Source organism: Amycolatopsis azurea DSM 43854, from assembly GCF_001995215.1.
GTDB lineage: Bacteria > Actinomycetota > Actinomycetes > Mycobacteriales > Pseudonocardiaceae > Amycolatopsis > Amycolatopsis azurea.
In genome coordinates, this window is record NZ_MUXN01000007.1 from 173015 (window position 1) to 216116 (window position 43102).

Genomic DNA, 43102 nt, shown 5'->3' on the forward strand with positions numbered 1-43102 from the left:
TCTGGCCGCGACGGCCGTGTCCGCCTTGGCCGCTCCGGGGAACACCGCCTTGGCGAGCCGCTGGGCGGTCGCGTCACTGGTGACCACTGTGGACACCGCGGCGAGGTCGGCGGCGGTGGGCGCGCCGCTGGGGGCGTCGGCGGCGGAGGCCTGGCCGCCGAGTGCCAGTGACAGTCCGAAGGCGAGGATCGTGGCGCCGAGGAAGGTTCGCTTCATGGTTTCAGTCCTTGATCCCGTAGACGGTGTGGGTCCAGGTGAACGAGTTGTTGGACCGGTAGGCGTTGTAGCTCATCTGGTTGTAGCGGGGGCTCGATCCCCACGGGTCGCCGTAGTACACCGTCGTGGCGCCGTTCGTGTTGTCGTAGCCGTAGAGCACGTGCATGTGCCCGCCGCCGTTGCGCCAGCCGATCCGGGTGCCGATCGGCTGCCGCGCGTCGACCTGGGCCTTGATGGTCGCGAAGCTCAGCGTCTGGCCCGAGGAGTTGTAGCTGCCGACGTTGCTGAACCCGAGCCACCGGAACACGCGCTGCTGATCGCTCAGGTAACCCTGGTTGTTCGCACAGTCCGAACCGGACTCGTTGTGCGCGACCTGGCAGAACTTCGTCTGGGAGATGCTGTGCCCGAAGTAGGCGGCGATGGTGTTGCCACTGGCGTCCCAGCACCAGTTGCTCTTCTCCTGCGCCTGCATCTTGATCGGGATCGTGGTGGCCGCCGTGATCGCGGGCGCCGCGGCGGCGGGCGCCTGCAGGGCGACCAACGCGGCGACACCGGCACAGGCCGTGGCCAGCCCGCGCCTGAATGAGGTCTTCACCGTCGGAACACTCCTAACTGGATGGTCGAACGCGAAGCACGCGCGGGCGGCTACCCGAAGGAGACAGGTGGGGACTTCGGCTACCCGAACGGATGGCCGACCGGCGCGAACAGGGGACTTGCGCTGTGACGAAGTGACCCAGGGGCACTGCGAACAGTCTGAGATTCACCCTCCGGTGGCCTCGTGGCAAGGTTCGCGCCAATACCTAAGGGTCCGTATTGCCGATGCGGGCTTTCGCGTAGCGCAGGTCGGCGTCGGCCGATCGAGTTAACGTCGTGACTCAGGTGGTGTGGACCAGCGGAAAGCGCGCGGCCCGTGGTCACTGTTCGTGTTCCCGCCTTTCGGCGGGTGTCCAATCGGTATGGTCCCGGGCATGCCGACGATCGGTGCGGCACCGGTGTTCGTGGCCCGCGACACCGAATTGGCCGAACTGGTGCGTGTCGCCACGAGCCCGCCGTCGGTCGCCGTCGTCGAGGGCGAACCGGGTGTGGGCCGGAGCCGTCTGCTCGAAGAATTGGCCGCCCATCCCGGGATCGCGTCGCGCGTGGTCTGGTCCGCCCGCTGTGGTTCCTTCGCGCGCCCGTGCCGGCTCGCGCCGTTGGTGGACGCGCTGCTCGGGAAGAGCGACGTGGCCGCTGCCCACGCGGGCGCCTTCTCCCCGGTGACCGGTGTCCTGCGGCGGCTGATCCCCGAATGGTCACCTTGGCTGCCGCCGTTCCCGGAGAACGCGGACGCCGACACCGTCCGGCAGCAGGAGTTCCGTGCCGTGCGCGAGGTCCTGACCGGCTGCGGTCCGGCGGTGCTGGTACTCGACGACGTCCACTCCGCCGACGACGACACCTGGGAGTTCCTGCGCGGCCTCGCGGCTTCCCTGGCGGCGCTGAGCGTGGTGGTCAGCGCGGTGGCGGGTGGATCCCGGCGATTCCCGCCGCTGCGCGAAACCGCCGCGCACCTCTCGCTTCCGGCGTTCACCGCCGACCAGGTGCGGACGCTGCTCGACGCGTCCTTCGGCCGCTGCGCCCCGGATTTCGCCGAAGCGGCACACCGGCGGACGTCCGGGATCGCCGTCGACCTGACCGCCTTGGTCCAGAGCGTCGGTGACACGGCCGAGGCGCTTTCGGCGGACAGGCTGGCGTCGGCGACCGCGCCGCCGATCGTGCGGAGCCGGGTCGCCGGGCTGATGACGGCGATCGGACCGGCCGCACGCGACGTCGTCCGCGCGGCCGCGGTGCTGGGATCGCCCGCGGGGGAAGCGGATCTGGGCGCGGTGGCGTCGTCCGGTGAGATCTCCGGCGCGCTCACCGAAGCCGTCGAAGCGGGACTGCTGCGGGATCTCGGTCGCGGCCGCTACGTCTCGGGAAGTCCGCTGATCGCCGAAGCGGTCTACGCGTTGCTTCCCGGCCCTCAGCGGTGCTCGATGCACGGCCGCGCCGCCGCCCGGCTCGCCGCGGTCGCCGAACCCTTCGCCTCACTGATCGCCCGCCACGCGCGGCTCGCGGGCGATATCGCCGCGTGGACACAGTGGACGGGCGTCGCGGTCGACAATGCCATCGAAGACGGCCGGACCGAGGAGGCGAGCCGTCTGCTCGAAGCTGCTTTGCGGGACGCGGATCTGCCGCGGACCGCGCGCGAGTCGTTCGCCGTCCGGCTCGGCAGGGAACTGCCGCGCAGCATCGCCCACGCGGGCACGGTCCGGCTGCTGCGGGAGATCCTGCGCGAATGGCCGCTGAGCAAGGCCGCGCGGGGCGAGATCCGGGTCCATCTCGGTCAGGTGCTGATCAACCAGGTGGGCAAGGTCGAAGCGGGCAGGCTCGAGATCGAACTGGGCGCGGCCGACCTCGGCAGACGGCAGGCCCTGCTGGCCAGGGGACTGGTCACCTTGGCGCTGCCGCATATCGGCACGGTCCCGGTCGAGGAGAACCTCCGCTGGCTCGACGAGGCCGAACAGGTCAGCAAGGGAGAGCACGACGCCGGGTTGCTCGCCGCGATCGCCGCCAACCGGCTCTCGGCGCGGATGCAGATCGCCGACCCGGAGGCCTGGGGCGACATCGCCGACCTGCCGCGGGCCCCGGAATCGGCCGAGGTCTGCCGCCAGGTGGCCCGCACCTACATCAACCTGGCCGACGCGGTGGCGTGGAACGGGCACTACCCGGTCGCGCGGGCCTACCTCGCGACCGCGCGGCGGCTGATCCGCGACGACCACCAGCCGTACCTCGACGCGCTCGCCGACGGGACGGAACTGCGCCTGGACCTCGCGATGGGGGAGTGGGCGAGCGTCGCGGAGAAGGCGCGCGCGATGCTGACGCGGGTCGACAAGGACAGCTCGCTCGCCGCCGAGCCTCTGCTCGTGCTCGGCTGGTACGAGTACGGGCAACATCGGCCGATGGCGGCACTGCGCAGATTCGACGCGGCGTTCGCGCTGTCCGCGGGCAGTGTCCCGGTGCAGGCTTCGGCGTACGCGGGCCGCGTCGCGGTCCATCAGGCGGGCAAGGATCTGCAAGCCGCCCGGCGCCTGGCCGAGTACGGCCTGGAGACCGTGCGCCGCAAGAACAACTGGGTCTGGGCGGCGGAACTGATGCCGTTCGCCGTGCGCACGATGCTCGGGCTGGGACAGCACGTCGAGGCGCGGGAACTGCTCGCGGAGTACCGGCAGGGCATCGACGGCAAGGACGCGCCGGTCGCCAACGCCTCGGCGCTGCTGTGCCGGGGGATGCTCACCCAGGCGCGCGGCGAAACCCTCGACGCAGGCGATCTTCTGCTCGGTGCCGCCCAGGCCTACAGCGCTCTGCCGTTCCCGTATTTCGCCGCCTACGCCAACGAACTCGCGGCCGGATGCTTTTCCGAAGCCGGAGAGCAGGCACGGGCCGTCGCCTCCTTCACCACCGCCGAGACGGTGTACGCGAGCCTCGGCGCCGCTGTGGACGCGCTTCGCTGTCGCCGGTCCCTGCGGCGGTGCGATCCAGAGATGCCCCGGCGCGGGCGCAAGGGGTACGGCGAGGCGTTGTCGCCGAGGGAACTCGAAGTCGCCCGGCTCGCCGCCCAGAACCTGACCAACCGGGAGATCGGCGAACGGCTGTTCCTCTCGCCGCGGACGGTCGAGATCCACGTCGGACGGGCGCTGCGGAAATTGGGGCTGCCTTCGCGCACCGTCCTCACCGAAGACCTGCTCCGTGACGCGACCGGTGAAGGTTCCAAAACCGCCTGATCCGTTCCGTAGGGGCCGTATTCGGTTGTTCGCTTGGGTGCCTTTCGGAGAAAGACGCGGGGCAGCGGTTGCCTTGCCTGCGGCAAGGCCTACCGGCTCCAGGGCTCCGGCGGTGTCGTGTCGCGTGTCGGCAGTGCGGGTGCCGGCGGGTGGGGCGGGATGGCCGCCCGCCCGGAGGGTTGCGAAAGCCACTTTCGCAACCTTCAACGTTGCGAAAGTGGCTTTCGCAACACGTCGCCGACCGACCCGACCCGCGCCGCCCCGCCCGACCCACCCGCCCCGCTCCTGAGGGAGAAGCCTTCGCACACCGGCGGCCTGGCAACCCCCTTGGCAGCTTCCGGACACCGGCCGAACTGTGCCTTGACACCAAGGTAAGCCCACCCTTAGTTTCCCCCTATAACTTTCCAAGGGGGCGAGATGCCGAACATCGGGGGCCGTCCGGCCACGATCGCGAGGGACGACATCCTCCGGGCCGGTCGCGAGCTCGGGATGCGGCGGCTCAGCGTGAAGGCGGTCGCGGTCCGGCTGGGGGTGACCGCGACCGCCCTCTACCGGCACGTCGACTCCCGATGGGGGCTCGAGCGGCTGGTCGGCGAGAGCATCCTGGCCGAGTTGCGGCTCCGGGACGATCCCGGGCACGACGTCGAACGGCACCTGCTGTCCTTCGCCCTGCAGATGCGGGGTTTCATGCTGGAACACCCGGGCCTGGTCACCTACCTGCAGCTGCTGTTCCCACGCGGCGACGGTGGCCAGCGCCTGCTGAACACCGAGGTCGACGCGCTCGTCCGCCGGGGTCACGAGCCCGCCGCGGCGATCGTGCTCAGCGGCGCCGTCGCGTCGCTGACCATCGCGATGACCGCGTCCGAGGAGAACAGCATGGCGGCCGAGGAAGCCGACGGCGCCGGGCTGGACCGGGAACGGCAGGCGGTGCGCGACCGGCTGGCCGGTGACGACCGGCTCGCCGGGCCGTCCGCCGCGTTGCCGCAGGTGCCGCGGCCCGAGTACGTGCGGCTGCTGCTGACCGCGTCGATCCGCGGGCTGATCGGGTCCTGCCCGCCGGGCAGGCCGGTCGCCGAGATGGTGGCCGATCTGGCGGCCACCGGGGAGGGGCTGTGATGGCGCGCGGGTTCCAAGGCGCGGTGATGCGGGGTTTCGGGGCCCGGGACCACGAAGCGACCGTCGTCGAGACACAGGAGATAACGCCGAAGTTCGTGCGGGTCCGGTTCGTCTCGCCGACGTTGTTCGAGGACCTCGTCGTGGAGCCGACGGTCTGGCTCCGGTTCTGGTTCCCGGACCCGGAAGGCGGCGCGACGGAGTTCCAGCGCGCGTACACGCTCACCGAAACCGATCCGGGAGCCGGCACCTTCGCGATCGACGTCGTCCTGCACGAGCCCGCCGGTCCCGCGTCGCGGTGGCTGCGCGACGCGCGGCCCGGTTCGACGGTTCCGGTGATGTCGTTGGGTTCCTCGTCCTTCTCCGTCCCCGCCGAACCACCCGTCGGCTACCTGCTGATCGGCGATTCCGCCTCGATCCCCGCGATCAACGCGATCCTCGACGTGGTCCCGGCCGATCTTCCCGTCGAGCTCTACCTCGAAGAACACGACGAGACCGACCGGCTGATCCCGCTGGGCGACCACGCGCGGCTGACCGTCCACTGGGTGCCGCGCCTGGACGCGACTTCGCTGGCCGCGGCGATCGAGACGCGCGACTGGTCGGACTGGCAGGCGTGGATCGCGACGGAAGCCGGTTCGTTCAAACATCTCAAGACCCGCTTGCGGGAGACGTTCGGCTTCCCCAAGACCGAGGTGCACGGCCGCGCGTACTGGTACTACGGCCGGGCCATGGGTGCTTTCCGTGGGAAGAAGGAAGAACCGGCGCCCGAGGCCCCGAAGCCGGTCGAGCAGGCGCCCAAGGGAGCAGCGCCCAAGGGGGCATGGCGGGCACAGGCCGCCGGACGGCTGCTCGCGCCGGTACGGCGGACGCTGCTCTTCGCCGGGATCCTGCAAGCCGTCGTGACGCTGATCGGTCTCGCGCCGTTCGTGCTGCTGGTGGAGCTGGTCCGGCGGCTGATCGAGGGCGGCGGGTCGCTGTGGGCGATCGGCGTCTCGGCGCTGGTGCTGCTCGGCGTGGGCACCCTCCTCGAATCCGCGGTCGTGCTCTGGCTGCACGCGGCCGACGCGCGGTTCGCCCGCGACCTGCGGCAGCGGTTGCTGGGCAAACTCGCGAGGCTGCCGCTGGGCTGGTTCACCGCTCGAAGTTCAGGCACTGTCGCGAAACTCGTGCAGGGCGACACGCTTTCGCTCCACTATCTGGTCACGCACGCCGTTCCCGACGCGGTGGCCGCCGTCGTCGCGCCGGTCGCGGTGCTGGCGTACCTGTTCGCGGTGGACTGGCGGCTCGCCCTCGTCCTGCTCGTCCCGATCCTCGTCTACCTCGTCACGACGTCGATCATGGTCGTCCAATCGGGACCCAAGACCGGCCAGGCGATGCGCTGGGCGGAACGGATGTCCGGGGAGGCGGGCGCGTATCTGGAGGGACAGCCGGTGATCCGGGTGTTCGGCGGGGCCGCGGCGTCGTCGTTCCGGCGGCGGCTCGACGAGTACATCGGCTTCCTCGGCGACTGGCAGCGCCCGTTCACCGGCAAGAAGACCATGCTCGACTTCGCCACCCGGCCCGCCACCTTCCTGCTCCTGATCACCGGAATCGGCACACCGATGGTGGTCGGCGGTGGTACGGAGCCGGTGACGCTGATCCCGTTCCTGTTACTGGGCACCACGTTCGGCGCACGGTTGCTGGGGATCGGGTACGGCCTGGGCGGTGTCCGTGAAGGGATGCTCGCCGCCCGCCGCATCCAGGTCGTCCTCGACGAACCCGAACTGTCCACAGTGGAGCTTGAGATCGGGAACGGTGCCGAGCCGGGCACGGTGGAACTGGACCGGGTGGGTTTCGCCTACCGCAGCGGGGTTCCCGTGCTGGAAGACGTCTCCCTGACCTTGCGGCCCGGCACGGTGACCGCGCTGGTCGGACCGTCGGGAGCGGGGAAGTCGACGCTCGCCGCCTTGGTCGCCCGGTTCCACGACGTGACCGAGGGAGCGATCCGGGTCGGCGGGAGGGACGTCCGCTCCTTCGCGGCCGACGAGCTCTACGGCCAGGTGGGCTTCGTGCTGCAGGATCCGCAACTCGTCCAGGGGACCGTGCGCGAGAACATCGCCCTCGCCGTCCCCGGCGCCACCGAAGACCAGGTCGTCGCCGCGGCCCGTGACGCGCAGATCCACGAGCGGATCCTGCGGCTGCCGAACGGTTACGACACCGTCCTCGGCGCCGGTTCCCAGCTGTCGGGCGGGGAACGCCAGCGGGTGGCCATCGCCCGCGCGATCCTCGCCGACGCCCCGGTCCTCGTCCTCGACGAGGCGACCGCCTTCGCCGATCCCGAGTCGGAGTACCTCGTGCAACAAGCACTCGACCGGCTCACCGCCGGCCGGACCGTCCTGGTCATCGCGCATCGCCTGCACACCGTCACCGGCGCCGACCGGATCGTGGTCCTCGACCGCGGGCGGATCGCCGAAAGCGGGACCCACGAAGAACTTCTGGCCTCGGGCGGCCGCTACACCCGCCTGTGGAAGGCCGGGGCCGGTGCGGAGGTGACCGCGTGATCCGCACGCTGCTGAGCCTGATCCCCGGGGCGAAACGCCAGGCGTTCCGGCGGTACGTCGTCCTTGCCGTGCTTTCGGTGCTGCTGCGCGCCACCGGCGCCGTCCTGCTCGTGCCGCTGGTGGGCGCCCTGTTCGGCGCCGAACCCGCGGACGCGCTGCCCTGGCTGGGCACCCTCGCCGCCGTCACCGCGGCGGGCTGGGCCGTCGACGCGGTCGTGGGACGGCTCGGGTTCGAACTCGGCTTCGGGGTGCTGGACCACGCCCAGCACGACGTCGCCGAGCAGCTGACCCGGGTCCGGCTGTCCTGGTTGGACGGTGAACACACCCAGACCGCCCGGCAGGCCATCGCCGCGACCGGTCCCGACCTCGTCGGCCTGGTCGGCTACCTGCTCACCCCGCTCATCGGCGCGGTCCTGCTGCCGATCGCGATCGCGCTGGCCCTGCTGCCGATCGCCTGGCCGCTCGGGCTGGCCGCGCTGGCCGGGGTCCCGGTACTGCTGGGCGCCCTGTGGGCGACCGGACGGATCACCCGGCGCGCCGACCGGGCGGCGGGCGAAGCGAACACCACGCTGACCGAGCGGATCGTCGAGTTCGCCCGCACCCAGCAGACGTTGCGCGCCGCCCGCCGCGTGGAACCCGCGCGCAGTCACGCCGGTGCGGCGCTCGCCGCGCACCACGGCGCGACCGTCCGGTTGCTGCGCCTCCAGATCCCGGGCCAGGTGCTGTTCGGCGTCGCCGGTCAGCTCGCGCTGGTCCTGCTCGCCGGGACGACCGTCCTCCTTGCCACACAAGGAAGTCTGAGCGTGCCCGAGGCGATCGCGCTGATCGTCGTGATCGCCCGGTACCTGGAACCGTTCAGCGCGCTCGGGGATCTCGCCCCCGGCATCGAGACCGCCGCCACCACGCTCGGCCGCATCCGCACGGTGCTCACCGCACCCGTGGCCCCGGCGGGCGAAGCCGCCTCGCCGGGCGAGCAGGCGCCGCGGATCCGGTTCGAAGAAGTCGGTTTCCGGTATGCGCCAGGCTCCGAAACCGTGCTGGAGAACTTCTCCCTCACCCTGGAACCGGGGACGACGACCGCGATCGTGGGGCCGTCCGGCTCCGGCAAGAGCACGGTCCTCGCGTTGCTCGCCGGTCTTCACCAGCCCACCAGCGGACGGGTGCTCGCCGACGGGACGGATCTCGCCGAACTGTCCGCGACCGGCCGCCGGGACCTCGTCACGGTGGTGTTCCAGCAGCCGTACCTGTTCGAGGGTTCGGTGCGGGACAACGTCCTCGCCGGGGATCCCTCGGCGAGCGAGGAGAGGATCGCCGAGGTCGTCGAGCTCGCCAGGGTCGGCGAACTGCTGGAGCACACGGCCGTCGGCGAGGCAGGCGGCGCGCTCTCCGGTGGTGAGCGGCAACGCGTGTCGATCGCCCGCGCCTTGCTCAAACCGGCGCCGGTGCTGCTGGTCGACGAGGCCACCAGCGCGCTGGACACCGAGAACGAGGACGCCGTCGTCCGGTCCCTCAGCGCCGATTCCCCGTCGCGGACGCGGGTGATCGTCACCCATCGGATCGCCGGCATCCGGCACGCGGACCGGGTCCTCTTCCTGGAGGACGGGCGGATCACCGAAGACGGCGGCGTCGAAGAACTCCTCGCGCGGCAAGGATGTTTCGCCGAGTTCTGGCGGCGGCAGATCGACGCCACCGGTTGGAGGATCGGCGCGAGATGACCCATACGCAGGGGGAGCCGGAGTGGGTCGTCACCCGCGACGGCAGACGGCTCTACGCGATGGTGCTCGGCGGGGCCGAAGGTTTCGCCGAGCCGACGGTGGTGTTCGAAGCCGGTGCCGCCGCCACCCGGTCGTCCTGGGCGGCGGTGCAACCTGAGGTCGGCAGGTACGCCCGCGCGATCGTCTACGACCGTTCCGGGCTCGGCCGCAGCGCACCGGATCCCGGCCGCCGGACGCTGCGCCGGATGGCCGACGACCTCAACGACGTCCTCGACCACTTCGGGCCGGGGCCGTACATCCTCGCCGGGCACAGCGCCGGCGGGCCGATCGTGCGGCAGGCCGCCGCCCGCCGCCCCGAGCGGATCGCCGGGCTGGTCCTGGTCGACCCGACCGACGAGGCGGCGGACGTCCTCTTCGGCCGGGCCTTCCGCACCGGTGAACGCGTCATGCTCAAGGCCGGTGCCGTGCTCGCGCGGCTCGGCCTGCTCAAAGTCCTCTTCCGCGGTCTGCTGCGGGGTATCCCGGACGACGTCCGCCGCGACCTCGAACGGGAGGCGTTCACCGTCGGGACGATGCGGACCCATCGGGAGCAGGCCCGCACCTTCCTCGACGAACTGGCCGTCTGGCGGCACGAACCGCCCGTGCTCGGGAACATCCCGGTCACGGTGGTGTCCGGCGGCCGCGGCGGGGGCGGGATGTCCGCCGGGATGCGGGCGCGGGCGAACGCGTCCCACGCCCACCGTGTCGCGCTCTCGCCCGTCGGCAGGCACGTGATCGCGGAGCGGTCCGGGCACTACGTCCCGAAGACCGAGCCCGAGGTGATCGCGCGCGAGATCGTCAGGATGACGTGAGCGACGGTCAACCGGCGGCGCTGTCGACCTTGGCGCGCTGTGGCGGGACCACGTCGGGGACGGGGGTGCCGTGGCCGTGTTTGCCTGCCTCGGTCGTGGTCATGATCCGGTCGATGCAGGCGAGGCCGATCGCGGAAAGCACGAAGAGGGCGTGCAGGATCGCTTGCCACATCACGGCTTGCGTGTCGATCTGGCCCGTGCCCGGGATCCGGGCGGGCTGGATGAAGGTGCGCAGGAGGTGCACCGAGGAGATGCCGATGATCGCGGTGGCCAGCTTGGTCTTGAGCACGTTGGCGTTGACGTGCGACAACCATTCCGGCTCGTCCGGGTGGCCGCGCAGCCGGATGCGGGAAACGAACGTCTCGTAGCCACCGATGATCACCATGATCAGCAGGTTGGAGATCATCACGATGTCCACCAGCTGCAAGACCGCGAGCATCACGTCGCCCTCGGTGAACGGCGCGCCCGGGTTCGCGCCGCCGTCGGCGATCCCGGTGACCACCTGCGCGATCAGATGCCCGATTTCGACCAGGAACCGCCAGACGTACACCAGCTGCGCGACGATCAGTCCCAGGTAGAGCGGAACTTGCAGCCAGCGGCTGAAGAACAGCAGCCTCCCGACCCCGGCGGGGCCGCGGGAAACGGTGGACGAGCGGGGACTGGGCGCGGGCATGCGGAAAGGACCTCTCAGTCGGAGCGCACGGTGTGGTGAGCGGGGTGGCGACCCGGCGCGCGGCGTCAGCGCGGGTTCTTGATCAACTTCTTACTGGGCCTCACCCCGGCCCGCGACCCGGACCGGCCCGTTTACGTCGAAGGAGGTAACGACATCGCCAGCCGGAGTTCCTCGTAGGTCGGGGCCAGCGTCCGGAGCGTCTCGGCGGCGCGCGCGTCGTCCTCGACGACGAGGTCGTATTGCAGCGAACCGACCAGGCGCGCCTGCCTGGTGGCGACCTCCGCCGCCGCGTCGTGGCCGATCCGGCGCAGGCAGACCGCCGCGTCGGCCAGCCTTCGGGTGCCGACACGGATCGCGAAGTGGATGAGCAGTCCGCGCAGGTCCGGGTCACAGCCGGCGTCGATCCGCGCGGCCAGCGCGAGCGCCGCGTCACCGTTGCCGAGGCTGCCGGGTGGGACTTCCGCGCCGGCCTCGCCGCTCAGCCGCTTGATCGCCCGGGGGAGCGCCGCGCCGATCGCGGCTTCGTCGGTGACGACGGTGTGGCGGACGAAATTCGTGCGCAGGGTGTGCGGCTTGCCGTAGGCGACGGTTTCGGCACGCCAGGCGGCGGCGAAATCCTTCCGTGGGATCCGCGAATACGGGTAGCCCTGCGGGTCGTGGGCGAGGACCGACCCGGCGTCCGCGGCGAGCGCCACGAGGAAATGGTCGGCGCCGATCGGGCCGGTCATCCCCGGCTGGTGGCGCAGATGCCCCATCTCGACCGGGCCGATCAGGACCGGGCCGCCTGCCAGGCTTTCGGCGAGCCGGGCGAACGCGGCGTCCGGATCCGGTTCGCTCACGGTTTCGGCCGTCCAGCCGAGGATGTCGAGCGCTTCGTCGATGCCGAGGTCGGGGTCCCAGCCGAAGGCGTCGAAGAACGGCAGGGAACCGCCGACCAGCTGCATGCCGAAAGGACTGCCGGTGACGGTTTCGAGCACGTCGGCCAGCGGTGCCTCGGCACCGAGCATCATCGCGACGGAATGGGCGTAACAATAGGGACCGGAACCACGGTACGGAATGTCGATCACGCGTTCGACGATGGCAGTTTTCGCGCCGAAACGCCACCACCCGGATTTTCCGTCCGTTGTGGACGGTGCATCACCCGTCCGGGGGTTTCGGGGCCACTCAACGGGTTCTATCCAGGGGACACCGCCGGTCCCGGTTGCCGTTGACGATCTTGCCGACACAGGATGACCGTCTATCGGACTCGCTGTCCCCGCCGTCCTGACCTGGGCCGACGGAAGCGAGGGGTGAGGCGGAGGCGGCATGGCGGGACGTCGTGGGCGGAATCGGTGGCGCCGGGGCCTGGCGCTGCTCACGGTGGTCGTCGTGGCGTTGCTGATGGGCGCCCCGCTGCCCGCGAGCGCCCAGACACAGCCGCGCGGAGCGGGCACCGAACGGCCGATCGGCCCGGAGCCGGTGTACTCCGGGCTGGCGCACGGTGGCATCACGATGGCCGCGAACTCCGTCGTGCAGTGCGGCGTCGGCGTGGTCTGCAACGAGTCCGCGAGCAACGCGAGCCCGGTGTCGTGGATCAAGACCGACCCGGCCGCGCCCGGGAACACCGCCTCCGCGGCGAACCTGAACGTCCCGGTCGGCGCGAAGGTGCTCAACGCCCGGCTGTACTGGCAGTTCAACCCGGTGGCCTCCAACGGGACCTCCGGCGACGGTTCCCAGGGCAACCAGGTTTCGATGAAGATCCCGGGCTCGAGCGCCTACCAGCGGATCACCGCCGACACCTACGACTGGTTCCCCGCGCTGGCGACGTCCGGCTTCCCGGTCCCGTACGCCTACGGAGGCGCGGCCGACGTCACGAACCTCGTCACGAACGGCGGGACCGGGCAGTACACGGTCGCCGACATCCAGGCCTGCCAGGGCCAGTCGATCAGCGGGACCAACCTGGGCTGCTGGGGCGGCTGGTCGCTGGTCGTGGCCTACGAACTGCCCAGCGAACCGCTGCGCTATCTCCAGGTGTGGGACGGCCTGCAGCGGGTGGCGGGCGGTGGCGCCCCCGTGTCGGCGACGATCGCGCTGAGCGGCATCAAGGCGCCGACCTCCCGTCAGCCGAACGTCGAACTGGGCATCGTGGCCGGCGACGGCGACGCGCCCATCAGCGGTGATTACCTCCAGGTGGGGCCGAACGCGAGCAGCCTCCAGGACGTCTCCCTGCCGGGGCCCGCGGGCACGGTGACGAACAACGCGTTCAGCAGCCGGATCGACAAGGTCGCGGCCAACGGCTCGGGCTCGAACATCACCACACGGAACCCCAATCCGGTGAACAACGTCGGGTATGACGCCCGAAGCATCGACATCACCGGCAAGGTCCCCGCAGGTACCAGCGCGCTGCAGGTGAAGATCGGTACCACCGGCGACGCGCTGTACCCGCAGGTCGTCTGGCTCGTCACCGACGCGCTCGAACCCGACCTGCAGATCACCAAGGCCAACGACCCGGTCGGCAACACGAACGACGCTCCGCCGGGTTACGTCACCAAGGGCGGCGACGTCACCTACACCTTCGACGTCGCCAACAAACACGCCGACGGGTCCACCACCGACCTCGACACCGCGACGAACGTCGTGCTCACCGACACGCTGCCGGACGGCGTCACGTTCGTGGCCGGGTCCAATCCGGACTGTTCGGCCGCCGGGCAGGTGGTCACGTGCAGACTGCGGAACCTGGCGCCGGGGCAGTCGCAGAAGGTCGCCTTCAAGGTCAAGGTCGGCGCCTCGGTGCCGGACGGCACCAAACTCGACAACACCGGCAAGCTGACCTTCCGCGGCGAGGACACCGGCCGCCCGCAGGAACGCACGTCGAACACGGTGCGGAACACGGTCGCTTCGCCCGGATACCAGCTGACGAAGTCGGTCGACCTCGCCGAGGCGATCCCGGGGGACACCCTGACCTACCAGGTGACCCTGCGGAACACCGGCGTGATCCCGGTGCCCGCGCTCACGGTGCGCGACACGCTGCCACCGGGCACGACCCACGTGTCGTCCACACCCTCGAAGGGCACGGCGTCCGGCACGGGGCCGATCGACTGGGCCGTCAACGGTCTCGCCGTCGGGGAGACGGCCACGCTGACCGTGCGCGTGAAGGTCGAAGAAACCGCCATCGGCAAGGAACTGGTGAACCGCGCGAACGTGCCCACCGGACCGCCGCCGGTCGTCCCGCCCGACAACCGCTGCCCGGACGATCCCGCGGCGGCGTGCGCGAAGACCAAGGTGCCCGCGCCGTCGTACACGGTGACGAAGACCGCGGACAAGCAATCCGCGAACCCGGGCGACACCGTGCGCTACACGGTCAAGGTCGACAACACCGGCAGGGTGACCGCGGCGAATCTCAAGGTCGTCGACGACCTGACCGGGGTGCTCGACGACGCGGTCTACCAGAACGATGCCACCGCGTCGCCCGGTTCGGTGTCCTACGCGGAGCCGAAGCTGACCTGGACCGGCACGCTCGCGGCGGGGAAGAGCGCGGAGTTCACCTACACCGTCAAGGTGAAGAACCCGAACACCGGCGACAACCGGCTCAAGAACGTGGTGACGTCCGAAACGCCGGGCGGTAACTGTCCGCCGGGTTCGACGGATCCGAAGTGTGGGACGACGACGCCGGTTTCCGGTCTGCTGATCGAAAAATCGGTGGACAAGCAGTCGGCCAATCCCGGTGACGTCGTGAAGTACACCGTCACGGTGAAGAACACCGGCCAGACGAAGCTGGCCGGTGCGACGTTCACCGACGATCTGACCCAGGTTCTGGATGACGCGGATTACCAGAACGACGGTGCGGCGACGATCGGCGCGGTGTCGTTCGCCTCGCCGAAGCTGAGCTGGACCGGCGATCTCGGCGTCGGTGAGACGTCCACGGTGACCTACACGGTCAAGGTCAAGAAGCCGAACACCGGCGACAACAAGCTCAAGAACACGGTGTCCTCGGAGACTCCGGGTGGTAATTGTCCACCGGGTTCTACGGATCCGAAGTGCGGGACGACGACGCCGATTTCCGGTCTGCTGATGGAAAAGTCGGTGGACAAGCAGTCGGCGAACCCCGGCGACGTCGTGAAGTACACGGTGACCGTGCGGAACACGGGGCAGACCAAGATCTCCGGTGCGACGTTCACCGACGATCTGACCCAGGTTCTGGATGACGCGGATTATCAGAACGATGGCGCGGCGACGATCGGTGCGGTGTCGTTCGCCTCACCGAAGCTGACGTGGACCGGCGACCTCGACATCGGTGCCACCTCCACGGTGACTTACACGGTGAAGGTCAAGAACCCCAACCCTGGCGACAAGAAGCTGTCCAATGTGGTCACTTCGGAAACGCCGGGTGGGAACTGCCCGCCAGGGTCTACAGATCCGAAGTGCGGCACCACCACGCCGGTTTCCGGGCTCACCATCGAGAAGTCGGTCGACAAGCAGTCGGCGAACCCCGGCGATGTCGTCAAGTACACGGTCAAGGTCACCAACTCCGGTCAGACGAAGCTGGCCGGTGCGACGTTCACCGATGATCTGACGCAGGTCCTCGACGACGCGGACTATCAGAACGACGGTGCGGCGACCATCGGCGCGGTGTCCTTTGCCTCGCCGAAGCTGACCTGGACCGGTGACCTCGAGATCGGCGCTGCCTCCACGGTGACTTACACGGTGAAGGTGAAGAGCCCGAACACCGGTGACAACAAACTCATCAACGTGGTGACGTCGGAGACTCCTGGCGGGAACTGTCCTCCGGGTTCGACGGATCCGAAGTGTGGCACGACGACGCCGGTGTCGGGCTTCAAGATCGAGAAGTCGGTCGACAAGCAGTCAGCCAACCCGGGTGACGTGGTGAAGTACACGGTCACGGTCACGAACACCGGTCAGACCAAGTTGACCGGTGCGACGTTCACCGATGATCTGACGCAGGTCCTCGACGATGCCGAGTATCAGAACGATGGTGCGGCGACGATCGGTGTGGTGTCGTTCGCCTCACCGAAGCTGACGTGGACCGGGGATCTTGAAATCGGCGCCACCTCGACAGTGACCTACACGGTCAAGGTGAAGAACCCGAACTCCGGTGACAACAAGCTGATCAACACGGTCATGTCGGAGACGCCGGGCGGGAACTGCCCGCCGGGGTCCACTGACCCCAAGTGCGGCACCACGACGCCGGTGTCGGGCCTGAAGATCGAGAAGGCCGTCGACAAGCAGTCGGCGAACCCCGGCGATGTCGTGAAGTACACCGTGACGGTGACCAACACCGGTCAGACGAAGATCGTCGGCGCGACGTTCACCGATGATCTGACGCAGGTTCTCGACGACGCGGATTATCAGAACGACGGTGCCGCGACGATCGGCGCGGTGTCGTTCGCCTCGCCGAAGCTGACGTGGACTGGCGACCTGGAGATGGGTGCCGCCTCCACGGTCACGTACACGGTGAAGGTGAAGAGCCCGAACACCGGCGACAACAAGCTGATCAACGCGGTCACGTCGGAGACGCCAGGCGGGAACTGTCCGCCGGGCTCGACCGATCCGAAGTGCACCACGACCACGCCTGTGTCGGGTTTCAAGATTGAGAAGGCTGTCGATAAGCAGTCGGCGAACCCGGGCGATGTCGTCAAGTACACGGTCACCGTCACGAACACCGGGCAGACGAAGCTGACGGGAGCGACCTTCACCGACGACTTGACCCGGGTCCTCGACGACGCGGACTATCAGGACGATGGCGCGGCGACGATCGGCACGGTGTCCTACGCGGCGCCGAAGCTGACGTGGACCGGTGACCTCGATATCGGTCAGGTGTCCACGGTGACCTACACGGTGAAGGTCAAGAATCCCAATCCTGGCGACAAAACGATGTCCAATGTGGTCACTTCGGAGACGCCGGGTGGAAACTGCCCGCCGGGATCCACGGATCCGAAGTGCGGCACGACGACGCCGGTTTCCGGTCTGCTGATCGAGAAGACCGTCGACAAGCAGTCGGCCAACCCGGGCGATGTCGTCAAGTACACGGTCACCGTCACCAACATCGGGCAGACGAAGCTGACGGGTGCGACGTTCACCGATGAGCTGACGCAGGTTCTGGACGACGCCGACTACCAGAACGATGGCACAGCGACGATCGGCACGGTGTCTTACGCCGCGCCGAAGCTGACCTGGACCGGTGACCTCGAGATCGGCGCCGCGGCCACGGTGACCTACACGGTGAAGGTGAAGAGCCCGAACACCGGCGACAACAAGCTGTCCAATGTGGTCACTTCGGAGACGCCTGGTGGGAACTGTCCGCCGGGGTCCACGGATCCGAAGTGCGGCACGACGACGCCGGTGTCGGGTTTCAAGATCGAGAAGGCTGTCGACAAGCAGTCGGTCGATCCGGGTGACGTCGTGAAGTACACGGTCACGGTCACGAACACCGGTCAGACGAAGCTGACGGGTGCGACGTTCGCCGACGACCTGACCCAGGTTCTCGACGACGCGGACTATCAGAACGACGGTGCCGCGACCATCGGTGCGGTCACGTTCGCTTCACCGAAGCTCACCTGGAACGGCGATCTCGAAATCGGCGCCGCGGCCACGGTGACCTACACGGTCAAGGTCAAGAACCCGAACACCGGCGACAACCAGCTCAAGAACACGGTGTCCTCGGAGACGCCAGGCGGGAACTGTCCGCCGGGGTCCACAGACCCGAAGTGCGGCACGACCACTCCCGTGTCGGGTTTCAAGATCGAGAAGGTCGTCGACAAGCAGTCGGCGAACCCCGGCGATGTCGTCAAGTACACCGTGACCGTCACGAACACCGGTCAGACGAAGATCTCCGGCGCGACGTTCACCGACGATTTGACGCAGGTTCTCGACGATGCCGATTATCAGAACGACGGTGCGGCGACGATCGGCGCGGTGTCCTATGTGGAGCCGAAGCTGACGTGGACCGGTGATCTCGAAATCGGCGCCGCGGCCACGGTCACCTACACGGTGAAGGTCAAGAACCCGACCTCGGGTGACAACAAGCTCATCAACACGGTCACTTCCGAAACGCCGGGCGGAAACTGTTCGCCGGACAGCAAGGATCCGAAGTGCGGCACGGAGACGCCGATCTCGGGTCTGAAGATCGAGAAGGTCGTCGACAAGAAGTCGGCGAACCCGGGCGATGTCGTGAAGTACACGGTCACCGTCACGAACACCGGTCAGACCAAGCTGACGGGAGCGACCTTCACCGACGACCTGACCCAGGTTCTCGACGACGCCGACTACCAGAACGACGGCACGGCGACCATCGGCGCGGTCACGTTCGCCTCGCCGAAGCTGACGTGGACCGGCGACCTCGGCGTCGGTGACAAGGCGACGGTGACCTACACGGTCAAGGTCAAGAACCCGAACACCGGCGACAACCGGCTCAAGAACGCGGTGTCCTCGGAGACGCCGGGCGGGAACTGCCCACCGGGATCCACGGACCCCGCCTGTGGCACGGAGACCCCGGTCGCGGGTTTGAAGATCGAGAAGTCGGTCGACAAGAAGTCGGCGAACCCCGGTGACGTCGTGAAGTACACGGTCACCGTGACCAACACCGGTCAGACGAAGCTGACGGGTGCGACGTTCACGGACGATCTGACCCAGGTTCTCGACGACGCGGACTACCAGAACGACGGCGCGGCGACGATCGGCGCGGTGTCCTACGCGGAACCCGAGCTGACGTGGACCGGGGATCTTGAAATCGGCGCAACCTCGACGGTGACCTACACGGTCAAGGTGAAGAGCCCGAACTCCGGCGACAACAAGCTCACCAACGTGGTGACGTCGGAGACGCCGGGCGGGAACTGCCCGCCGGGCAGCAAGGATCCGAAGTGCGGCACGACCACTCCGGTGTCGGGGCTGCTCATCAAGAAGACCGCCGACAAGAAGTCGGTCGACCCCGGCGACACGGTGAAGTACACGATCACCGTCACCAACACCGGCCAGACCGAACAGACCGGCGCGACCTTCACCGACGACATGACCGAAGTCCTGGACGACGCCGACTATCAGAACGACGGCGCGGCGACCATCGGCGGCGTCACCTACGCGGCACCGAAGCTGACGTGGACCGGCGACCTCGGCATCGGGCAGACCTCGACCATCACCTACACGGTCAAGATCAAGAACCCGGACACCGGCGACAAGAAACTGTCCAATGTGGTCACTTCGGAGACGCCCGGCAACAACTGCCCGCCGGGTTCGGACGACCCGAACTGTGTCGCGGACGTCCCGTCCCGCGAGCTGACGGTCAAGAAGACATCGGACAAGCAGACCGCGAACCCGGGCGACGTCGTCACCTACACCGTGACAGTCACCAACACCGGCAAGGTCGACCTGGTCGGCGAGGACGCCGCGCGGGTCACGGACGACCTGTCCGAGGTGCTGGACGACGCCGACTACCGGAACGACGCCGCGTCGGCCCCGGTCGCCGGGACGTTCACCTTCACCGCGCCGAAGCTGGTGTGGCGCGGCGATCTCCCGGTCGGGGCGTCGACGACGCTGAAGTACTCGGTCAAGGTGAAGAACCCGGTCACCGGCGATCACGAACTGCGGAACACGGTCAGCACCAACACCCCGGGCACCTGCCCGCCGCAGTCCGACGATCCCGCGTGCTCGACTGTCACCCCGGTGCCCGGGATCTCGCTGGAGAAGAAGGCGGACAAGGCCACCGCGAACCCGGGCGACGTCGTCAAGTACACGGTGACGGTCCGCAACACCGGCAAGACGAAGCTGACCGGTGCGACGTTCACCGACGACTTGACGCAGGTTCTCGACGACGCCGTGTTCCAGAAGGACGGCGCGGCGACGATCGGCGCGGTGACCTACGAGGAACCGAAGCTGACCTGGACCGGCGACCTGGAGATCGGGCAGACGGCGACGGTCACCTACAGCGTCAAGGTCACCAAGACCGGTGGCGACGGCAAGCTCACCAACGTGATCACCACCGACACCCCGGGTGGCAACTGCCCGCCGGGCAGCAAGGATCCGAAGTGCGGCACGACGACGCCGGTGTCCAGCCTGAAGATCAAGAAGACGGTCGACAAGACCGAGGCCAAACCGGGCGAGGTCGTCACGTACACCGTCACGGTGGAGAACACCGGACAGGCCGCGGTGGACGACGCGACGTTCACCGACGACCTGAGCCAGGTGCTGGACGACGCCACCTTCGACGGCACCGCGAAGGCCAGCACGGGAACGGTCACCTACTCCGCGCCCAAGCTCACCTGGAAGGGCGAGCTGAAGCCGGGGGAGAAGGCCACCGTGACCTACGCCGTCACCCTGCGGAAGCCGGCGACCGGTGACCACCGCCTGCGCAACGTGGTCACGTCCGACACCCCGGGCGGCAACTGCCCGCCGGGTTCGGACAACCCCGACTGCGGGACCGACACCCGGGTGCCGCCGACTCCGCGGCCGCCGGACAAGCCGAACCCGCAGCCGCCGCCCACCCCGCGTCCGCCGGGCCTGGCGGTCACCGGTTCGCCGGTGAAGACGATGTCGATCCTGGCGCTCGGCATGCTGGCCATCGGCGCGCTGCTCCTCCTCACCGGACGGAGGCGCCGGGAGTCCTGACCGGGCTCAGTGCGGGCCGCCCGACGACGAGTTGTCGTAGGTGCCGGGTCCGGAGCGGTAGGGGTAGCGACCCTGCTTTCTGCCGCGCCGGACCCGTCGGCCCAGCAGCGTCCCTATGGTGAGCAGGATCAGGATGACCAGGAGCATCCCGCCGCCGATGAGGAGCAACGCCGTTCCCATCGTCATGAGACGAGGGTGGGCACCGCGATCAGCGCCTCGACCTCGACGACGAGTTCGGGCCGCGCCAGCGCCGCCACGACGATCAGCGACTGGGCGGGCCAGTCCGCTTCCGGGTACCAGCGGGTGAAGGTTTCGCGCATCGCCGTGCGGAAACCGGCGAGGTGCTCGGTGCCGGACAGCATGCTGAAGACCTTGACCAGATGCTCCGGCCCGGCTCCCGCGGCTTCGAGCAGCCGTTCGAGGTTGGCGAGCAACGCCCGGGTCTGGGATTCGGCGTCCGGACCCGCCAGTTCGCCGTCGGGCAGCACGCCGACCTGACCCGACACGACGACGAGTTCATGGTCGGCGGGTACGCGGACCAGATGGCTGTACGGCCCGATCGGTGCCGCGACGGTCTCCGGATTCCAGCGCTGGATCATCGGTCCCCACTTCTCGATGTGCGGTTGATTCGAATCCGATTGTCGGGGACCGATGATTCGGCGCCGCTGCCGGAGTCTCCCTTTAGAAGGACGATGACTGGAGGGACTCCGAAGATGACGGATTCAGGAGCGAAGGCCGAGGTCTGGCCGCTGGTCCACGCCGAGCGGGCGGCGCTGGCGGAAGACCTCGCGGGACTCACCGAAGAGCGGTGGGCGACGCCGTCGCTGTGCGCCGGGCTGACGGTGCGCGAGGTGCTCGCGCATCTCACCTCGGGGGCGAGCCTCACGCCGCTGAGGTGGATGGCGGGAGTGATCCGCTGCCGGTGGGATTTCGACAAGCAGGTCGCCATGCGGCTGGCCGAGCAACTGGGCGACGACGGCGCCGAGACGCTGGAGCGGTTTCGCCGGGTCGTGACCAGTACGACGAAACCGCCCCTGCCCAAGATCGCGATGCTCGGCGAGGCGATCGTCCACGCCGAGGACATCCGCCGCCCGCTGGGCATCCGCCGGGACTATCCGATCGCCACGCTCACCGCGCTGGCCGGGTACTACCAGGGCTCCGACCTGGTGGTGCAGGCGAAAGGGCGGATCGGCGGGCTGCGGCTGGAAGCGACCGACGGCCCCTTCGCCGTCGGTTCCGGGCCGCTCGTCTCGGGCGCGACCCTGACGCTGATCATGGCCATGACCGGACGGGCGGCGTACCTGGCCGAACTCCGCGGCGACGGGGTCCCGATCCTGCGCCGACATGTCCCGTCGCCGGAGTGAGGCTCAGCCCTGTTCGAGGGGCAGGCCCGCGCCGGCCCAGTCCTCGATGCCCTCCCGGTACTTGCGGACGTCGGTGTAGCCGAGGGCGGTGAGGCGGTCGGCTACCTGTCCGCTGTTGGGGCACGCGGGGTTCGAGCAGTAGGTGACGACGGCGGCGCCGCGATCGGGCAGCACGGTCGCGGCCCGCGCGTCGACCTCGGCGAGGACCAAGGGAACGGCGCCGGGCAGATGCTGCTTGGCGTAGTACTCGCCACCCAGCGCGTCGACCACCGTCACGGTCTTCGCGTCGATCGCGGCCTTCAGTTCGTCACGGGTGATGAGTGCGGTCATGTCGCTACCTCCAGTTAATCGGACTATAGTCCGTATGTGCCTAACGACCATAACGGACCGCAGTCCGCTTCCGCAACGTCGTTGGAACTTCTGCGGACGCCGCCGCCCAAGGAGCGCGCCGACGCCGCCCGTAACCGGGCCGCCATCCTGGACGCGGCCGCGTCGCTGTTCGACGGGCATGGCGTCGAAGCCGTGTCGATGGATCAGGTGGCGGCGGCCGCGGGAGTGGGCAAGGGGACGCTGTTCCGCCGCTTCGGGGACAAGGCAGGGCTGGCCGCCGCGCTGCTGGACGCCCGGGAACGCGTGCTCCAGGAGGGGATCCTGACGGGGCCGCCGCCGCTGGGCCCTGGCGCGACGGCGCCGGAACGCCTCGTGGCCTTCGCCGACGCCTACCTCGACTACGTGCTCAAGCACCTGCCGCTGGTGCGGATGTCGGAGACCGCGGCACCGGGCGCGCGCTACCGCATCGGCGCCTACCGGTTCTGGCACCGGCACGTCGCGATCCTGCTCGACGGCGTCCCCGACCCCGAGCACGCCGCGCACGCCCTGCTGGCCCCGCTGGCGGCCGAGCACCTGACCGCGTTGCTGCCGGAACTGGGGGAGGACCGCGTCCGCGCGGGGATCACGCGCCTGTGGCGGGAGGCCGGACCCAAGTAGGGTGTCGTCGAGAACCCGGGAGTGTGTCGATGACGGTAGGGCGCCGGACGTACCGGCCTGCGAGGCAGGCCGTGCTCGTCCTGCTCGCCGCCGTGCTGACCTCACTCGGCCTCTTTCTCTCCCTGCACTCGGGTGATTCCGCCTCGGCGGACGAGTCGCGCGGGGCGAACGCGACGGTCGACTCCTCGGTCTCCAAGGCCGTCACGCCCGTGCGCGCCATGGGCAGGCTCGCCGCCGAACCCTCGCTGCTGGGTGTGCACGGTCACGGTGACCTGCCTCTCTTCGGCACCGTCCCGCACGGGCCCGCGTCCACGACCCTGCTCCGCCTCAGCGAACTCCACGACGACGTCACCCCGCCCCAGCGCACGGCGAACCGCCTCGCGCTGGGCGATCGCGCTCCTCCTTCCCCGGTAGCCGTCTGAAGCTCCCGGGCCCGTCTTCCGCGTGCCCGGACCGGGAATCCGCGCGCCTGCCTTCCGTTGCCGCGCGCGGGTGAATTCATCGAGGAGAACCCTTCGTGCCGCGCGAAACCGCGCGGCGAGGCATGACCGGGCGAGCCGTCGTCTCGCTGGTCGTCCTCGCCGCGACCGTGTACCTGTTGCTGACCACCGCCCCGCGCCTGGGGCTCGATCTGCGTGGTGGCACGCAGATCGTGCTGGAGACCAAGAATTCGCCCACCGTCACCGCCGACGCCGAGACCACCGACCGCACGCTCGAGGTACTGCGCCGCCGGGTCGACGCCCTCGGTGTCGCCGAGCCCATGCTGGCCCGCTCCGGGGACAACCGGATCATCGTCGAACTACCCGGCGTGCGGGATCCGCGCGAGGCCGTCGAGGTGATCGGCCGTACCGCGCAGCTGTCCTTCCATCCGGTGGTCGGCGTCGGCGCCTCCACCGGCGACCGCGTCCTGCCCGACGAGAGCGGTCAGCCGATCACGCTCGGACCCGCCGCGCTGACCGGCGAAGGCGTCGACGGGGCACGCTCCTCGATCGATTCGCAAGGAGGCGGCGGCTGGCTCGTTTCCGTCGACTTCAAAGGGGATTCCGGTCGCGCCTGGGAGCGGCTGACCGGGCAGGCGGCCTGCTCGCCACCCGGTGACCCGACCCGCCGGGTGGCGATCGCGCTCGACGACAAGGTGATCTCCTCACCCCAGGTGAGCCCGCAGGTCGCCTGCGGGGTCGGGATCGTCGGCGGCAGCACGCAGATCACCGGGCAGTTCTCCCCGGCCGAGGCGAAGGACCTGGCGTTGCTGATCAACGCCGGCGCGCTGCCGACACCGGTCGAGATCATCGAGCAGCGGACCGTCGGCCCCACGCTCGGTGCCGCCGCGATCGACGCCAGCGCCCGCGCCGCCGTGATCGGCCTGGCGCTGACCGCGCTGTTCCTGCTCGCGGTGTACCGGCTGGCCGGGCTGATCGCCGTGGGCACGCTGGTGGCGTACGCCGCCGTGTCCTACGCCGCCCTGCTCGCCGTCGGCGCGACGCTGACCTTGCCGGGGCTCGCCGGCTTCGTCCTGGCCATCGGCATGGCCGTCGACGCGACCGTGCTCGTCTTCGAACGGGCGAGAGAAGAACACTCCGTCAAACGCGGTGGCTCACTGCCGCGTTCGGTCAGCCGCGGGTTCAGTGGCGCGTTGTCGGCGATCGTCGATTCGAACGTGACGACCCTGCTCGCCGCGGGGCTGCTGTTCTGGCTGGCGTCCGGCCCGGTGCGCGGATTCGGGGTGACGCTGTCGATCGGTGTCGTCGTGGCCCTGTTCATCTCGCTCGTGCTCACGCGCTTGCTGCTGCACCTCACCATGCGGGGTTTCGTCGCACGCAAACCGCGGCTTTCCGGGCTCACCCACGAGGGCCGGGTCCGGCACTGGGTGAACCGGCGTGATCCGGAGTTCCTCGGCAAACCCCGGCGCTGGCTGATGGTCGCGGGCGCGGTCGTCATCGCCGCGATCGCGGGACTGTTCGTGGCGGGACCGAACCTCGGCGTCGAATTCACCGGCGGCCGGGTGATCGAGTACAGCACTTCGTCGCACGCCGACGTCGAACAGGTCCGCGACGCGGTCTCCGACGCCGGATTCCCCCGCGCCGTCGTGCAGATGTCCGGTGAGAAGGACATCGCGGTCCGCACCGAGCCGATCGACGACGCCGCCACCGACCGGATCCGGGCCGCGATCTCCGGAGTCGCCGGGGACGCCACCGAGATCCGCGACGAGCAGATCGGCCCGAGCCTCGGCGCCGAACTGCGCACCAAGGCGGTGATCGCGCTCGGCCTCGCGGTGCTGGCGCAGCTGATCTACCTGGCGGTGCGGTTCGACTGGCGGCTCGGGCTGGCCACCGTGGCCGCGCTCGCCCAGGACGTCCTGATCATCCTCGGGATCTTCGCCTGGCTGGGCAAGTCCCTGGACGGCGTATTCCTCGCCGCGCTGCTGACGGTGATCGGCTACTCGGTGAACGACTCGGTGGTGGTCTTCGACCGGGTCCGGGAAGTGCGGGGACAGCGGCGCAAGGAGCCGTTCGCCCGCGTCGTCGGCACGGCCGTGCTGCAGACGTTGCCCCGGACGATCAACACCGGGATCGGCGTGCTGTTCGTGCTCGGGGCGCTGCTGTTCCTCGGGGACGGTTCACTGGCCGACTTCGCCCTCGCGCTCCTGCTGGGCCTCGTCGCGGGCACAGTGTCCACTGTGGCCACCGCGGGTCCTGTCGCGATCCTGCTCGACAAGCGATGGCCAGGAGCAGGGCGGCCCGCGCGAAAGGCGTCGCGGACTCAAAAGCGCGACGACAACGGCGCGGTGGTGTGATCGGCGTTCCTTTGTGGACCGCCGCGTTCGGTCCGGCCTCTATGCTCGTTCCCGGTGGCAGGGGAGTCCACCGGGAACGAGGGGCGGGGTAGATGATCCAGAGCGTGCTCGTCGGCGCTGTCGTGGTGCTGGCTTGGACGATGACCGCGGCACGGCTGGAACGGTGGCAGATCACCGCGCCGATGGCGATGGTCGCGGCGGGGCTGGCGATCGGGTTCAGCACCCGCAACGACCTCGGCAACGGGCTCAACACCGAGATCGCGCTCAACGCGGCGGAACTGATCCTCGCGTTGCTGTTGTTCGTGGACGCCACCGCGGTCAAAGGCGGCTATCTCGGCCATGACGCCAAGACCGCGGTGCGGCTGCTGCTGATCGCGTTGCCGCTGACGATCCTGATCGTGATGGGTGTCGGCCTCCTGACGCTGCCCGGCCTCGGCTGGGCGGCGGTCCTGCTGATCGCCTGCATCATCGCGCCCACGGATTTCGCGCCCGCGACCTCGGTGGTGCACGACGTACGCGTGCCGGAACGCGTGCGGCATCTGCTGAACGTCGAAAGCGGGTACAACGACGGCGTCGTCGCCCCGGTGTTCATCTTCGCGCTCACCCTCGCGGGGAGCCACAACCAGGCGAACACGCCGGGCGAGGCGCTGCGGGCCGCGATCCCGGCGGCGTTGCTGGCCGTGCTGGCGGGTTCCGTCATCGGTGTGGTGGCCGCGGTGGCGATGAACGTGACCGGCAAACACGGCTGGTCCACCCGGCACTCCGCGCGGGTCGCGGCCGTCGCGTTGCCGCTGCTGACCTACACGGCCGCCGTCGCGATCGGCGGCAACGGTTTCGTCGCCGCGTTCATCTGCGGCATCGCGTACAAGACCGCCCGGCACCCCGGCGAGGAGGAACTCGGGCTCGCCGAGGACGTCAGTTCGCTGTGCGGGCTGCTGATGTGGTTCGTCTTCGGCAGCACCGCGGTGCTGGTGCTGTCCTTCGGCCTGACGTGGGGTGTGGTGATCGTCAGCGTCGTCGCGCTGACCGTCGCCCGGCTGATCCCGGTGCTGCTCACCTTGCTGCGCACGGATTTCCGGTGGCGGGACCGGATGACCATCGGTCTGCTGGCGCCGCGCGGCGCGGCGTCGATCGTGTTCGGGCTGCTGGCCTTCAACTCACTCGACGGCGAAGCGGCGGACGTCGCGCTGAGCGTCATGGCGGTGACCGTGCTGGCGAGCGTCGCCGCGCACGGCGTCGGGGCGACGGCTTTCCTGAACCGGAAGTCGAAGACCTCGTGAGTGGTAAGTGACGTTCTAGCGTTACTTACCACTCACGACCGGTCAGGCGCTCATCGCCTTCCTGATCGCCGCTTCGAGGTCTTTCACGTGCTTCGAATTCATGCCGCCGTAGGTGAAGGTGTTCATGTCCACCTTGTCGGCGTACATGGGCACGTCCTCGACGATCGTCTTGGAGGCCCCGGGTACTTCGAAGATGAGCCTTCCCGGCTTGAACGCCGTCGGCGGGACGTTCTTGATACCGCTGATCTTCTCGATACTGAACGTGTGCTTCCGGTCGCCGAGTCCTTTGACGGCCGCCTTGATCGTGATCGTCCGGCCGCTGAAGCTGATGGACCGACGTCTGGCGTGGATGTGCACGAACCCTCCCCTGGGTGCGAAAGCAGGCACCCTATGAGAGAGGGATCGGCCCGGACGAGCGCCGTTTCCGAACCGTTATCGCCGACTCTGGTCGATCACCGGCTCGTGACGGCGGGCGGCGGGTCGGATTCCGGCCGGTCCGCGGGGGACAGTGGCCAAGGAGCGCCGTCTTCCCACAGCCGCTCCGCTTCGTCCGCGAAGTGCCCGTACCAGGGAGCGTCCTTCGGTTCCATTGTGAACACCGGCGAGGCTTCGCCGGGCGGCCGGTATTCGTAGTGCTGGACGCAGATCAGGCCCCGTTTGGAGGAGACGTCGAGACAGTTGAAGCCCGCGGAGGAGATCCGCGACGACACCCGGATCTCCAACCGGCCGCTCGTCCTGCTCTTCAAGGACGTCAGTTCGTCGAGGGTCGTGATGATCCGTTGCCGCAGACGGCCATGGCCCAGGCTTCGGGAAATTCGGCGATCGGCGACATCGATGAGCGCATCGTCGGTGGGATCCAGTAAAAGGACCCGGATTCGTCCGCCCGCTTCGAGGATCGACCGAATGTCGCTGCGCATCCCCTGCACGGTCCTGGTCATCGAGTGACCGATGAGGAGGATGTCGAAAGCCGCCGCGCGCCGGGCGATGAGGTCGGCGGGGAATTCCGGTTCGAACAGCGCGGCGGGGCCGCCCCGGTTCGAGTCCCGGACCTGTTCGGTCAGCCGTCGCGAGCGGATCTGTGAGAAGGCGAGCAGTGCCAGCAACGCCGTGACCACAGACGAAAGCGTTTTGACGTCGGAGATCCCGGTCGCGCCGAGAACGGTGAACACCAGGGCGACGGCGCCCAGTACATACAGATCCAGGTTGTCGTCGGTGATCACGCGTGCCAGCGATCGCCGGATCCGTCCAGGCTCGTCCGCCACTGAACCCCCTCTTCTTCGGTCGCGTGGTGGCAGTATCGGCCGGACGCTCGGCTTGTCCGGGATTGCTGACATCGATGGCATACCGCGAACCAAGCGATACGAAGCCATTTGGCTCAACCGTTTGTCTGGTCCAGTCCAGTTATGTCTACTAACGTAGAGGGATGGAGCTGGAACTGCGCCACTTGCGCATCATGTGCGCGATCGCCGAACTCGGGAGTATCACCAAAGCGGCGAACACGCTCGGAATGGCCCAGCCTGCACTGACAGCACAACTGAAGCGCATCGAACGGACGCTCGGCGGGAAGCTCTTCCTGCGCGACCACACGGGCACCCGGCCGACCGCGCTCGGCCTCCTGGTGCTCGACAGGGCCAAGATGGTCCTTCCCGCCGTGTCGTCGCTGCACGACGAGGCCGCGCGTCTCGCCCAGCACGCCGGGACCGGCGAGCCGATGACCCTGCGGCTGGGCTCCGCGACGGGGCCGATGCTCGGGGCGCTCCTGCAACGCCTCGGCACCACCCATCCCGACATCCATGTCGCCACGCACACGTCGTGGTCGGCCAACAAGCTCGCGGACATGACCGCGGAGGGCGGGCTGGACTTCGCCTTCGTCGGTGTCTGCGGTGACGCCGCCCCGCCGCCGGAGCCCGGCCTCCGCTGGCGGACGCTCGCGCATCATCCGGTGTTCGTGCTGATGTCGGCGCGGGACGAGCGCGCACAGCAGAACGAGGTCGAACTCGGTGAGCTGGCGGACGAGCGCTGGTGCGCGACGCCGGGTGACGGCTGTTTCGGCGACTGTTTCGCGTCCGCGTGCGCGCGGTCGGGATTCACGCCGCGTTCGCTGTACGAGACCGATGTGCTGACCTGTATCGAGATGGTCGAGTCCGGACACGCGGTGGTGTTGTGCCAGCCGCTGTTCCACGAGATCCCGGGTATCGTCGCGGTCCCGATCGCGGGGAACCCGTTGAGCTGGCGGAATCTCGTCGGCTGGTCGGAACGCGGGGAGATGGGTCCCTTCGCCGCGGAGATGATCGCCCTGTCCCGCGCGGTGTACGGCGAACTGATCGACCGGCGGCCGACCTACTCGAAGTATCTCGAGTTGAACCCGGGTTACGGCGTGGACTACACGGACGCCGGAGTGCGCTGACCTGGGCGGAAGCCGCCGAAAGGTCCAGTCCACTGAGTGGATATGACCTAAATGGTATGTACCTTTTGCAGCAGGCGCCTCGTACGGTCTGGGACGAGATCTTCTTCCGGAACGTCGGTGAGGAAACGCCTGAAATGAACCGAAAGATCGTAGCGGCCGCCGCGGCGGCCCTAACCGGAGCCGGCCTGGTCACGGCCGTCGCGCTGACGCCGAGCGCCAGCGCCGGCCAGACCGTCACGGCGTCGGACCAGGTGCAGTCGGAGATCGTCGCGGCCATGGCGCGCGATCTGAAGATCAGCCCGGATCAGGCCAGAACCCGGCTCGCCGACGAACAGAAGGCCGCCTACACCGACAGTGCCCTCAAGACCCGGCTCGGCCCGTCCTACGGCGGATCGTGGCTGGACGCGGCCGGGTCCAAGCTGACCGTCGCGGTCACCGACGCGGCGCTGGAGGGCACCGTCCGCGCGGCGGGTGCGACCCCGAAGACCGTCGCGCGGAGCTCGGCCCAGCTCGACGCGGCGAAGCTGTCCTTGGACACCAAGGGATCCACCGCGCCGAAGAGCGTGCCCGGCTGGTACGTCGACGTCGCCTCCAACTCGATCGTCGTCCTGGCCCACACCGGTGGCGAGGCCGCCGCGAAGTCGTGGGCGACCGCGTCCGGTGTGCGCGCCGACGCGGTGCGGGTCGAGACCAGCAACGAAAGCCCGGTTCCGCTGATCGACGTCATCGGCGGCAACGCCTACACCTTCGGCTCGGGCCGGTGCTCGATCGGTTTCTCGGTCGAGGGCGGCTTCGTGACCGCCGGGCACTGCGGCACCACCGGCACGCGGACCTCGAACCCGAGCGGGTCCGTCGCGGGCTCCACCTTCCCCGGCAACGACTACGCGTGGGTCCGCGTCGACGCGGGCAACACCCCGCGAGGACTGGTCAACCGCTACCCGGGCACCGTGCCGGTGGCGGGTTCGCAGGAAGCCGCGATCGGCGCTTCGGTCTGCCGTTCCGGCTCCACGACGGGCTGGCACTGCGGCACCATCCAGCAGAAGAACGCCTCGGTGAGCTACCCGCAGGGCACCGTCACCGGTCTCACCCGGACCAACGCCTGCGCCGAACCGGGCGACTCCGGCGGCTCGTGGCTCGCGGGTGACCAGGCCCAGGGCGTCACCTCCGGTGGTTCGGGCAACTGCACCTCGGGCGGCACGTTCTACTTCCAGCCGGTCTCGGTGATCCTGAGCGTCTACGGCCTGAAGCTGGTGACCTCGGGTTCGAACCCGCCGAGCAGCACCACCACGACGCCGACCAACACGACGTCCAACCCGCCCACCGGCACCTGGGCCGCCGGCACCACCTACGCCGCCGGCGCGACGGTCACCTACAACGGAGTTTCCTACCGGGCCCTCCAGGGCCACACCGCACAGGCTGGATGGGAGCCGCCCAACGTCCCAGCGCTTTGGGCCCGCGCCTGACCGCCTAGCCGTCCGGGCCACACGCAGGGGTGCGCCCGGACCGACCGCCCCCGACGTCGTCCGTGCGTCGGGGGCGGTCCCCATTTCCGTCGCGACACCTTCGAACCTCGAGCACCGGTCCGTGAAGGCCTCCTTGAGGGACTCTGGGTCCCTCAAGGAGGCCTTCACGGACTTGGCAGCCGGCAGGACACCTTTGCCCTGCCTTCAAGAGAGCGGCACCTTCTCGCGACCGGCACCTTCTCGCGACCGGCTCAGTGCAGGACTTTCAGTCCCACCACGCAGGCCACGATCCCCACGATCAGCAGGATCCTGGCCAGCGAAACGGTTTCCGCGCCCGACCACATGCCGTAGGCGACGGTGAGCGAAGCCCCGATCCCGACCCAGACCGCGTACGCGGTGCCGACGGGGAGATCCCTCATCGCGTAGGCGAGACCCACCATGCTCGCCACCAGCGTCACACCGAAGACCACCGACGGCACGGGCCGGGAGAATCCTTCGGACTTGCCGAGGGCGGTGGCCCACACGGCTTCCAGTACACCCGAAACGATCAGGACAAGCCACGACATGACGCGCTCCCAGAGCGCCGTCTTGTCGCTGGCCGGGTACGGCACCCACTCGTCCGGGGACCTCGATCAGGAGGTTCCACGACCAGGATCGCACACCGCGTGCGCGGGGCGCCCGCGGGTTTGACGAGGATCACCACCCGACAGGCCACTGTGGACGGTCAGCGCGTCAGGACCTTGGGCGCGGACCAGGCGAGCAAACCCAGTTCCAGCACCGAGAATCCGATCAGCGCCCACGCGCTCGGCAGCCAGATGAGCGAGATGCCGACGAGGAGGATGGGCAGGACCAGCCCGGCGTAGGCGGCCAGGAACAGGGCCGCGAGCACCTCGCCGCGCACCGGCGGCTCGGCGAGGGCGGCGACGGTGGCCACCGAGGCGCGGAAGCCCAGGCCGACTCCGGCGCCCGCCAGGACCCCGCCCGCGAGGAAGAGCCACAGCTGGGACGTCGTCACCGCGATCGGCAGCGCCACCAGCCCGGTCACCATCAGCGCGAGACCGAGGCGCAGCTGGGTTTTCCTGGCCAGACCGGCGAAGACCACTTGTGCCGCGGCCGCCGCGAGGAACACGGAGAACGAAGCGAGTCCGGCCAGCATCCGCGAACTCTGGTGCATTCCCTGCGCCAGCAACGTCGGCGTCAGCGCCATGAACAGTCCCGTGATCGCGAAGGCGGCGAAGGCGCCGATCGCCGCGCCGAAGAACGCGGTCCGCGCGCTCGACGGCAGCGAGACGCGCTGTGGCCGGTACGCGGGCCGCTCTTCGGCGCGTTCGACCGTTTCCGGCACGAGCGCGACCGCGATGGCCGAGGCGAGCAGCAGGACCAGGAAGAACACGAACGGCGTGGTGAGCGGCTCCGCCGAATAGCTCGCGAAGACGCCGCCGAAAAGCGGTCCGAGTGCCAGCCCGCCCATGTTGACCACGGTCGCGATCAGTCCCGCGCGGCCGTGGTCCTCGCTCGGCCGGGCGACGGCGCGCAGCTCGGACAGATGCGCGGTGGCGGTCGCGGTCAGCGCGCCGATGCCCGCGCCGCCGATGAGCCTGGCCAGGATCAGCCCGGGCACGTCCGGCCACACCAGGAAGAGCGTCGCGGAAAGCGCCTGAGTCAGGGTCGCGGCGAGGATGACCCGCCGTCGCCCCAGCCAGTCGCTGACATGACCGGCGAGGTACAGGCTGCCCATCACGCCGACCGCGTAGGCCGCGAACACGATGGTCACGACGTAGGTCGGGAAGCCGTCACGTTGCTGGTAGAGCACGTAGAGCGGGGTCGGGACGGTGGAGAAGGCCAGCGAGGCGGCGTAGGCGGCCGCGATGACCCAGAAGCCGCGGCCGTGGCTGACCCGCCGGAGCGCGGGACGGGGGAGAGTGGCGCTGTTCAGCATGCTTCCACTGTGGATCCTGTGATCATCCAAGTCCAACGAACAATACTGGTCACAGTTATTCGAAACTGCGATAATTCCGAGTCGTGGAGACTCGTCAGCTCGAATGCTTCGTCGCCGTCGCCGAGGAACTCAGCTTCACCCGCGCCGCTCGACGGCTGTACGCGGTGCAGTCCACCGTCTCGGCGACCATCCAGGCGCTCGAAGGCGAACTGGGCGTCAAGCTGTTCGACCGGTCGACGAGGCGCGTCGCGCTTTCCCCGGCGGGCACGGTGTTCCTGCCCGAGGCCAAGGCCGCGCTGGAGGCCGTCGACAGGGCCCGCGAGGTGGTCGCCGACGCCTCCGCCGGCCTGCGCGGCAGTCTCCGTTTCGGCACCTTGACCAGCGTCGGCGACCTCGACCTGCCCGAGCTGCTCGGTGCGTTCCACCGGCGGTATCCGCTGGTCGAGCTGCACGTGACGGTGTCGATCACCGGCTCGACCGGGCTGGCCGAGGACCTGCGCCAGGGCAGGCTCGACGTCGCCCTGCTCGGCCTGCCCGAATCCGACCTCGCCGGACTCGACACCAAGCCGGTCGGTTCGGCGCCGTTCGTCGTCGTGCTGCCCGACGGGCATCGGCTGCGCGACCGGCGATCGCTGACCTTGGCGGACCTCGCGGGCGAGTCGTTCGTGGACAATCCGCGCGGCTTCGGCAACCGGGTCGCCCTGGACCGTGCTTTCGAGCGGATCGGGGCGCCGCGGCGAGTCGTCGTCGAGGTCGCCGACCTGCGCGCGGTGCCCGCCTACGTGGCGGCGGGGCTCGGTGTCGCCGTCGTGCCCGATCTCCGGCTGCTCGCGGGGGTCCGGACGATCCCGCTCGACGAACCCGGCCTCAGCTGGCCGCTGACCATCGCCACCAGAGGAGAACGGCCGCCCGGCCGGACGGCCCGCCTGCTGCTGGACCTGATCGACGGCGGGGAGTTCTCCCTCGTGATCCCGGTCCGGTCCTGAGTTCAGCCCGTCAGGAGCGTGCGAGTCGCCTTGACCACCAGATCGACGGTGCGCGGCGGTGGCGCCTCGCCGCGATCGAGGTGTCGCCTCACCGCAGCGTAGGGAAGGTCCACGAGCGCCAGCATCAGTTCGTCGGTGGTCCGGCCGGTCAGCGGGCGCAGTCGCCGGACGACTTTGGCGATCGCCGCGTCGAGGCGACGGTTGGCGTCTTCGGCGCGGGCCCGGTCTTCGGAGGTCCAGTCGTCGATGCCGAGCGCGCGGGCGCCACCGTAGAGCAGTTTCCCTTCGGCGGGATACGCACGGCACCAGCGGACGACCTGTGCGGCGGCTTCGACGGCGGCCTCCGTGACCGGTTCCCGTTCGAGGGCTTCGAGGAAGCCCTGCTGGAAGCCGGTCAAGGTGCGGAACCAGACGGCGGCGAGCAGGGCCGGACGTCCGGGGAAGCGGTGGTAGATCGACCCGCTCGGCGCGCCGACTTCGCGGGCGACTGCCGACATGGTCACCCCGGCGACCCCTTCGGCGGCGAAGATCCGCACGGCGGCGTCGAGGAAGTCGTCGGCGGTGTGCCGAGGTGGCCGTCCCATTTTCAGAGACTATCCTCTACTATTGTTTTAGGGGAAGGTCTCTAGAACTGGGAGGACGCCATGCGCGCATGGAACAGGCATCACCGGATCGTCGATGTGGCACAAGAGCGCGTCGGTGCGCTGATCGACACGTTGTCCGGGGACGGCGACCGGCTCTGGCCCGTCGACGCGTGGCCGCCGATGCGGTTCGATCGGCCGCTCGGCGTGGGAGCCGACGGCGGACACGGGCCGGTGCGATATCGCGTCGAGTCCTACGAACCCGGGAAGTCCGTGAGGTTCCGGTTCACCGCGCCCCGCGGCTTCGACGGGTTCCACGAGTTCACGATGCGCGCGACGGAATCCGGGGGCACCGAACTCGTGCACCTCATGGTGCTGCGGCTCCGGCACCCCGCCTGGCTCACCTATCCGCTGCTGTGGCGGCCGCTGCACGACGCCTTGCTGGAGGACTGCCTGGACCGTGCCGAACGTGAACTCACCGGCACGGTCCGGACGCCCGCGCGTTGGAGCCCCTATGTCCGGCTCTTGCGGAACCTGATCTCCGGCAACAGGTTCCGGCGCTTCAGGAAGAACAGGCTGCCGCCGATGAGCACGACGGCGATCAGGTAGCCCAGCGCCAGTGACACGGCGCCGCCGTTCGCGGGCGGTAGCAGAACACCGAAAAGCGCGCTGATCCCGGCGAGGATCCACCGGCCGCGGTCGGTCGTCAGGCTGACCGCCAGCAAGGCGACCGTCCACAGGAGATACCACGGCTGCACGACCGGCCCGAGCACCAGCATCGCGGCGAAGGTCAGTCCCGCGCCGTAGAGCGGGTGCATCTTCTCGCGGTAGGTGAGCCACAACAGCCGGGCGCCGACGGCGAGACCGAGGATCGCCCCGATGAGCGAGAACACCCTGATCGCGCCGTCGGTCAGGTCGGCGCCGAAGATCTTGCCGACCCCGCCGACGAGGAAGCCGAGTTCGTTGGTGGGCGCCATCCAGCTGTGCACCTGGCCGGAAACCCCGGAGAGCACCCGGACCCAGCCGAACCCGAGGCCGCTGCCGAGCGAGATCGCCACGGTGACCGCCGCGAATCCGGCGGGCAGCCCGAGCGCCACCGCGGCCCGGCCGGCGGGTGTCGCCCGGCGGAACAGGTCGACCCCGACGAACAGCAGGCCCGCGACGGCCACGATCTTGATGTTGGCGGCGGCGCTGACCGCGATCACGCCCGCGGCGATCAGCGCGGGCCGGGCGGCGCCGGTCTTCGCCGCGCCCATGAGGACGAGTTCCAGTCCGGCCACCATCAGCCCGACCATGAGCCCGTCGTTGTGCACGCCCGCCACGATGTGCCACAGCACCAGCGGGTTGAGCAGAGCCAGCCACAACGCGATCGACGGCGAGACCCCGACGCGGCGGGCGAGCCGGGGGAGCGCCCACGCCAGGAGCGCGATCCCCGCCAATCCCAGCAGCCGGTGCAGCAGCACCGTCGGGACGAAGGCGTCCCCGGCGACATGGGCGATCGCGCGGGCCAGCGCGACGAACGCCGGACCGTACGGCGCGGGCGTGTCCCGCCAGTAGTGGCTGACCGCGAGCGTCACCGGCGAATCGGCGCCGAGCGCCTCCGCCGGTCCCACGAGATAGGTGTCGAACCCCTTGGCCGCGATCAGGCCCTGCGCCAGGTAGCTGTTGATGTCACCGCTGAACAGCGGACGCGCGAACAGCAGCGGCGCGCACCACGAGACCGCGATCCCGTACAGCCGCCGCGTGGGCAGCCCGGCGGCGAGCCGTCCGATGCCCAGCCACGACAGCACCAGGGTGGCCGTGCCGGTGACGCCCAGCGCCACCACCAGCACCGACGGCAGGCCGATCCCGGAGGTGACCAGCACCAGCACGGCGATTCCGAGGAAACCCGCCCAGTGCAGCGCCGAGATGGTCAGCCCGGTCTTCTCCGGCGCGGGCAAGACGTTCTGCATGCGGCCAAACTACTCCAAGTGCGAAATCCGGTTCCGCCGATCGTCCGAGAAACCGGTTCCGGCGCTTCGGGAGGGCGTCCAGCGGGTACTCCACGCGCTGGAGAGGCGGTGGTGGGCGTGAAGAAACGCTGGGTGCGCTTCGGGGTGTTCGCCCTGGCCGGAATCCTGATCGTCGGCGCGGCGCTGCAGATCGCCGGGCTGCTGCCGAAGCTCGACCCGTTCGGAACGTCCACTGTGGACCGTTCGCAGCCCGCGGTGCTCAAGGCGGTCCGTGATCTGAGCCAGTACCACGCGGCGGTCGGCGACTACCAGGTCGTCGTCGACATCGAGAAGGACGTCAAATGGGTGCCTTCGGCCATCGCCGGGGAGCGGACCCTGTTCGTGGCGTCGGGCTCCGTCGACGCGTACGTCGATTTCGGACCGCTGGTGGAGAATTCCCTCACCGTCTCGGAAGACCGGCGAGCGGTCGAGGTGCGGTTGCCCGAACCCAAGCTGGCGAAGCCCGCTTTGGACAACGAGCACAGCTACGTCTTCGGCCAGGAACGCGGTCTGGTCGACCGGCTCTCGGCCCTGGTGTCGGTGCCGGACCAACAGCAGTTCCATCTCGCCGCGGAGAAGCGGATCGGGGAAGCCGCGCAGCAGTCCGGCCTGCTCGACCGGGCCAGGGCCAACACGAAGGCGATGCTCACCGGACTGTTGCAGGCACTGGGCTTCCAGGTCACCTTTGCTGCGGAACCGACGACCTGACCCGCCGGGATTTATGCGAATGTGCGCGCTTTCCCCGGCCGCCTTGACCGGTCCACCCTCGTACTGGTGCGCTGACGAGGCCGACCGGGAGGGTGCGATGGGGACGAAGCCGAGGGACGATCTGACCTACAGCGAACCGATCGCGACCGGCGGGATCTCGATCTCGGCCGCGCCCGACGAGGTGTACCGGCTCGTCAGCGATCCCGTCGCGATGGCCGAGTGCACCGAGGAACTGCGCAAGGCCCGCTGGATCCGCGGCGCGACCGAGGCGCGCGTCGGGAATTGGTTCGCGGGCAGCAACCGCAACGGCGTGCGGCGCTGGGTGACCCACGCCGAGATCGTCGAGGCCGAGCCGGGACACCGGTTCGCCTACCGGGTGCGCACCCCGTTCTTCGTGCCGATTTCCCGCTGGGAGTACGAGATCGACCCCGACGGCGACGGCAGCCGCCTCACCGTGACGAACTGGCTGCGGGTGCCGGCGTGGTTCATCCCGATCGCCATCTTCATCACCGGCGAGCCCGACCGCGCCGCGACCAACCGCGCCAACATCGGCATCACCTTGCAGCGGGTGAAGGCCAGGCTCGAAGGCCGGGAGTGGCACCGCGAACCCCGCGTTTAGTCCTCTGAACGCGAGTTCCTGGATCGGCTCAGCCGCCGACTTCGAGTCCTTTGTGGACTGAAAGGTCGACGCCCGCGGCCAGCCGGTACGGCCGGGTGTCCACGATGGCGCCGAGCAGCCGTCGCAGCCGGGAGACCTCGGCGCGGACGGTGACGAGGTGTTCGGCGTCGCCGTAGAGCGCCCGGCTGAGCGCCTCGGCCGAAAGCCCGGCCGGACCCGCCGTCCGCAGGTGCACCAGGATCTGGGCGTGCCGGGGTGTCACGGTGCGGACCCAGCCGATGTCGCCCGACCGCATCCGCAGCAACGGCGCGTGCCCGAGTTCGAGATCCAGCCGGACCCGGCGCGCGGTGTCGGCCGGGCGCACGAGCCAGCCTTCGGCGAGCCGTTCGGGCAGGCAGGCGCCCAGACCGGGAACGGCGAGGATCTGGCCTTCGACGGGAGCGGCGATCCTCGCCCCGGGCACGATGCCGGCGGAGTGGGCCACCCAGCCGTCGTCGTCCACCAGCAGCGCCGGCCCGCCCGTGCCCGCGACCACCGGTTCGGCGGTTCTGCGGAGCCTGTCCAGGCCCTGCTGGTGGTGGCGCCAGAGTTCGGATTCGACCAGCCGCCGCCCGGTCTCCACCAGCGCGCCGATCGCGGGGTGCAGCGTCAGCGCGGGCCCGCTGACGTCGATCACCCCGAGCAGTTCGCCGGTGCGCGGATCGTGCACCGGCGACGCGGTGCAGTACCAAGGGTGCTGGCCCTGTTCGAAATGCTCCCCGGCGAGCAGTTCCACCGGCGCGGCCTCGGCGAGCGCGGTGCCGATCGCGTTGGTGCCGACCCGGGTCTCGGTCCAGTCGGCACCTTCGGTGAAGCCCAGAGTGTCGGCGCGGCGCTTGACCGAGGGCGAACCCGCCCGCCAGAGGATGACGCCCTCGGCGTCGGTCACCACCAGCAGCATGTTCGCGGTGTCGGACGTCGTCCCGAGCACCTGGCCGAGGTCGTCCACGACATGTCGCAACGGTGAGCCGCGGCGACGGCGGGCGACCTCGTCGAGCGGCACGGAATCGCGGGTGTTCACGCCGTCGGCGGCGAGCCCCAGGCTCAGCGCGCGTGACCAGGACCGCGACACGAGCGGCCGCGGCCGGACACGCGGACGGCCGCCGCCGATCACGGCTTCGTGCATCCGGACCAGGTCGCGGGCGTGCATCGGCAGGTCGGCGCCGGGCGGGACCGAGCTGAACACGCCCACGGGCCACCTCCGCACCATCGCGTCGACGGACCAGCATAGGTCGGCCGGCGCGGACGCGCCATGGAGTCGCGCTGCAACACGTTGCAACCCTTGTCGCTCCACCCGCCCGCGGCGTGTGATCGGGGTAACAGCCGAAACGCCGGGAGTTGAGGAGTGGTCATGACACAGACGGTGGACCGGATCGAGGCGACGGGCTCGCCGCAGGCTCGGGTCGACGCGTGGCTGAGCCGGTTCGAAGCGGCCCTCGCCGCCCGCGACACCGAAGCCGCCGCCGCGCTCTTCGCCGTCGACAGCTACTGGCGTGACCTGGTCGCCTTCACCTGGACGATCAAGACGGTCGAAGGCCGCGACGGTGTCACCGACCTGCTCGGCGCCTGCCTCGACCGGATCGAGCTGTCCGGATTCCGCACCACCGAGACACCGACCGAGGCCGACGGCGTGACCGAGGCGTGGCTGGAGTTCGAGACCGCGACGGGCCGTGCGAAAGGCCACTTGCGGCTGAAGGACGAAGGCGCCTGGACGTTGCTGACGAGCCTGCGCGAGCTCAAGGGTTTCGAGGAGCGGCGCAACGAACAGCGGTCGAAGGGCGTCGAGCACGGCGTCGTCCGCGGCCGGAAGTCCTGGGCCGAGAAGCGCGAGGAAGAGCAGACGCGGCTCGGCTACGACGAGCAGCCGTACGTCGTCGTCATCGGCGGCGGCCAGGGCGGTATCGCGCTCGGTGCCAGGCTTCGGCAGCTCGACGTGCCGACGCTCGTCCTGGAACGCAACGAGCGGCCGGGCGACTCGTGGCGCAAGCGGTACAAGAACCTCTGCCTGCACGACCCGGTCTGGTACGACCACCTGCCCTATCTGCCGTTCCCGGACAACTGGCCGGTGTTCGCGCCCAAGGACAAGATCGCCGACTGGCTGGAGATGTACACGCGGCTCATGGAGGTGCCGTACTGGACCAGCACCGAGGTGACCTCCGCGTCCTGGGACGAGGAGAAGGAGCAGTGGCTGGTGACCGTCGTCCGCGAGGGCGAGGAGCTGGTGCTCACGCCGCGGCACGTCGTGTTCGCGACCGGGATGTCCGGCAAGCCGAATTTCCCGTCGTTCCCCGGGATGGACGAGTTCGGCGGCGATCAGCACCATTCGTCACAGCACCCCGGCCCGGACGCGTACGCCGGCAAGAAGGCCGTCGTGGTCGGCTCCAACAACTCCGCGCACGACATCTGCGCGGCGCTGTGGGAACACGGCGCCGACGTCACCATGGTGCAGCGGTCCTCGACGCATATCGTCAAGTCGGATTCCCTGATGGACCTCGGTCTCGGCGACCTGTACTCGGAACGCGCGGTGCAAGCGGGGATCACCACCGACAAGGCGGACATGATCTTCGCGTCGATCCCGTACCGGATCATGCCGCAGTTCCAGATCCCGGTGTACGACGCGATCCGTGAGCGGGACAAGGACTTCTACGCGCGGCTGGAGGCGGCCGGGTTCCGGCACGACTGGGGCGACGATGGATCGGGCCTGTTCCTGAAGTACCTGCGCCGCGGTTCCGGTTACTACATCGACGTCGGCGCTTCGGAACTGGTGGCCGACGGGAAGATCAAGCTGGCGCACGGCCAGGTCGACCACCTGACCCGGGACGCGGTGGTGCTGTCCGACGGCACGGAACTCGAAGCGGACGTCGTCGTCTACGCCACCGGGTACGGCTCGATGAACGGCTGGGTCGCGGACCTGGTCGGGCAGGAGACCGCGGACCGGGTCGGCAAGTGCTGGGGCCTCGGCTCGGACACGACGAAGGACCCCGGCCCGTGGGAAGGGGAGCAGCGCAACATGTGGAAGCCCACCCGGCAGGAAGGCCTGTGGTTCCACGGCGGGAACCTGCACCAGTCGCGGCACTACTCCCTTTATCTGGCGCTGCAACTGAAAGCGCGCTACGAGGGCATCCCGACGCCGGTGTTCGGCCTCCAGGAGGTGCATCACAAGTCGTGAGGGATCGGTCGGGCTGGTCGTGAGTGGTGAGTCGCGTTCTAACGCGACTCACCACTCACGACCACCGTGCCGAGCCGGGGCTTTCGTGTGACTGAGTGGACGGCTCGTGTGATCAGATGGACGACACGCGTGACTGGCTGGACGACACGCTCTCCGCCGGGTCCCACCCCGTGTCGTCCACCCCGTCACACATGTCGTCCGTCTGATCACACGTGTCGTCCATCTGATCACGCGAGACCGCGCGACCGTAGGTACCTAAGACACCCTGGCTCCAACCCGAATCGCCACTCACGACCCGGCCGCCCGCGCGTATCGGTGCGCCAGAACGGCGAAGGCGTCCTTCAGTTCAGCGGGCCCGACGACCTCGATGTCCGCGTCGAACCGTCCGATGCTCGCCGCGAGCCCGGCCCACGACCACGAACCCAGCACCAGACGGCACCGATCCGGGCCCACCTCCTCGACGACGCCGTCGCGGACGTAGTCGGCGACCGTCGTGGCGGGGAGGTCGAGGATCACCTCGCCGCGACAGGGCCAGTCGCCGGTTTCGGACGCACCCCGGAACCGGCTCGCGACGAAGGTGGCGACATCGGGGGCGGGCAGCTCGCGCGGGGTGAACCGCGGACCGGTCGGCGTGCGCGGGGTGATCCGGTCGGCCCGGAAGGTGCGCCAGTCCTGGCGGTCGAGATCCCAGGCGACGAGGTACCAGCGACCGTGCCAGGTGACGAGGTGATGCGGCTCGGCCCGGCGCGGGGGAGACGCGCCCGCGTAGTCGAACCGCAGGATCTCGCGGGCGTGCACGGCCGCGCCGAGCGCCAGCAGGACGTCGCCGTCGACACGGGGAATCGGACCGGCTCGCGGGCGACTCGACGGCGGTCACCTGGAGGGTGTCGATCCGGCGCCGCAGCCGCGACGGCATCACCTGCCGGACCGTGTGCAGCGCCCGCATCGCCGCCTCTTCGATCCCCGCGCCACTCGTGGTGGCGATCTGGAGCGCGACGGCCAGCGCGACCGCCTGGTCGTCGTCGAACAGCAGCGGCGGCAGTTCGGACCCGGCGTCGAGCCGGTACCCGCCGTCGGGCCCCTTGACGGTCGCGATGGGGTAGCCGAGCTCGCGAAGCCTGTCGACGTCGCGCCGCACGGTGCGCGGGCTGATGTCCAGCCGCTCGGCCAGCAGCGCGCCCGGCCAGTCGCGGCGGGCCTGCAACAACGAGAGCATCGACAGCAGACGCGCGGAGGTCTTCGGCATGTTTTCATGATGCCCCGGGTAGAGGCCACACCCTGTCCTCTACCCCTGCGAGAGTGGTCGTGTGCCAGAAAACGACAACACGGAGGGCCCGATGACCGCCACGATCCTCGACGCCGAACGCGCCGACCTGCTCGAAGCCCTCGACACCGTCCGCGCCACGCTGACCACCACCGTCCAGGGGCTCACGGACGAGCAGCTCGACGAGCGCCCGACGGTCAGCGCGCTGAGCCTCGGCGGCTTGGTCAAGCACGTCGCCTCGATCGAGGAGATGTGGCTGCGTTTCGCGGTCGACGGTCCGTCCGCGATCACTTACGACCTGCCGGAAGGTGTCACCTGGGCCGACCTCGGCGCCGGGACCGCCCGTGAGTACCCGCAGTGGGCGATCGACCACCAGAACAACTTCAAGATGCTGCCCGGCGACACCCTCGCGTCGATCCTCGAGCGCTACGAGCAGGTGGCCGCGCGGACGAAGGAGATCGTGTCGTCGATCCCCGACCTGTCCGCGACGCATCCGCTGCCCGAGGCGCCGTGGAACCCGCCGGGCGCGGTGCGCAGCGTGCGGCGGGTGCTGACGCACGTCATCGCCGAGACCGCGCAGCACGCCGGCCACGCCGACATCCTGCGCGAGAGCATCGACGGCCAGAAGTCGACCTGACCCTCGCTGCTCCGGTCGTGAGTGGTAAGTGTCGTTCTAACGACACTTACCACTCACGACCCACTTGACCTGCCACTCATCGCCACTGTTCCTCGGGCTGAAGGACGCTTTCCCCGCACGCGATGCGATGAAAGCTCCCTGTCGCTCAGAGTGAAGGGTGTGTGGAAATAGGGACGTTCAGCGTCCCTATTTCCACACACCCCCCTCGCGACCGGGCCGGTCACGAGGGACTGTGTGGATTTCTGGTCATCTAAGGCCCCAAAATCCACACAGTCGGTGCCAAAGGTCCTGGCGTCGCGCGGAGCTACTGACCCGGCGACCCTGTCGTGTGGGTCGTGAGTGGTAAGTTGAGCTTCCCCCCGTTCGCCG

General features: G+C 69.4%; 33 protein-coding genes, 1 pseudogene and 1 riboswitch (1 of these 35 only partly in view). Of the genes and pseudogenes, 19 read left to right on the forward strand and 15 right to left on the reverse strand.

Annotated features, from left to right (window positions below; genetic code table 11):
* Together B0293_RS11620 and B0293_RS11625 are read right to left on the reverse strand one after the other, a co-directional pair.
* On the reverse strand, positions 1-216 hold the 5' portion of the coding sequence (locus tag B0293_RS11620; protein WP_005167801.1) for a hypothetical protein. It extends 537 nt beyond the left edge of the window; only the first 216 of its 753 coding nucleotides appear in the window; its start codon is at positions 214-216; the stop codon falls past the left edge of the window.
* Positions 217-220: 4 nt separating this feature from the next.
* The gene (locus B0293_RS11625) at positions 221-811 is read right to left on the reverse strand and encodes a papain-like cysteine protease family protein (protein WP_005167800.1); all 591 of its coding nucleotides are present in this window, start codon (positions 809-811) and stop codon (positions 221-223) included.
* A gap of 373 nt (positions 812-1184) precedes the next feature.
* On the opposite strand from B0293_RS11625, the gene B0293_RS11630 reads away from it, so the two are divergent.
* From B0293_RS11630 to B0293_RS11650, 5 genes are all read left to right on the forward strand, one after another.
* Positions 1185-4016 carry a helix-turn-helix transcriptional regulator gene (locus B0293_RS11630; protein ID WP_245192176.1) on the forward strand — a complete coding sequence of 944 codons (2832 nt, stop codon included), beginning with the start codon at positions 1185-1187 and terminating at the stop codon, positions 4014-4016.
* A gap of 417 nt (positions 4017-4433) precedes the next feature.
* Complete coding sequence (locus B0293_RS11635; RefSeq protein ID WP_005167797.1) at positions 4434-5132, forward strand: TetR/AcrR family transcriptional regulator; 699 nt, start codon at positions 4434-4436, stop codon at positions 5130-5132.
* A complete protein-coding gene (locus tag B0293_RS11640) occupies positions 5132-7669 on the forward strand; it encodes an ABC transporter ATP-binding protein/permease (protein ID WP_039919919.1) in 2538 nt (845 codons plus the stop codon). The genes B0293_RS11635 and B0293_RS11640 overlap by 1 nt, the downstream gene beginning before the upstream one ends.
* A complete protein-coding gene (locus B0293_RS11645; protein ID WP_005167793.1) occupies positions 7666-9384 on the forward strand; it encodes an ABC transporter ATP-binding protein in 1719 nt (572 codons plus the stop codon). The genes B0293_RS11640 and B0293_RS11645 overlap by 4 nt, the downstream gene beginning before the upstream one ends.
* A complete protein-coding gene (locus tag B0293_RS11650; RefSeq protein ID WP_005167792.1) occupies positions 9381-10235 on the forward strand; it encodes an alpha/beta fold hydrolase in 855 nt (284 codons plus the stop codon). Before B0293_RS11645 ends, B0293_RS11650 begins: the two co-directional genes overlap by 4 nt.
* 7 nt (positions 10236-10242) lie before the next feature.
* Here the strand turns inward: B0293_RS11650 and B0293_RS11655 are convergent, their stop codons facing one another.
* Positions 10243-10908: a TIGR00645 family protein gene (locus tag B0293_RS11655; RefSeq protein ID WP_005167790.1), complete on the reverse strand. Its 666-nt coding sequence runs from the start codon at positions 10906-10908 to the stop codon at positions 10243-10245.
* Between the two features lie 131 nt (positions 10909-11039).
* On the reverse strand, positions 11040-11975 hold the full coding sequence (locus B0293_RS11660; RefSeq protein WP_005167788.1) for a hypothetical protein: 936 nt from the start codon (positions 11973-11975) through the stop codon (positions 11040-11042).
* A gap of 238 nt (positions 11976-12213) precedes the next feature.
* Here B0293_RS11660 and B0293_RS11665 point away from each other — a divergent pair, with 238 nt between their 5' ends.
* Complete coding sequence (locus B0293_RS11665) at positions 12214-20505, forward strand: DUF7927 domain-containing protein (protein ID WP_005167786.1); 8292 nt, start codon at positions 12214-12216, stop codon at positions 20503-20505.
* A 6-nt stretch (positions 20506-20511) separates the two neighbouring features.
* Here B0293_RS11665 and B0293_RS11670 read toward each other — a convergent pair whose 3' ends face one another.
* Together B0293_RS11670 and B0293_RS11675 are read right to left on the reverse strand one after the other, a co-directional pair.
* A complete protein-coding gene (locus tag B0293_RS11670) occupies positions 20512-20691 on the reverse strand; it encodes a hypothetical protein (RefSeq protein WP_005167784.1) in 180 nt (59 codons plus the stop codon).
* On the reverse strand, positions 20688-21104 hold the full coding sequence (locus B0293_RS11675) for a RidA family protein (RefSeq protein ID WP_005167782.1): 417 nt from the start codon (positions 21102-21104) through the stop codon (positions 20688-20690). Before B0293_RS11675 ends, B0293_RS11670 begins: the two co-directional genes overlap by 4 nt.
* Positions 21105-21218: 114 nt before the next feature.
* On the opposite strand from B0293_RS11675, the gene B0293_RS11680 reads away from it, so the two are divergent.
* Positions 21219-21869, forward strand: a complete 651-nt coding sequence (locus B0293_RS11680; RefSeq protein ID WP_005167780.1) for a maleylpyruvate isomerase family mycothiol-dependent enzyme — start codon at positions 21219-21221, stop codon at positions 21867-21869.
* Positions 21870-21872: 3 nt separating this feature from the next.
* Here the strand turns inward: B0293_RS11680 and B0293_RS11685 are convergent, their stop codons facing one another.
* A complete protein-coding gene (locus B0293_RS11685; protein WP_005167778.1) occupies positions 21873-22199 on the reverse strand; it encodes a rhodanese-like domain-containing protein in 327 nt (108 codons plus the stop codon).
* Positions 22200-22280: 81 nt separating this feature from the next.
* Here B0293_RS11685 and B0293_RS11690 point away from each other — a divergent pair, with 81 nt between their 5' ends.
* From B0293_RS11690 to B0293_RS11705, 4 genes are all read left to right on the forward strand, one after another.
* On the forward strand, positions 22281-22856 hold the full coding sequence (locus B0293_RS11690; RefSeq protein ID WP_005167776.1) for a TetR/AcrR family transcriptional regulator: 576 nt from the start codon (positions 22281-22283) through the stop codon (positions 22854-22856).
* 29 nt (positions 22857-22885) lie between these two features.
* The gene (locus B0293_RS11695) at positions 22886-23278 is read left to right on the forward strand and encodes a hypothetical protein (RefSeq protein WP_245192173.1); all 393 of its coding nucleotides are present in this window, start codon (positions 22886-22888) and stop codon (positions 23276-23278) included.
* A gap of 95 nt (positions 23279-23373) precedes the next feature.
* Complete coding sequence (secD, locus tag B0293_RS11700) at positions 23374-25650, forward strand: protein translocase subunit SecD (RefSeq protein ID WP_005167773.1); 2277 nt, start codon at positions 23374-23376, stop codon at positions 25648-25650.
* A gap of 92 nt (positions 25651-25742) precedes the next feature.
* Complete coding sequence (locus B0293_RS11705) at positions 25743-26930, forward strand: cation:proton antiporter (RefSeq protein ID WP_005167771.1); 1188 nt, start codon at positions 25743-25745, stop codon at positions 26928-26930.
* 42 nt (positions 26931-26972) lie between these two features.
* On the opposite strand, the gene B0293_RS11710 is transcribed toward B0293_RS11705, so the two are convergent.
* Positions 26973-27287, reverse strand: a complete 315-nt coding sequence (locus tag B0293_RS11710; RefSeq protein ID WP_005167769.1) for a hypothetical protein — start codon at positions 27285-27287, stop codon at positions 26973-26975.
* A gap of 95 nt (positions 27288-27382) precedes the next feature.
* Positions 27383-28192 (reverse strand): DUF5919 domain-containing protein, encoded by an 810-nt coding sequence (locus B0293_RS11715; protein ID WP_039919917.1) that lies wholly within the window; start codon positions 28190-28192, stop codon positions 27383-27385.
* Positions 28193-28353: 161 nt separating this feature from the next.
* On the opposite strand from B0293_RS11715, the gene B0293_RS11720 reads away from it, so the two are divergent.
* Both B0293_RS11720 and B0293_RS11725 read left to right on the forward strand, forming a co-directional pair.
* Positions 28354-29337, forward strand: coding sequence for a LysR family transcriptional regulator (locus B0293_RS11720; RefSeq protein ID WP_005167765.1), 984 nt, complete (start codon positions 28354-28356; stop codon positions 29335-29337).
* A gap of 134 nt (positions 29338-29471) precedes the next feature.
* Positions 29472-30800, forward strand: a complete 1329-nt coding sequence (locus tag B0293_RS11725; RefSeq protein ID WP_039919921.1) for a carbohydrate-binding protein — start codon at positions 29472-29474, stop codon at positions 30798-30800.
* A 251-nt stretch (positions 30801-31051) separates the two neighbouring features.
* Here B0293_RS11725 and B0293_RS11730 read toward each other — a convergent pair whose 3' ends face one another.
* On the reverse strand, positions 31052-31366 hold the full coding sequence (locus tag B0293_RS11730; protein WP_039919920.1) for a DMT family transporter: 315 nt from the start codon (positions 31364-31366) through the stop codon (positions 31052-31054).
* A gap of 11 nt (positions 31367-31377) precedes the next feature.
* Positions 31378-31446, reverse strand: a riboswitch (guanidine-III (ykkC-III) riboswitch).
* 78 nt (positions 31447-31524) lie between these two features.
* Positions 31525-32739: an MFS transporter gene (locus B0293_RS11735; protein WP_005167759.1), complete on the reverse strand. Its 1215-nt coding sequence runs from the start codon at positions 32737-32739 to the stop codon at positions 31525-31527.
* An 83-nt stretch (positions 32740-32822) separates the two neighbouring features.
* Here B0293_RS11735 and B0293_RS11740 point away from each other — a divergent pair, with 83 nt between their 5' ends.
* On the forward strand, positions 32823-33725 hold the full coding sequence (locus B0293_RS11740) for a LysR family transcriptional regulator (protein ID WP_005167757.1): 903 nt from the start codon (positions 32823-32825) through the stop codon (positions 33723-33725).
* A 2-nt stretch (positions 33726-33727) separates the two neighbouring features.
* On the opposite strand, the gene B0293_RS11745 is transcribed toward B0293_RS11740, so the two are convergent.
* The gene (locus B0293_RS11745; RefSeq protein WP_005167756.1) at positions 33728-34309 is read right to left on the reverse strand and encodes a TetR/AcrR family transcriptional regulator; all 582 of its coding nucleotides are present in this window, start codon (positions 34307-34309) and stop codon (positions 33728-33730) included.
* 60 nt (positions 34310-34369) lie between these two features.
* Here B0293_RS11745 and B0293_RS43515 point away from each other — a divergent pair, with 60 nt between their 5' ends.
* The gene (locus tag B0293_RS43515) at positions 34370-34915 is read left to right on the forward strand and encodes an SRPBCC family protein (protein ID WP_157376444.1); all 546 of its coding nucleotides are present in this window, start codon (positions 34370-34372) and stop codon (positions 34913-34915) included.
* Here B0293_RS43515 and mptB read toward each other — a convergent pair.
* Entirely contained in the window at positions 34819-36258 is a 1440-nt protein-coding gene (gene mptB / locus B0293_RS11755) for a polyprenol phosphomannose-dependent alpha 1,6 mannosyltransferase MptB (RefSeq protein WP_005167752.1), read from the reverse strand. The genes B0293_RS43515 and mptB overlap by 97 nt on opposite strands.
* Before the next feature lie 111 nt (positions 36259-36369).
* On the opposite strand from mptB, the gene B0293_RS11760 reads away from it, so the two are divergent.
* Positions 36370-37005, forward strand: a complete 636-nt coding sequence (locus tag B0293_RS11760) for a DUF4230 domain-containing protein (RefSeq protein WP_005167750.1) — start codon at positions 36370-36372, stop codon at positions 37003-37005.
* A gap of 97 nt (positions 37006-37102) precedes the next feature.
* Entirely contained in the window at positions 37103-37624 is a 522-nt protein-coding gene (locus B0293_RS11765) for an SRPBCC family protein (RefSeq protein ID WP_005167748.1), read from the forward strand.
* A gap of 28 nt (positions 37625-37652) precedes the next feature.
* Here B0293_RS11765 and B0293_RS11770 read toward each other — a convergent pair whose 3' ends face one another.
* Positions 37653-38855 carry a sigma-54-dependent transcriptional regulator family protein gene (locus tag B0293_RS11770; protein WP_005167747.1) on the reverse strand — a complete coding sequence of 401 codons (1203 nt, stop codon included), beginning with the start codon at positions 38853-38855 and terminating at the stop codon, positions 37653-37655.
* Positions 38856-39014: 159 nt separating this feature from the next.
* On the opposite strand from B0293_RS11770, the gene B0293_RS11775 reads away from it, so the two are divergent.
* Positions 39015-40832: a flavin-containing monooxygenase gene (locus tag B0293_RS11775; RefSeq protein ID WP_005167746.1), complete on the forward strand. Its 1818-nt coding sequence runs from the start codon at positions 39015-39017 to the stop codon at positions 40830-40832.
* 288 nt (positions 40833-41120) lie between these two features.
* On the opposite strand, the pseudogene B0293_RS11780 reads toward B0293_RS11775, so the two are convergent.
* Positions 41121-42078 (reverse strand): annotated as a pseudogene (locus B0293_RS11780) (helix-turn-helix transcriptional regulator).
* A gap of 91 nt (positions 42079-42169) precedes the next feature.
* On the opposite strand from B0293_RS11780, the gene B0293_RS11785 reads away from it, so the two are divergent.
* Complete coding sequence (locus B0293_RS11785) at positions 42170-42733, forward strand: DinB family protein (protein WP_005167743.1); 564 nt, start codon at positions 42170-42172, stop codon at positions 42731-42733.
* The last annotated feature ends 369 nt before the right edge of the window (positions 42734-43102 follow it).

Coding starts and splice junctions, on each gene's coding strand:
- B0293_RS11630 (WP_245192176.1), top strand. CDS start 1,185: ATGCCGACGATCGGTGCGGCACCGGTGTTCGTGGCCCGCGACACCGAA.
- B0293_RS11670 (WP_005167784.1), bottom strand. CDS start 20,691: ATGACGATGGGAACGGCGTTGCTCCTCATCGGCGGCGGGATGCTCCTG.
- B0293_RS11650 (WP_005167792.1), top strand. CDS start 9,381: ATGACCCATACGCAGGGGGAGCCGGAGTGGGTCGTCACCCGCGACGGC.
- B0293_RS11685 (WP_005167778.1), bottom strand. CDS start 22,199: ATGACCGCACTCATCACCCGTGACGAACTGAAGGCCGCGATCGACGCG.
- B0293_RS11705 (WP_005167771.1), top strand. CDS start 25,743: ATGATCCAGAGCGTGCTCGTCGGCGCTGTCGTGGTGCTGGCTTGGACG.
- B0293_RS11765 (WP_005167748.1), top strand. CDS start 37,103: ATGGGGACGAAGCCGAGGGACGATCTGACCTACAGCGAACCGATCGCG.
- B0293_RS11680 (WP_005167780.1), top strand. CDS start 21,219: ATGACGGATTCAGGAGCGAAGGCCGAGGTCTGGCCGCTGGTCCACGCC.
- B0293_RS11735 (WP_005167759.1), bottom strand. CDS start 32,739: ATGCTGAACAGCGCCACTCTCCCCCGTCCCGCGCTCCGGCGGGTCAGC.
- B0293_RS11720 (WP_005167765.1), top strand. CDS start 28,354: ATGGAGCTGGAACTGCGCCACTTGCGCATCATGTGCGCGATCGCCGAA.
- mptB (WP_005167752.1), bottom strand. CDS start 36,258: ATGCAGAACGTCTTGCCCGCGCCGGAGAAGACCGGGCTGACCATCTCG.
- B0293_RS11675 (WP_005167782.1), bottom strand. CDS start 21,104: ATGATCCAGCGCTGGAATCCGGAGACCGTCGCGGCACCGATCGGGCCG.
- B0293_RS43515 (WP_157376444.1), top strand. CDS start 34,370: ATGCGCGCATGGAACAGGCATCACCGGATCGTCGATGTGGCACAAGAG.
- B0293_RS11655 (WP_005167790.1), bottom strand. CDS start 10,908: ATGCCCGCGCCCAGTCCCCGCTCGTCCACCGTTTCCCGCGGCCCCGCC.
- B0293_RS11785 (WP_005167743.1), top strand. CDS start 42,170: ATGACCGCCACGATCCTCGACGCCGAACGCGCCGACCTGCTCGAAGCC.
- B0293_RS11635 (WP_005167797.1), top strand. CDS start 4,434: ATGCCGAACATCGGGGGCCGTCCGGCCACGATCGCGAGGGACGACATC.
- B0293_RS11745 (WP_005167756.1), bottom strand. CDS start 34,309: ATGGGACGGCCACCTCGGCACACCGCCGACGACTTCCTCGACGCCGCC.
- B0293_RS11730 (WP_039919920.1), bottom strand. CDS start 31,366: ATGTCGTGGCTTGTCCTGATCGTTTCGGGTGTACTGGAAGCCGTGTGG.
- B0293_RS11695 (WP_245192173.1), top strand. CDS start 22,886: ATGACGGTAGGGCGCCGGACGTACCGGCCTGCGAGGCAGGCCGTGCTC.
- B0293_RS11640 (WP_039919919.1), top strand. CDS start 5,132: ATGGCGCGCGGGTTCCAAGGCGCGGTGATGCGGGGTTTCGGGGCCCGG.
- B0293_RS11665 (WP_005167786.1), top strand. CDS start 12,214: ATGGCGGGACGTCGTGGGCGGAATCGGTGGCGCCGGGGCCTGGCGCTG.
- B0293_RS11775 (WP_005167746.1), top strand. CDS start 39,015: ATGACACAGACGGTGGACCGGATCGAGGCGACGGGCTCGCCGCAGGCT.
- B0293_RS11725 (WP_039919921.1), top strand. CDS start 29,472: ATGAACCGAAAGATCGTAGCGGCCGCCGCGGCGGCCCTAACCGGAGCC.